General features: G+C 48.9%; 59 protein-coding genes (1 of these 59 only partly in view). 14 read left to right on the forward strand and 45 right to left on the reverse strand.

Going from position 1 to position 56,595, the window contains the following annotated elements; genetic code table 11:
• Positions 1-120: 120 nt before the first annotated feature.
• The 9 genes from BR62_RS0110570 to BR62_RS0110610 all read right to left on the reverse strand — a co-directional run bounded on the left by BR62_RS0110570 (position 121) and on the right by BR62_RS0110610 (position 11,242).
• Positions 121-930 (reverse strand): lipid II flippase Amj family protein, encoded by an 810-nt coding sequence (locus tag BR62_RS0110570; RefSeq protein WP_014304362.1) that lies wholly within the window; start codon positions 928-930, stop codon positions 121-123.
• A gap of 497 nt (positions 931-1,427) precedes the next feature.
• Positions 1,428-1,850, reverse strand: a complete 423-nt coding sequence (locus BR62_RS0110575) for a pyridoxamine 5'-phosphate oxidase family protein (protein ID WP_003156270.1) — start codon at positions 1,848-1,850, stop codon at positions 1,428-1,430.
• Positions 1,851-1,856: 6 nt separating this feature from the next.
• Positions 1,857-2,480 (reverse strand): GNAT family N-acetyltransferase, encoded by a 624-nt coding sequence (locus BR62_RS0110580; protein WP_015239168.1) that lies wholly within the window; start codon positions 2,478-2,480, stop codon positions 1,857-1,859.
• 86 nt (positions 2,481-2,566) lie between these two features.
• Complete coding sequence (locus tag BR62_RS0110585) at positions 2,567-3,070, reverse strand: D-lyxose/D-mannose family sugar isomerase (protein ID WP_025284250.1); 504 nt, start codon at positions 3,068-3,070, stop codon at positions 2,567-2,569.
• A gap of 12 nt (positions 3,071-3,082) precedes the next feature.
• On the reverse strand, positions 3,083-3,943 hold the full coding sequence (locus tag BR62_RS0110590) for an SDR family oxidoreductase (RefSeq protein WP_007410307.1): 861 nt from the start codon (positions 3,941-3,943) through the stop codon (positions 3,083-3,085).
• Positions 3,944-4,101: 158 nt separating this feature from the next.
• On the reverse strand, positions 4,102-5,616 hold the full coding sequence (locus tag BR62_RS0110595) for a class I adenylate-forming enzyme family protein (protein ID WP_032870788.1): 1,515 nt from the start codon (positions 5,614-5,616) through the stop codon (positions 4,102-4,104).
• A gap of 222 nt (positions 5,617-5,838) precedes the next feature.
• On the reverse strand, positions 5,839-7,923 hold the full coding sequence (locus tag BR62_RS0110600) for a BglG family transcription antiterminator (protein WP_032870791.1): 2,085 nt from the start codon (positions 7,921-7,923) through the stop codon (positions 5,839-5,841).
• Positions 7,924-8,222: 299 nt separating this feature from the next.
• A complete protein-coding gene (locus BR62_RS0110605) occupies positions 8,223-9,125 on the reverse strand; it encodes an aldo/keto reductase (protein WP_032870794.1) in 903 nt (300 codons plus the stop codon).
• Positions 9,126-9,238: 113 nt separating this feature from the next.
• Positions 9,239-11,242, reverse strand: coding sequence for a penicillin-binding transpeptidase domain-containing protein (locus BR62_RS0110610; RefSeq protein WP_032866917.1), 2,004 nt, complete (start codon positions 11,240-11,242; stop codon positions 9,239-9,241).
• Positions 11,243-11,398: 156 nt separating this feature from the next.
• Between BR62_RS0110610 and BR62_RS0110615 the strand changes: the two genes are divergently transcribed.
• Entirely contained in the window at positions 11,399-11,719 is a 321-nt protein-coding gene (locus BR62_RS0110615) for an antibiotic biosynthesis monooxygenase family protein (RefSeq protein ID WP_032870796.1), read from the forward strand.
• Here the strand turns inward: BR62_RS0110615 and BR62_RS0110620 are convergent.
• From BR62_RS0110620 to BR62_RS0110660, 9 genes are all read right to left on the reverse strand, one after another.
• On the reverse strand, positions 11,690-11,905 hold the full coding sequence (locus BR62_RS0110620) for a YczI family protein (RefSeq protein ID WP_369719110.1): 216 nt from the start codon (positions 11,903-11,905) through the stop codon (positions 11,690-11,692). The two genes, BR62_RS0110615 and BR62_RS0110620, sit on opposite strands and share 30 nt — an antisense overlap.
• Before the next feature lie 195 nt (positions 11,906-12,100).
• Positions 12,101-12,742, reverse strand: coding sequence for a spore germination lipase LipC (locus BR62_RS0110625; protein ID WP_032870797.1), 642 nt, complete (start codon positions 12,740-12,742; stop codon positions 12,101-12,103).
• 64 nt (positions 12,743-12,806) lie between these two features.
• On the reverse strand, positions 12,807-13,556 hold the full coding sequence (locus BR62_RS0110630; RefSeq protein WP_007410299.1) for an IclR family transcriptional regulator: 750 nt from the start codon (positions 13,554-13,556) through the stop codon (positions 12,807-12,809).
• A 17-nt stretch (positions 13,557-13,573) separates the two neighbouring features.
• Positions 13,574-14,581, reverse strand: a complete 1,008-nt coding sequence (locus tag BR62_RS0110635; protein ID WP_095532175.1) for a 5-oxoprolinase subunit C family protein — start codon at positions 14,579-14,581, stop codon at positions 13,574-13,576.
• 2 nt (positions 14,582-14,583) lie between these two features.
• Positions 14,584-15,315, reverse strand: a complete 732-nt coding sequence (gene pxpB, locus BR62_RS0110640; RefSeq protein WP_012116821.1) for a 5-oxoprolinase subunit PxpB — start codon at positions 15,313-15,315, stop codon at positions 14,584-14,586.
• A gap of 29 nt (positions 15,316-15,344) precedes the next feature.
• On the reverse strand, positions 15,345-16,139 hold the full coding sequence (locus tag BR62_RS0110645) for a putative hydro-lyase (protein WP_032870798.1): 795 nt from the start codon (positions 16,137-16,139) through the stop codon (positions 15,345-15,347).
• Between the two features lie 4 nt (positions 16,140-16,143).
• Complete coding sequence (locus BR62_RS0110650; protein WP_032866924.1) at positions 16,144-17,358, reverse strand: NRAMP family divalent metal transporter; 1,215 nt, start codon at positions 17,356-17,358, stop codon at positions 16,144-16,146.
• Positions 17,359-17,380: 22 nt separating this feature from the next.
• Positions 17,381-18,145: a 5-oxoprolinase subunit PxpA gene (locus BR62_RS0110655; protein ID WP_007410294.1), complete on the reverse strand. Its 765-nt coding sequence runs from the start codon at positions 18,143-18,145 to the stop codon at positions 17,381-17,383.
• 205 nt (positions 18,146-18,350) lie between these two features.
• Entirely contained in the window at positions 18,351-19,100 is a 750-nt protein-coding gene (locus BR62_RS0110660; RefSeq protein ID WP_007410293.1) for a Cof-type HAD-IIB family hydrolase, read from the reverse strand.
• Between the two features lie 127 nt (positions 19,101-19,227).
• On the opposite strand from BR62_RS0110660, the gene BR62_RS19575 reads away from it, so the two are divergent.
• A complete protein-coding gene (locus BR62_RS19575) occupies positions 19,228-19,392 on the forward strand; it encodes a hypothetical protein (protein WP_003156294.1) in 165 nt (54 codons plus the stop codon).
• Positions 19,393-19,430: 38 nt separating this feature from the next.
• Here BR62_RS19575 and BR62_RS0110665 read toward each other — a convergent pair whose 3' ends face one another.
• From BR62_RS0110665 to BR62_RS0110685, 5 genes are all read right to left on the reverse strand, one after another.
• The gene (locus tag BR62_RS0110665) at positions 19,431-19,826 is read right to left on the reverse strand and encodes a 3-hydroxyacyl-ACP dehydratase FabZ family protein (RefSeq protein WP_032866926.1); all 396 of its coding nucleotides are present in this window, start codon (positions 19,824-19,826) and stop codon (positions 19,431-19,433) included.
• Positions 19,827-19,894: 68 nt separating this feature from the next.
• Complete coding sequence (locus tag BR62_RS0110670) at positions 19,895-21,016, reverse strand: mannitol-1-phosphate 5-dehydrogenase (protein ID WP_032866929.1); 1,122 nt, start codon at positions 21,014-21,016, stop codon at positions 19,895-19,897.
• Between the two features lies 1 nt (position 21,017).
• Positions 21,018-21,449: a PTS mannitol transporter subunit IIA gene (locus BR62_RS0110675; RefSeq protein ID WP_012116817.1), complete on the reverse strand. Its 432-nt coding sequence runs from the start codon at positions 21,447-21,449 to the stop codon at positions 21,018-21,020.
• Positions 21,450-21,473: 24 nt separating this feature from the next.
• Positions 21,474-22,913 carry a PTS mannitol transporter subunit IIBC gene (locus tag BR62_RS0110680; RefSeq protein ID WP_156097780.1) on the reverse strand — a complete coding sequence of 480 codons (1,440 nt, stop codon included), beginning with the start codon at positions 22,911-22,913 and terminating at the stop codon, positions 21,474-21,476.
• 175 nt (positions 22,914-23,088) lie between these two features.
• Positions 23,089-23,430, reverse strand: coding sequence for a hypothetical protein (locus BR62_RS0110685; RefSeq protein ID WP_003156306.1), 342 nt, complete (start codon positions 23,428-23,430; stop codon positions 23,089-23,091).
• Positions 23,431-23,606: 176 nt separating this feature from the next.
• Here BR62_RS0110685 and BR62_RS0110690 point away from each other — a divergent pair, with 176 nt between their 5' ends.
• The 3 genes from BR62_RS0110690 to BR62_RS0110700 are packed head-to-tail and all read left to right on the forward strand — an operon-like array spanning position 23,607 to position 26,464.
• Positions 23,607-24,179 (forward strand): DeoR family transcriptional regulator, encoded by a 573-nt coding sequence (locus tag BR62_RS0110690; RefSeq protein WP_032870800.1) that lies wholly within the window; start codon positions 23,607-23,609, stop codon positions 24,177-24,179.
• Between the two features lie 32 nt (positions 24,180-24,211).
• A complete protein-coding gene (locus BR62_RS0110695; RefSeq protein ID WP_032870801.1) occupies positions 24,212-25,840 on the forward strand; it encodes a copper resistance CopC/CopD family protein in 1,629 nt (542 codons plus the stop codon).
• 12 nt (positions 25,841-25,852) lie between these two features.
• Positions 25,853-26,464, forward strand: coding sequence for a YcnI family copper-binding membrane protein (locus tag BR62_RS0110700; RefSeq protein WP_032870802.1), 612 nt, complete (start codon positions 25,853-25,855; stop codon positions 26,462-26,464).
• A 45-nt stretch (positions 26,465-26,509) separates the two neighbouring features.
• Here the strand turns inward: BR62_RS0110700 and gdh are convergent, their stop codons facing one another.
• The 4 genes from gdh to gabT form a co-directional block, all read right to left on the reverse strand.
• Positions 26,510-27,295, reverse strand: coding sequence for a glucose 1-dehydrogenase (gdh, locus tag BR62_RS0110705; RefSeq protein ID WP_003156315.1), 786 nt, complete (start codon positions 27,293-27,295; stop codon positions 26,510-26,512).
• Between the two features lie 20 nt (positions 27,296-27,315).
• Positions 27,316-28,179, reverse strand: coding sequence for a RhaT/GlcU family sugar-proton symporter (locus BR62_RS0110710; protein ID WP_003156317.1), 864 nt, complete (start codon positions 28,177-28,179; stop codon positions 27,316-27,318).
• 154 nt (positions 28,180-28,333) lie between these two features.
• Positions 28,334-29,722, reverse strand: a complete 1,389-nt coding sequence (gene gabD, locus BR62_RS0110715) for a succinate-semialdehyde dehydrogenase (RefSeq protein ID WP_007410282.1) — start codon at positions 29,720-29,722, stop codon at positions 28,334-28,336.
• 105 nt (positions 29,723-29,827) lie between these two features.
• A complete protein-coding gene (gene gabT, locus BR62_RS0110720) occupies positions 29,828-31,135 on the reverse strand; it encodes a 4-aminobutyrate--2-oxoglutarate transaminase (protein ID WP_032870803.1) in 1,308 nt (435 codons plus the stop codon).
• Positions 31,136-31,242: 107 nt separating this feature from the next.
• On the opposite strand from gabT, the gene gabR reads away from it, so the two are divergent.
• On the forward strand, positions 31,243-32,652 hold the full coding sequence (gabR, locus tag BR62_RS0110725; protein ID WP_032870804.1) for a MocR-like transcriptional regulator GabR: 1,410 nt from the start codon (positions 31,243-31,245) through the stop codon (positions 32,650-32,652).
• Between the two features lie 26 nt (positions 32,653-32,678).
• Here gabR and BR62_RS0110730 read toward each other — a convergent pair whose 3' ends face one another.
• Positions 32,679-32,993: an ArsR/SmtB family transcription factor gene (locus BR62_RS0110730; protein WP_032866940.1), complete on the reverse strand. Its 315-nt coding sequence runs from the start codon at positions 32,991-32,993 to the stop codon at positions 32,679-32,681.
• 141 nt (positions 32,994-33,134) lie between these two features.
• On the opposite strand from BR62_RS0110730, the gene BR62_RS0110735 reads away from it, so the two are divergent.
• The 4 genes from BR62_RS0110735 to BR62_RS0110750 all read left to right on the forward strand — a co-directional run bounded on the left by BR62_RS0110735 (position 33,135) and on the right by BR62_RS0110750 (position 36,663).
• Positions 33,135-33,422: a putative quinol monooxygenase gene (locus tag BR62_RS0110735; protein WP_032870805.1), complete on the forward strand. Its 288-nt coding sequence runs from the start codon at positions 33,135-33,137 to the stop codon at positions 33,420-33,422.
• A 16-nt stretch (positions 33,423-33,438) separates the two neighbouring features.
• Complete coding sequence (gene nfsA, locus BR62_RS0110740; protein ID WP_016937252.1) at positions 33,439-34,185, forward strand: oxygen-insensitive NADPH nitroreductase; 747 nt, start codon at positions 33,439-33,441, stop codon at positions 34,183-34,185.
• A gap of 160 nt (positions 34,186-34,345) precedes the next feature.
• A complete protein-coding gene (locus BR62_RS0110745) occupies positions 34,346-35,221 on the forward strand; it encodes a TetR/AcrR family transcriptional regulator (protein WP_032870807.1) in 876 nt (291 codons plus the stop codon).
• 17 nt (positions 35,222-35,238) lie between these two features.
• A complete protein-coding gene (locus BR62_RS0110750) occupies positions 35,239-36,663 on the forward strand; it encodes an MDR family MFS transporter (RefSeq protein WP_032866944.1) in 1,425 nt (474 codons plus the stop codon).
• A gap of 41 nt (positions 36,664-36,704) precedes the next feature.
• Here the strand turns inward: BR62_RS0110750 and BR62_RS0110755 are convergent, their stop codons facing one another.
• Genes BR62_RS0110755 through BR62_RS0110770 form a run of 4 tightly spaced genes read right to left on the reverse strand, consistent with a single transcriptional unit; the run spans position 36,705 to position 40,313 of the window.
• Positions 36,705-37,649: a siderophore ABC transporter substrate-binding protein gene (locus BR62_RS0110755; protein WP_007410275.1), complete on the reverse strand. Its 945-nt coding sequence runs from the start codon at positions 37,647-37,649 to the stop codon at positions 36,705-36,707.
• Positions 37,650-37,670: 21 nt separating this feature from the next.
• Positions 37,671-38,429, reverse strand: a complete 759-nt coding sequence (locus BR62_RS0110760; RefSeq protein WP_032870810.1) for an iron ABC transporter ATP-binding protein — start codon at positions 38,427-38,429, stop codon at positions 37,671-37,673.
• Positions 38,423-39,370, reverse strand: coding sequence for an iron chelate uptake ABC transporter family permease subunit (locus BR62_RS0110765; RefSeq protein WP_014416905.1), 948 nt, complete (start codon positions 39,368-39,370; stop codon positions 38,423-38,425). The genes BR62_RS0110760 and BR62_RS0110765 overlap by 7 nt, the downstream gene beginning before the upstream one ends.
• On the reverse strand, positions 39,360-40,313 hold the full coding sequence (locus tag BR62_RS0110770; protein ID WP_015239156.1) for an ABC transporter permease: 954 nt from the start codon (positions 40,311-40,313) through the stop codon (positions 39,360-39,362). The genes BR62_RS0110765 and BR62_RS0110770 overlap by 11 nt, the downstream gene beginning before the upstream one ends.
• Before the next feature lie 413 nt (positions 40,314-40,726).
• Between BR62_RS0110770 and BR62_RS0110775 the strand changes: the two genes are divergently transcribed.
• Together BR62_RS0110775 and BR62_RS19210 are read left to right on the forward strand one after the other, a co-directional pair.
• Complete coding sequence (locus BR62_RS0110775) at positions 40,727-42,091, forward strand: aspartate kinase (protein ID WP_020955323.1); 1,365 nt, start codon at positions 40,727-40,729, stop codon at positions 42,089-42,091.
• Positions 42,092-42,170: 79 nt separating this feature from the next.
• Positions 42,171-42,281 carry a YjcZ family sporulation protein gene (locus tag BR62_RS19210; protein WP_369878517.1) on the forward strand — a complete coding sequence of 37 codons (111 nt, stop codon included), beginning with the start codon at positions 42,171-42,173 and terminating at the stop codon, positions 42,279-42,281.
• A 147-nt stretch (positions 42,282-42,428) separates the two neighbouring features.
• Here BR62_RS19210 and BR62_RS0110780 read toward each other — a convergent pair whose 3' ends face one another.
• From BR62_RS0110780 to BR62_RS0110795, 4 genes are all read right to left on the reverse strand, one after another.
• Positions 42,429-42,548 (reverse strand): phosphatase RapC inhibitor PhrC, encoded by a 120-nt coding sequence (locus BR62_RS0110780; RefSeq protein WP_003156334.1) that lies wholly within the window; start codon positions 42,546-42,548, stop codon positions 42,429-42,431.
• On the reverse strand, positions 42,532-43,680 hold the full coding sequence (locus BR62_RS0110785) for a Rap family tetratricopeptide repeat protein (protein ID WP_007410270.1): 1,149 nt from the start codon (positions 43,678-43,680) through the stop codon (positions 42,532-42,534). Before BR62_RS0110785 ends, BR62_RS0110780 begins: the two co-directional genes overlap by 17 nt.
• A 152-nt stretch (positions 43,681-43,832) precedes the next feature.
• On the reverse strand, positions 43,833-45,266 hold the full coding sequence (locus tag BR62_RS0110790; protein ID WP_197055953.1) for a two-component system sensor histidine kinase YclK: 1,434 nt from the start codon (positions 45,264-45,266) through the stop codon (positions 43,833-43,835).
• Complete coding sequence (locus BR62_RS0110795; protein ID WP_007410267.1) at positions 45,253-45,936, reverse strand: two-component system response regulator YclJ; 684 nt, start codon at positions 45,934-45,936, stop codon at positions 45,253-45,255. Before BR62_RS0110795 ends, BR62_RS0110790 begins: the two co-directional genes overlap by 14 nt.
• 212 nt (positions 45,937-46,148) lie before the next feature.
• Here BR62_RS0110795 and BR62_RS0110800 point away from each other — a divergent pair, with 212 nt between their 5' ends.
• Both BR62_RS0110800 and BR62_RS0110805 read left to right on the forward strand, forming a co-directional pair.
• Positions 46,149-47,585 (forward strand): ABC transporter permease, encoded by a 1,437-nt coding sequence (locus tag BR62_RS0110800; RefSeq protein WP_032870816.1) that lies wholly within the window; start codon positions 46,149-46,151, stop codon positions 47,583-47,585.
• 14 nt (positions 47,586-47,599) lie between these two features.
• The gene (locus BR62_RS0110805) at positions 47,600-48,283 is read left to right on the forward strand and encodes an ABC transporter ATP-binding protein (protein WP_032870818.1); all 684 of its coding nucleotides are present in this window, start codon (positions 47,600-47,602) and stop codon (positions 48,281-48,283) included.
• 103 nt (positions 48,284-48,386) lie between these two features.
• Here the strand turns inward: BR62_RS0110805 and BR62_RS0110810 are convergent, their stop codons facing one another.
• From BR62_RS0110810 to BR62_RS0110850, 9 genes are all read right to left on the reverse strand, one after another.
• The gene (locus tag BR62_RS0110810) at positions 48,387-49,733 is read right to left on the reverse strand and encodes an MmgE/PrpD family protein (protein WP_032870820.1); all 1,347 of its coding nucleotides are present in this window, start codon (positions 49,731-49,733) and stop codon (positions 48,387-48,389) included.
• Positions 49,730-50,881: a M20 peptidase aminoacylase family protein gene (locus BR62_RS0110815; protein ID WP_032870822.1), complete on the reverse strand. Its 1,152-nt coding sequence runs from the start codon at positions 50,879-50,881 to the stop codon at positions 49,730-49,732. The genes BR62_RS0110810 and BR62_RS0110815 overlap by 4 nt, the downstream gene beginning before the upstream one ends.
• Before the next feature lie 17 nt (positions 50,882-50,898).
• Positions 50,899-51,648, reverse strand: a complete 750-nt coding sequence (locus tag BR62_RS0110820) for an amino acid ABC transporter ATP-binding protein (RefSeq protein ID WP_012116792.1) — start codon at positions 51,646-51,648, stop codon at positions 50,899-50,901.
• Between the two features lie 13 nt (positions 51,649-51,661).
• Positions 51,662-52,336 (reverse strand): amino acid ABC transporter permease, encoded by a 675-nt coding sequence (locus BR62_RS0110825; RefSeq protein ID WP_007410261.1) that lies wholly within the window; start codon positions 52,334-52,336, stop codon positions 51,662-51,664.
• A gap of 22 nt (positions 52,337-52,358) precedes the next feature.
• Positions 52,359-53,150 (reverse strand): amino acid ABC transporter substrate-binding protein, encoded by a 792-nt coding sequence (locus BR62_RS0110830; RefSeq protein WP_012116791.1) that lies wholly within the window; start codon positions 53,148-53,150, stop codon positions 52,359-52,361.
• Between the two features lie 28 nt (positions 53,151-53,178).
• Entirely contained in the window at positions 53,179-53,670 is a 492-nt protein-coding gene (locus tag BR62_RS0110835) for a GNAT family N-acetyltransferase (protein WP_003156352.1), read from the reverse strand.
• Positions 53,671-53,683: 13 nt separating this feature from the next.
• A complete protein-coding gene (locus BR62_RS0110840; protein WP_029326230.1) occupies positions 53,684-55,009 on the reverse strand; it encodes an LLM class flavin-dependent oxidoreductase in 1,326 nt (441 codons plus the stop codon).
• Positions 55,010-55,177: 168 nt separating this feature from the next.
• Positions 55,178-56,296, reverse strand: a complete 1,119-nt coding sequence (locus tag BR62_RS0110845; RefSeq protein ID WP_032870824.1) for a GerAB/ArcD/ProY family transporter — start codon at positions 56,294-56,296, stop codon at positions 55,178-55,180.
• A 24-nt stretch (positions 56,297-56,320) separates the two neighbouring features.
• Positions 56,321-56,595 carry the 3' end of a Ger(x)C family spore germination protein gene (locus tag BR62_RS0110850; RefSeq protein WP_020955315.1) on the reverse strand. Its footprint extends 952 nt past the window's final position, so 275 of the gene's 1,227 nt are visible here — the last part of the coding sequence; its start codon lies off the right edge, out of view; the stop codon is at positions 56,321-56,323.

Genomic DNA, 56,595 nt, shown 5'->3' on the forward strand with positions numbered 1-56,595 from the left:
TAGAAAAAACACCTCCAAGTCTAATTTCGGATAACAATCATCCGTATTCAAACTTGAAGGTGTTTTTATTTGTCTCATCTTATGGGGTCAGTCCCTCTGCAGAGGAGCTTTTTTCATGCGTTACATCCATTTCGTCACCCAGGCGATATAATAAGCGCCGGGGATGAATACGAGCTGGGCGAGAAGTGTGCCAGCGACCCTTGATGTGACCATCGTCAATGATGTCCATTTTAAGGAGACGTAGCTGCGCTTGCCCTTCGCCACATCGTCTGCCAGTACGGATACTTTCGGGTCAACAAACACAGCCAGCAGCATAGTCGCAACTCCGTTGATTAAGCCTGATGCCATCACGGCGGTCGTGCTGTGCTCAGGCGCCAGAAGGCCGGCGTACAGAGCGGACAGAACACCGATCGTGTAAATAGACGTAATGACCATATTAATGACAAACAAGCGTTTCGGAATCATTCGGAATTGAAGCCCTTTTAAATAGGAGACTGACGGCAGTCTGATATAAGAACGCGCATGCTTCAGCCCATTCAGTGAAAATCCTTTTTTAAATACCTGCATGACGGAGCCTCCTCCGTCCGCCAAGTGTATAATCGCCCTGGAGAATAACGCGACGAATGTCGGCAAAAGACAGATGCCGAGCATCGTTCCGACCGTGGAGCCGAATATTAAGAATCGAAACTGAGCACCCACAACAGACAGGGCGTTTGATCCGGCGGCATCAATCAGATGTCCGGTAAACGGCTGCTGAACCATGTTTGACATGCGCGACACGATGACCATGACATTAAATAATGACAGCGCGGACGCGATAAAACCGACTCTCGCGCCGGAAAGCCGTGTTGCATAGGCAAGCGTTTCAATCGAATGTATCAGCAGCAGAAAACAGAAGATAAACAGTACTTGTGAAGTAATAACGTGCAATGTATGATTCCTCCAAATCTTTTCTACTGATTAGACTCTGCAGACTGCGGCGAGGTTTCGGCCGTTTACATAAAAAAACCGCCCGGATGTCCGGCGCGGTTTTGTCTTATTCTTTTCTTACGCAAATAAATAATATATGGTTGCCCGCCTTAGCCCGCGGGTGATTCGTATTAACAGTTCCGACAGAATCATTCTTCGAAAGTAAACACCATGGAAGTTCTTGAACACAAGACAACGAAAGCCCTACCTCTCAATCGTCACTGCGGCTCCGAAGCCGCGCCGGTGTGAATTGTAAAACAAAAAGTCTTTTTTCCATCTCTTCGTTAGGGGCGAATGTCAGAAGGAAAAGAATAAGCTCAGCTTTTTTTCAAGCTGTCCGTTGAAGCCTGAAGCTTCTATATCAAAACAGAAAAAAGAAGTTTACTTTCTTTTTTATTTGCATGTTGTCACTTAGCAGTTAAGTATACCAGATTGCCCCTGAATAATCAAATGATTTATTAAAGTTCCAGCTCGGCCGGCGTTTTTTCACCCGCGTTCATGAGCTTGATCTGCTTCGGTTCAATTTCCAGAATCACCAGGTTCGGATCGTCTTTTCCGTCAAACCAGCGTTCCAGTTTCGGATCCCACAGCTTTTCTTTTAAATCGGCTGAGTTGTTCAGCTTGGCGGTTCCTGCCACTTCCACATAAGCGTCTCCGAATCCTTCACAGTCATACCCTAACAGAATATGAACATTCGGATTGTTTTCAATTTCTTCCGCTTTATGAGTGTCTTTGCTCGTCGGCGTGTAAATCGTTAAGCCGTCATGGAAAAATGTCATGTAGCGTGAATGCGGTTTGCCTTGCTCTACCGTCGCAAGCGAACCGACTTTATGATGATCCAGTACTTCAAGCACTTTTTCTTTGATTTCATTTTGATTCATGAAGAATCACTCCTTTTTAACGTCTCCGCTTTTACTTTTCCACATTGGGGAGACATTTAAACCAAGAAATGTGCTCTTCTGCCGATCTTCGCTCCATTCCCGCTTCAGCATGCTGTAGTTCACCGTGTCATGATAGGCGCCCTGTACGAAAATGCCTTCTCTCGTCAGTCCTTCTTTCTGAAATCCGAGCCGCTCCGCCACCGCCCTGCTTTTCATGTTTTTTTCAGCCGCGCTGATCATAATGCGGTTCAGGCCGAGATCCTGAAATGCATGGGTGATGACCGCCCGGCAGCTTGCGGTGATAATGCCGAATCCTTCATGCTCTCGATCCAGCCAGTAGCCGATCTCTGCTTTTTGATTGGCTGTATCGACATTATGGATGCTGATCATGCCGCAAAACCGGCCCTTCACAAAAATTCCGGCGTCAAACCCATTTTCTTCCGCGTATTTATAGCGCCATTCGGGGATGATCACATCGCGGTACGTATCGATATCAGCCAGGTCTTCCGCCCAGCTGAGCCATTCGCTGAGATGGTTTTGATTTCGCTTCATAACAGAATACAATTCGTCCGTATCTTCTTTGGCAAGCAATCTGATCGTCAGATGTTCCCGGATTTGACAGGAAAACACGATCACACCTTCTTTCCTTTATTAGCCATTATACAGGTAAATTCATTTTTTTCCATACAAAAAAGATGAGGCGTGCAGCCTCATCCTTAAATGCGCGGGTCGGTGAAAATGTCGTGATCATCCGTGCTTGTCGATGACATTTCCGTGACGACCGCCCCTTCTTCTCCCGCTTGAAACCAATGCTTCGTATCCGGCGGAATGGTGTATTGTCCGCCCGGCTCAAGCACAATCTCATGCCAGACGGTGTAGTATTCCTTGTCATCTTCCGGCGGGAGGACGCTTGGGTTCTCTGTCTTTTCGCCTTCCACATAGAGATACACCTTCCCCCAGCGGCAGCGGAATGTCTCTTGTTTTCCCTTCTCGCCGCCGACCGGCGGATGGCGGTGTTCCGGACACGTCTGGCGCGGGAAGAGCACCAATTCTTTCGAACAGTAGCGGTCGGTATTCACGTAAATAAACAGCTGAAGCCCGGTTTCCTCAAGCTTGCCTAAGCCGTAATCCATGATTTGAATGTCTTCGACTTCATTATCAGTCAGAACGATTCCCGCTTTTTGATAGTATGCATTCACATCATGTTTCGATATCGTCATGCTTCAGCCCCCTTATGTGGTTACAAATTTGCCGCCGTTGACATGCAGCGTCTGCCCGGTCATATAAGATGATTCATCTGAGGCCAAGAGCACATAGCAGCCGACATGTTCAACAGGCTGGCCTGCCCGGCCCATCGGCGTAGTCTGACCGAAGGAAGCGACTGTTTCTTCTGAGAATGTCGCCGGAATGAGCGGTGTCCAGATCGGCCCCGGTGCCACGGCGTTGACACGGATACCGTCGTTGACGAGCGCTTGCGCCATGGATCTCGTAAAACCGTTAATCGCGCCTTTTGTAGCCGTGTAGTCAATCAGCTGCGGATTGCCTGTGTAAGGATTAATGGATGTCGTATTGATGATCGCGCTGCCCGGCTTCATGTAATCAATCGCTTTTTTAGTCAAATAAAATTGTGAGTAAAAGTTTGTTTTAAAGGTTCTGTGAAGCTGCTCGCTTGTGATGTCTTTAATGCTTTCTTTCGGATGCTGTTCCGCGGCGTTATTCACGAGAATATCAAGACGCCCGAATTCTTCAACCGTTTTTTCAACCGCTTCATTGCAAAAGTCTTCCTCACCGACATCGCCGGGGATTAACAGACATTTTACGCCTTCTTCTTCCACTCGTTTTTTTGTATCTTCCGCATCACCGTGTTCATCAAAATAGACGATCGCGACATTTGCGCCTTCCTTCGCGTAAGCAACCGCTACGGCGCGTCCGATACCGCTGTCGCCCCCTGTGATAAGTGCGGTTTTCCCTTTTAATTTATCAGCGCCTTTATATTCTTTGTATTCATAAACAGGCGCCGGATTCATTTCGCTTTCAATGCCCGGCTGGCGGTTTTGTGATTCCGCCGGGAATTCCTTCGGATAGTTTTCCATGTCAAGTTCCTCCTTCTTGTTCGATCTCATATTTCCTGTCTACCTCGGCAGTCCTCCGGATAAACATGATTGAGACAGTTCAAAACGTTTTCGGAGAAAAATGTTTCACATGGAACGCAAGAAAAAAACCCGGCTGGCAGCCGGGTTTTTGTTTTCAATTATGAACGGACCGCTTGTTTGCGGAGCACGTCTTTTCTCACTTTTCCAAGGTTGTTTTTCGGAAGTTCGCTGACGAACTCAATTTCCGGAATTTTAAAGGCGGCAAGACGTTCTTGAAGGAATCGGGTCACTTCTTCTTCTGTCAGGTCTTCTCTGCCGTTTGTCACGATGAACGCTTTCGGCTTTTCACCGTAAAGCGGATCAGGGATACCGACAACCGCCGTTTCGAGAATGCCCGGCACTTGCTGAATGACCTCTTCAATCTGGTCGGGATAAATATTGTCGCCGCCGTAGATGATGACATCTTTATAACGTCCGGTGATAAAGATAAATCCGTCTTCATCCACATATCCGGAATCGCCGGTATGGAACCAGCCGTCTTTCAGCACTTTTCGTGTCGCTTCTTCGTTACCTTCGTAGCCTTTGAATAAAAACGGACTTGTCACAACGACTTCTCCGATTGAGCCTTGCGGAAGGACTTCACCTGTTTCCGGATCTACAACGCGGACATCCACTTCTTCCATCGGTTTACCCGCGGAAGCGGCTTTATCCATTCCCATTTGCGGATTCCAAGAGCTGATGCCCCACGCTTCCGTGCTTCCGTATCCGTGCATGAGCGGAATGCCGATGTCGAGATACTGCTGGATCAGGCTGCTTGGCACCTTTGTGCCTCCCGTCATCATATAAACGATAGAAGACATGTCAGTCTGGTGCGTTTCCCATGCTTTCAGCAGGTATGTGAAATAGACTGGCAGCGCCATGATGGTTTGAATTTTTTCTTTTTCGATGAGCTTCAGGTTTTCCACAGGGTCCTGATTGTCTGTCATAATGAATGTCGTTCCGCTCATCGTGCCGACCATCTGGCAGATAATCGCGCTCGTATGGTAATTCGGATGGCATGCTAAGAAGCGGACATGCTGCATTCTCCCCGTGTATGCCAATGTCGCGTTTACGTAGTTGTATATGCCGCCGTGAGTGATCATGCAGCGTTTCGGATTGCCGGTTGTACCTGAGGTAAACATCAGCAATGCCGTATCGTTTTCAGACACCGTTTCGACATCCGGTGTCTCACCGGAGCCTGTCAATAAAGCGTCAAACTGAGGCGTTGTCTCCGCAGCTGTTCCGGTCTCGACCTTCAGTTTAAGAGAAGATACCAGCGCAGGAAGCACTTCTTCCATAATCTCTTTAAATTCAGTGCTGTAAAAAACAGCTTTCGGTTCACAGGCTGCTAAAATGCCTTTCATTTCGTAAGGTGTTAATTGCCAGCTGACCGGCACAACTACCGCGCCGATTTCGAGTGCCGCAAACATGACAATGGATGCCGCGTGGCCGTTTTTGCAAAGCATCGCCACTCTGTCGCCTTTTTTTATTCCTTTATCAAGAAGCGCTTGTGCAAGCTGGTTGATTCGTTTTCGATATTCAGCGTAGGTCAGGGTATGCGCACCGCTTTTTACAGCTTCAATCTCTTCGCTATTTGAAATGTCATGCAGAATCAGATGCTGTAATGTCTCCATATTTTCATCTCCCATAATGATAAATCACAAAAAAACTCTGTCAGATTTTCTTTCTCACGCAACCCATTTTAAACCAAAAAATATAACTTGTAAAACTATTTTGTTTTAGAACTATTCCATCAGTGAATGATACAATAGTCCCGTGTTTTTAGTTTCTTCCCTTCCCCTTACCCTCATACATGCACAAAAAAACACACCCCACATGAGGTGTGCGCTTCCTGTTTACCGCTGTCCTTTCTCCTGAATGAAATGATAAAACAGCTTGTTTAAACGTTTGTATAAATCGGCCTCATCCTCAGTCTGGAAGGCTTTTATACTGTCTTCGGACTCGATGATGGCCGAGCTGACCGCACTTAGTATTTCCGACCCTTCAGCGGGCATATCAGCCGGCGCCATCATCACCAAAGCGCGGTCGACGGTCAGGGAATTTCCGTCCATGCCTTTGACACTGCATGGAGCTGTCAAATCATAAATTTTGAAAAAAGGCGTGACAATTTCTTCATTTTTGAGATGGTATAGGGCCATCGCCGTTCCCGGAATGCCGAGTCCGCCCTGTCGTTCACGCTCAGCAAGGCGCTGTGCGGTTTTTTGGGCATTATGAACCAATCCTTCTTGCTCCAGCATGTCAAACATACGGTTCAAAAACAGCTCATACGCCGTGTTTGAATCAATGGATTTGACCGAAAAGTTCCGCAGCACGCTTTGGATAACCGCCGCGTAATGCGCCATACGGCCGGCCGCTTCCAGCATATCAGGCGTCTCCGGCTGCTTCTCTTCTCTTTTACCGTTTCTTTTTTTGTCAAGAATCAGCGGAATTTTTCTTTTGATGTACTGCTTGACCTGATCAGCGTCTTCTTCGTTTAAAAGCGGACTGACCATGACGTAATCAATGTTTTCATACGGGATCGGAACGGTGGATACGATCATGTCATACGCGGTGATGTCTCGATCCTTCAGTTCGATGAGGGAAGACATATCAAAGGAACGGATTTCCGAAAGCTCTTTTTTCAGCCTGGATGCGAGCATTTTGGACGACCCGATGCCGCTTGAACAGACGATCAGCGCTTTGATCTTCGCCTCTTCCCGTTTGATTTCCAAAGCGGAGCCGAAGTGAAGAACGATGAAAGCGATCTCATTATCAGAGAAAAGAAGCCCCGGAAAGAATTTTTCCATTCCTTCTTCTACGGCCATGTACAGCAGAAAGTAGTCGCGTTTAATTTGCTCGGTCATCGGGTTGTACATGTCGATATTTTCTTTTACCCGGTTGATCGCAGGCTCCAGATGGGCGATTAAACCGTCGTATAAAGAGCCATTTTCCGTCAGATCAATTTTAATTTTTTCAGAAATGAAGCCGATCAGCTGCTTCGTTTGCAAGGCCGTTTCAACCTCTATGTCTTCCGGTTTGAATTCCGTTTTGTATTTGCGGTTGGCGCTCCGCAAATGAATGGTGATATATCCGATCTCAGCTTCCGGAATTGAAACGCCGAACGCTTTTTCAAGCTCTTTTGCCATTTCCAGCGCAGAGCCGTACTCCTTCGTCTGCTGCAGCGCTTTTAGTTCCGAAGCCTCCATCGTGATGGTTTCTCCGAGCCTGATCCGGTCCATCGCAAAGGTTAAATGAACCGCAAGCGCCATGTATGAGCTGTCAGATAAGGCGATCGCGATTTTTTCCTTGAGCTGAATTAAGAGCCGGTCCATTTTCAAAAGTTCCGCTTTATTTACGACGCCGAACATTTTTTCAGCATCGTCCGGTTTTCCTTTAATATTCAATTCAACCGCTTCCAAAAAGCTTTGAATATCAAGGCGGTTGACGATGAGATTGCCGACGATTTTCCGTTTCGCATTTTCCGGCCCCGTCAGCTGAATGCCGAAGCCCCTTTTTCGGATCAGCGTCAAGCCGAAGGGCGCAATCCAAGTCTCCAGCTCATCCAGGTCATAGCTGATCGTCGCGTTTGTCACTTGCAGTTCGTTCGCCAGACTGTAGAGCTTGATCGGCTCTTGAGACTCTAATAGTGAACATAGAATTAAAAGTTTCCGCTCCTCAGCGCTGTATTCATGCTGTTCATAGGACAGGTCTGACAGGAGTTTTTGTTTGTCCTCCGGGTTTCCTACCGCTTTCAGTCCTTTGCCGGGCTGTTTATCAAGTGCCAGACCGAATGATTCCATCATCGGTTTGATTGTTTTCAACTCGCGGTGAACGGTTCTTGTGCTGACTTGTAAAGCTTCCGCCAGTTCATGCACTGTCTCGTACCGGTTCTGCAGTAATAGATGTTTCATTAATTTTTGTTCTCTCGCTGTCATATACATGAAACGCGCCTCCAGATTTTCTAGTTGTGAGAAGTATGGCATATGGGGAGTGCTGCCGGGGAAAGTGGTGTAAGTTATAATATAAAACGCTTTCAATGATTATTCAACCATTTTCAAATGGCAATTTGGCACTGGGCCGTGTGACAGTATTGAAAAAGAAAAATGTGTCAGATAATATGCCATGACGCTTGTTACTCTTGATCCGCACGGCTATACTTCAAAGTGACCTTACTTGTTTTTAGACATTGCACACCACATAAACAAACGCCCGGAAGATAGCTTCCGGGCGTTTGTTCTGTTTATGGAATATCGCAGCCTTGGACACTGGTATAAATCCGGAACCACTGATCATGGCTGAGTTTGTACGCGGATGCACGCACCGCGGCGGAAATGCGGTTCTCTTTTCCGCTGCCGACAATCGGCATGATGTCTGCCGGGTGGGTGAACAGCCACGCGTACATGACTTCGTCAATGGAAGCGGCGCCGATTTCTTCCTGTACGGAACGAAGCGCGGCACGGATACGGACGTCCTTATCTGATTGTCCGGTAAAGACGCTCCCGCCCGCAAGCGGTGACCACGCCATCGGCGGAATGCGTTTTTCCTGACAGAAATCCAGCGTGCCGTCATGAATATTTTCCAGCTCGTACGCCGAGATTTCAATTTGGTTTGTGATGAGCGGATCATCCAAATAGGATTCGAGCATTCTGTACTGGTGCGCTTTAAAGTTCGACACCCCGAAATATCTGACCTTTCCCGAGCTTTTCAGCGCATGAAACGCTTCAGCCACCGCCTCCGGGTCCATAAGCGGGTCCGGTCTGTGAATGAGCAGCACATCCAGATAATCCGTATTCAGATTCAAGAGCGACTCCTCCGCCGACGCTAAAATGTGAGACTTCGACGTATTATAATGATGCGACTTGTTTCCGGGCCGTTCCGGTGATTCAATGACAATCCCGCATTTTGTGACGATTTCGATTCGCTCCCTTATTGAAGGCGAAAGGGACAAAGCGCCGCCGAAGAGCTTTTCACACGTATAACCGCCGTATATATCGGCATGGTCGAAGGTGGTGATGCCTTGGCTGATACACCATTCAATCAAATTCAGCAGCTCTCCGTCTGAAACATTCCATTCGTTCAGACGCCAAAGCCCGTGTATCACTCTTGAAAATTCCAGGTCTTCAGCCAATTGAATGCGCTGCATGTGAAATCCCCCTTTTTCTTAGAGCCTCTTGTATCTCTGTTTTCAGGAATTGCCCATGCTGTTTCATTCTGCTTAGGCGGCTGATTTTCCTTTCAGCCCGCAAAAATCGTCATTTAGTGATTCTGAAACTGCTTTTTCGCTTTTTCAACGACGTAATGGCTTCCGCCGCGTTTTTTGACGTCTTGAATCATCATCGCGATCAAGAGGTCTTTCTTTTTATAATCGTAACCGACAAACCAGCCGTTTTCTTTGCCGTCTTTATCTTCTTTAGACGTTTTCAGCTCGGCTGTACCGGTTTTTCCGGCTACGGTAATGCCGCTTACGGCCGGCTGATATGCAGAGCCGCGCGGATCTTCAACGACGCCTCTCAGCCCTTTTGTGATTTCTTCGGCATTGGCTTTCGACACCACTTGCTTATGCCAGATTTGCGGTGTTTTTTCTCCGTCTTTGATCAATGTCGGTTTGACGAGATTTCCGTCTGTGACAAATGCGGTATAGTCAGCCGCTAAGTGCAGCGGAGACATCAGCATCTGCCCCTGGCCGTAGCCCGTATCTCCGAGAAGGATCTCGGAATCAAGCTTGCCGTTAGCGATTGAAGACTTTTCAATCGGAAATTGGTACGGAATCTCTTCATCAAAGCCAAATGTTTTTAATCCTTTTGTAAACGCGTCCGCTCCGGCATCTATGGCATTTTGCGCAAAGTAGATGTTGTCCGATGTGATCAGCGCGTTTTCGAGATCCACTTCATTCAGGCGCTCTGATACGCGTGTGACATGGTAACCGCCCCAGCTTGAATCTTTCTGCCACTCTTTTCCGGTGATTTTTTTCTTTTCTGACGCTTTCAATGTGCCGTTTGTCAGGCCGACTGCCGCGGCAATCGGTTTAATCGTTGATCCCGGCGCATAAAGTTTGTTGAATTTCGCTGAAAACGGATTGTTTTTATCTTCATTCAGCTTTTTCCACTCTTTTCCGCTCCAGCCGAAAATAAAGCCGTTCGGGTCATAAGACGGTGCGCTGACGAGCGCGAGGGTCTCTCCCGTTTGCGGTTCGAGGGCGACTGCCGCTCCGCTGTCATCTTTCATAGAATCATACAGCTTCGTCTGCGTTTTCATATCAATCGTTACATGAATATCCTGCCCGCTTTCGGCTTTCTTTTCTGCAATGACCTCACCTGTTTGAGGGACGTAAATTTTCCAGCCGGTCGTGCCGCGCAGCTTGTCTTCATATACATTCTCAAGGCCGGCGATGCCGATTTTGGAAGTATCGCTGTATTGGCCGTCTTTCGCTTTTTTCAGCTGCTCCGCTGTGATGGTTTTAATATAACCGGTCAGATGGGCCGCTTTTTCGCCGTACGGATAGTAGCGGGAGCTGACTTTCGTTTTCGTCACGCCGTCTAATGCGAGCAGGCTTTTGACCTTGCTTTCATCATCCGGTCTGATTTTTTGAAGCGGGACATAGGAGTCGTCTTTTACCCAGCCCTGGTTCAGTTTGCTTTTGATATCGTCTTCAGAAAGGTCCAGTTTTTCAGACAGTTTTTTGATCACGCTGTCTTTATCCTTGCCGAGTTTTCCAGGGATAATGCCGATTTCCGGCACCTCGGTATTCACGGCGAGACCTTTTCCGTCTTTGTCGTAAATTTGTCCGCGCTTCGGTTCTTCATTTGCGATCTGCACGGTTTTGTCATCGGAAAGCTGTTTGAAAATAAAAGAAGGATTCCAGTCGATGTTCCATGATTCTCCATCGTCTGTTTTTTCTTTTTTCAGGACGGCCGTGTTTTCAAAAGCGACCTTCCCTGCTTTTGTATCCATGCTGACTTTATAATCGATGTGCTGGAGGTCATCTTTTTTCTTGTCGTCTTCGTCCTGTTTTTCGGCAGTGACTTTCAGATTTTTGACCCCTGCTTGTTCATAAACGGTTTCATATCGCTTTACAAAATCCTTTTTGGATCGTTTTTTCTTTTCATCCTGGGTGAGGCTTTGGTACATCTTATCGTAGTGACCGCCGTTCCAGTCTTTTACGAAATCTTTCATTCTGTCTTCGGCCGATTCCGTTTTCGAGCAGCCGATCAAACCTATGATTCCTGCGAGTAAAAGTAATAGGTATAACCCTTTTTTCACTGTCTATTCCCCTGCCTTCCAACTGTTATTTTCTCCTAAACCAAATCAGGCTGGCAAGGATTTTTTTCTCATATTGTTTAAAATTTTTTTGTTTTTCCTGCCGTCACGGGCCATATTCTTATACAATGTATCTATTAAAAAAAGGGGGAATTTCAGATGATCAGAGAAGCAGCCATGCTGTATGTAAAAGAAGGTCTTGAGGGGGAATTCGAAGAGGCATTCCGCCGGGCGGAGCCGATTATCGAGGGCATGAAAGGTTATCTGTCCCATTCCTTGTCCAAATGTATGGAAAAGACGCATAAATATTTGCTGCTTGTGGAATGGGAGACATTAGAAGATCATACAAAAGGCTTTCGCGGATCGCCGGAATATCAGGAATGGAAAGCCTTACTGCACCGTTTTTATTCACCATTTCCCGTTGTGGAGCATTTTCAGGATCTATCAGACTCAGATCGCGTGAAGCGTAAAACCGATTAAGGAGATCGACCATACAAAAACGGCGGTATAGATATTGAATTTCCCGGAGCCGTCGTTTTCTTTCCGTTTTTCCTCCAGCCCCTGAATGAACATGACCGCACCGAGAAACACGAGCATAACCGGCTGTATGACAGAGGTATGTTCCGCATACGTAAATGCGGCGGCCGCAAGTATAATAATCAGCATCGCGAGTGACAGTTTTAAGGCGCGCAGCAAAGCAATCCATCCTTTCTGTTATCATTTTTTGAACACAATTCTATTTCTGTCTTTATCCCCCATTATTCTAGCGTATTTTTTGCGCGGATAGAACGAAAGTCGGACAATTTTAAGTTTGTTTTAAGGAGCACGAAAAGCGCGCTCCCGATGAAAAGGAGCGCGCGGTTATGAGCGGGCGAGGCTTCCGTATCCGAGCCCCCGCAGGACGCATGCCATGACTTCATATCCCTTGCTGTTGGGGTGTACGCGGTCATGAGAGAGATATTCATTCATTTTTCCTTTGAAAGCGCTGTGGACGTCGGCGATTTTGACGTACGGCGCCGATGCGAGTGTGCTGAGGTGCGCATTATAAGAGGATATCCATTTTTCTGCAATGGAGATTCCCGGGAAAGGATTGTATAAATTGAAGACGCGGATCTCATAAGGAGACGGGTGCGGCCCTTTTAAGGCAGCGATCTTGGCAATCATCTTTTCAAAGTTCTCATGGCAGTGACTGGACACGCTGGTGAACACCGAAGCGTCCGATGTTTGCTGATATGCCTGAACCGAATCGATCAAATCGTTGCCGCAGCCTGTAATCGTAATCATATCAGCAGCCTGAATCCGCCTCTGAATGTACGGCAAGGACATAAGCCCGAGAATTTCTCCCGTCTCAAGGCCTGATTTGGCAAAGATGGATACGTCGGTTCTTGTCTGTAAATCTTCTGCCATCATACGCCCGAACCGCTGGACAAAACCGGCGGAAAACGGCCCGGATCCCCTCCCCGTCGTCAAAGAATCCCCCAGCGCCGTATAAACAAGTCCCATTTACTTTCCTCCACTCGTTACTATCGATATTGTAATGTACGCGAGTGAAGAAAAATTGGCTCGGTCAATAACCCAATTTCTCAGAAATATGCTGTGCGGCGGTTTTGACCTTTTCGGTTAAATACGGCAGCCTGTCCTCTGAAAACCGGGCTTCGAAGCCGGCGATGCTGATTCCGGCAGCCACCTTACCTTCGTGATTGAAAATCGGCGCCCCGATCGCCGCCGTGTAATCTTCTAATTCCGAATAGCTGATCGTATAACCTGATTGTAAGGACCTTTCAATGGATTGAAGCAGTTCAGCCCGATCCGTCATCGTGCCTGAGGCGATTGCGGCAAGCTTTGTCTTCTGAATGTATGTGTCAATCTCCTCTTTTGGCAGAAACGATAGAATGCTTCTGGCGCACGCTCCCGCGTACAGCGGCGACCGGCGGCCGATTGCCGTATACAGGCGGACGGTTTGAGTGCCTTCAATTTTTTCGACGTAAATGGCTTCATCTCCGTCCCTCATGATCAGCTGAACGGCCTCATCCACTTCGCCGCACAGCTCTTCCATAATCGGTTTAGCTATTTTCCTGATGTCCAGACGTTCAGAGACGAGCTGGCCGAATTGTAAAAAGATCAGACCAAGCTGATAACGGCCGTCCGCTGCCCGGGTGAGAAATCCCGTTTCCTCCAGCGAGCTTGCCATCCGGTGAACCGAGGTCTTCGGCATTTCCGATAGAGAAACCAGCTCATTTAAGCTCAGGCTCGGTTCAGTCAGAAACAAATGAAGCAGTTCCATTGATTTGATGACGGTTTTGTTTTTGTTTTCCATGGTCTTTAGCCCCTTTGTCAGATCAGCCATTCCATTTTGAGCCTTGCTTTCAGCTCCTTCAGCTGCTGTTCCTTCTCTAAAAGCAGCATTTCCGCTTCCTCCAGCGAAACGGCCCGGAACGTGATATGTTCCCCCGGCATCGTTTGGGCGACGAGAGGAAGATCAGCGGATATGATATGCGCCATCCGCGGATAGCCCCCCGTCGTCTGTCTGTCAGCCAGCAGAATAATCGGATTGCCGTCCGGCGGCACCTGCACCGTTCCGAACGTCACGGCCTCAGATACCATCTCCAGCGGCTCCCGCAATTCAAGCGGAGCGCCCTTCAGCCGGTAGCCCATTCGGTCGGATTGAGGCGTGACCGTATATGACTCTTGGTAAAAACGCAATTTTGCTTCTTCTGTAAAAGCGTGAAATTGAGCGCCTTCAAGCACTCGTATGACCGGATTTTTTTTCAGCGGCAGAAATCCTCTGCTGCTGACAGACCAATCAGGCGCTGAGAAACCATGCTGTCCGAAAGAATCGCTCAGACGGTACGCGATTGATTCCGAACATGGCGTCATACGGCCGAGCGGCAGCTCATCATCTTTTTGCAGCGCTCTTCCGCAAAAACCGCCGATCCCCGCTCTGACATACGTGCTTTTGCTTTCCATGACGGCGGGCACGTCAAATCCCCCCGCGACGGCGAGATAAGCGCGGCTCCCCATCTTGCACGGCCCGAATGAGACGACGCTGTTTTCCTTTATCAAAACCGGTTTCCACAGAGGGGCGGGCTCCCCATTAATATGAAGGGCGAAATCAGCTCCCGTGACAGCAATAACCGCAGGTTCTGAAAATTCAAAGGAAGGCCCGGGCCCCATGAGCGTAATTTCCAGTCCCGCCTCTTTTTCTTGATTTCCGGCAAGAAGATTGGCGATGCGCAGTGAGATCGTATCCATTGCGCCGCTTCCCAGCACACCGTATTTCTGATATCCCGTCCGCCCCTTGTCCTGAACCGTCGTCAAGAGACCGGGCTTTACCACTTTCATACTCATTCGGCTCCCTCCTTGATGCGGCTGTACTCCTCTGCCGTGATCCGGACGAATTTCACCGTATCGCCCGCTCTCAAAAGACTCGGCGGATGTTCTTCCGGCCTGAAAAGACGGAGCGGGGTGCTGCCGATCAGCTGCCAGCCGCCGGGAGTGGATATCGGATACACACCGGTCTGCATTCCCGCGATTCCTACTGAACCGGCCGGGATGGACGGCCTTGGCGACGCCTTTCTCGGCGCTCTGATCCGCTCAGACATTCCTCCTAAAAACGGAAATCCCGGCGCAAATCCGAGCATATAAACGAGATATTCGCCTTCAGTATGAATGCGGATGACGTCTTCCGGGGTCAGATCGTTCATCTCAGCGACCTCTTCTAAATCGGGACCGAAATCACCGCCGTAGCAAACGGGGATTTCCATCACCCGGCGCTCTTCTTTGCGGCCGGTCATTATATGGCTGAGACGTTCTGTCACTTCTTTCTTGACCAGGGCAAAAGGAGAGACGCCTTTTTTTATGTTTGAGACGGCATACACATCATAAAAGATCGTTAAGCTTGTGAATGCCGGAATACATTCAACGAAGCCCGGAAACGGCCGTTCTTCCATACAGGCTGCCGCCGCATGCACCCGGCTGTTGACCTCTTCGCTGATGTGCCCGCCAAAGCGGATGATAACGGCGGAATCACCGTACGGCTGTATATCAAGCGCTGTATTTCCGCTATACTGCATCATTGTCATCACCTCGTTGTATTCTTTCTCACTTACAGGACAGCAAGCGATTCATTTCGTATATCGGTGATCAGCATGTGCCCCGGTGAATGTGTTATTACGATGTCAGGCTTTGCTTTCATGATCACCGCCTGGGGCGTAACGCCGCAAGCCCAGAATACGGGAACTTCGCCTTCCCGCACCGTTACGGCATCTCCGAAATCCGGCTGATGCAAATCGCTGATACCGATGCTTTGCGGATTTCCGATGCGGACGGGGGCGCCGTGCACGGCGGGAAAACGTGACGTGACCTGCGCCGCGCGGACTGCAAGCCTTTCCGGAATCGGTCTCATGCTGACGACCATCTTTCCAGAAAACGGGCCGGCGGGAACACAGTCAATGTCTGTTTTATACATGGGGACATTCACACCCTCATCGATGTGCCTGATTGGAATGTGCTGATTAATAAGGGCCTGCTCGAATGAAAAACTGCAGCCGATTAAAAACCCGACATAATCATCCTTCCAATACGGCGTAATATCCGTTACCTCTTCAGTAAGCACGCCATGCCGATAAATCCTGTATTTCGGAAAGTCCGTCCGGATATCAGCTCCCGGCGCAGCTATTGCCGGAACGGGTGAACCCGCATCCGTCACATCAAGCACCGGACAAGGCTTTTGATTGCGCTGGCAGAATAAGAGAAAATCAAAGGCAAGATCCTTTTGCAAAACGACGAGATTGGCTTGTGCGTAAGAAGCGGCCATCCCCGCCGTCGGCCCGGTCATCTGCCCCTTCCTGATCAGCTGTCTGACTTCTTCGGGGCTCATGTCACTCATATGGTTTTTCATATCATCAGCTCCATAGCTGCGGCATCTGCGTGAATAATGTATAGATGCCCATAACCGCCATGACAACCACTACGATCGCCCCTGCAATCGTGAGCCAGACCGGATGCTTGTAATCGCCGACGATTTTTTTCTTATAAGCGCCCAACAGTATCATTGCTAATGCAAGCGGCAGAATTAAGCCGTTAAGCGAACCGACCGCGACCAGAATTTTGGCAGGCTGGCCGATCGTAACAAAAATAAGAGTGGATACGATGATAAAACCGATAATGACGCCATGTGAGTGCTTTTCGATTTTTGTTGAAAATGATTTGAAAAATGATACCGATGTATAGGCGGCGCCGATGACAGACGTGATAGCGGCAGACCACATGATGACGCCGAAAATTTTATAGCCTACATTTCCCGCCGCAAGCCGGAATACAGAAGCCGCCGGATTATCAGGATCAATGCTCAGGCCCTTTGAGACGACGCCGAGCACGGCGAGAAACAGGGCAATCCGCATAATCGATGTAATCAGAACGCCTGTGATGGAGCTTTTCGTAACCTGAGGGAGGACTTCCTTCCCTTGGATGCCTGAATCAAGCAAACGGTGGCCGCCGGCAAATGTAATGTATCCGCCGACCGTGCCGCCGACAAGCGTCACGATCGCCAGCACACTGATATGATCAGGCATAAAAGTTTTCACAACGGCGTGTCCGACCGGCGGAGCCGTCGTTACGGCAACATACACAGTCAATACGATCATGACGATTCCGGCGATCTGCATAAAACGGTCCATGACTTTTCCGGCTTCCTTTATGACAAAAATCAGCACCGCGACCGCTGCGCTGATTAAAGCGCCGATCTCCGGTTTGATCCCGAATAATACTTGAAGACCGAGACCCGCGCCGCCGATGTTTCCGATATTAAACGCAAGTCCGCCGAGCACGACCAGAAAAGCAATGGCATAACCGGCGCCCGGAAGCACCATATTGGCAATCTCTTGGCCGCGCTTTCCGGAAACCGCGATAATCCGCCATACATTGGTTTGCGCGAAAATGTCCAAAATAATAGAAATTAAAATGATAAAGCCGAAGCTTGCCGCCAATGTATTGGTAAACGTGGCCGTTTGCGTCAGAAAGCCGGGCCCGATTGATGATGTCGCCATCAAAAATGTCGCGCCTAAAAGAAGCGACCATTTGCCGGAAGCCTTTCCGGCTGTTTTTTTCTTTTGCTCCATGCTGTCTTCCTCCCTCTGCTGCTCAGTCTTTTGAAAGTGCGCTGATTTGAATGTCTGCCGCTTTTAATTCTTTTTTGATTGTTTTTGCGAATGTGAGGGCGTGGGCTCCGTCTCCGTGAATGCAGACCGTGTCCGCTTTCAGGCTTACAGCTTGTCCCTTACGTGATGTCACCGTGCTGTCTTTCACCATTTGAATCACTTGACCGACCGCTTTTTTGTCATCCTGAATCAGCGCATCCGGCTCTGAACGCGGCGTCAGCGTGCCGTCTTCCTGATAGGTGCGGTCCGCAAACACTTCGCTTGCCGTCCTCAGTCCGATTCGATCTCCCGCTTTAATCAGCTCGCTTCCGGAAAGCCCGAAAAGAATAAGCCCGGGATCAAAATGACAGACCGCCTGAGCGATGGCTTCTGACAGGCCGGGATTGACGGCGGCCATATTATATAAAGCGCCGTGCGGCTTCACATGCTGCATCTCGACACCTTCTGCTTTTAAAAACCCTGACAGCGCGCCGATTTGGTACAGCGTCAGATCATACGCTTCCTCGGGTGTAATCGCGATCTGCCGCCGCCCGAATCCCTGCAGATCGAACAGCCCGGGATGAGCGCCGATTTTCACGCCTTTTTCCGCCGCAAGCGCAACCGTTTTGCGCATCACGCTGGGATCACCCGCATGAAAGCCGCAGGCGATGTTTGCAGATGTCACATAATCCAAAATCTCTTCATCCAGCCCGATTTTATAAGCACCGAAACTCTCTCCTAAATCACAATTGATGTCAATCTGAAACATAAGATCCCTCCTGTATTGTAAACGTTTTATATGATTATCATTCCGCTATTCGGAATGACTATTCCGAATTGTTGGATTTCTCTTCATTATATTTATTTCTGACAGGTTTGAACATCCTTTTGTCAGAAAACCTACCATGGACCTAGTCACAAATCTGACAAAACAAAAAAAGAGAGCCTCATACTGAGACTCTCTCTTTTTTCTATTATAACACCCAGTGGCGGATCGCTTTGGCGACCCCGTTTTCCGTGTTGACATCAGTCACCCAGTCAGCTGTTTCTTTCACAATGTCCTGCGCATTCCCCATGGCGACGCCGACACCCGCTTTTTCAATCATGGCAATGTCATTCAGACTGTCACCCATGGCCATCACATTTTCCATCGTGAAGCCGAGTTTTTCCGATACCTTCGCCAGCGCAGCCGCTTTGTTGATACCGAGGGCATTGACTTCGATGTTGATCGGACTGGAGTTTGTGATCTCGAGCTCCTTGTATTCCTTGAGCTCTTTCAGCACCTCATTCCGCACTTCGTCATCCTCGATTTCGAATCCGAACTTGAGCCACTGATGATCCGTAATCGTTTCCGGGAATTCCCCTCTCCACACTCTATCGACGGTAGAGGCCCAGAAATTCGTGTTGTGCTTATTCCTCAGATCCCATAATTTTTGAATATGATCGGTATGAAGAAGCTTGCGCTCAACCAGCTCAAAGTCGGAATCCCAGATTTCGCTGCCGTTTGCCGTGATTAAAAAGGATGACAGCTCGAGAGACTCAGCCAGTTCGCGGCAGGTCATCAGCGTGCGTCCTGTGCTGATGACGACGTGAATTCCTTTCGCCTCCGCCTCCTTGATCGCCCGCCGGTTTTCCTCCGGGATGAGCTGCTCGTCATTGAGCAGGGTTCCGTCCATATCAATCGCGATCAGTTTAATATCTGCGTCTTCTCTTTGTATCGGCATATATGTACCTCACTTTTTATAATGTAGTCGTCTCTATTTTAATACATATGACCCACAGGAACAAAAAACCGCTTCCTGCGTTTGGCGGGGAGAACGTTGAGGAAAAGAAATATTGAGGTGATGGAGGATGAAAGAAAGAAAACAAAAGAACAAACCGAATGAAAATCCTGAACATCATGATTTAACCGATCCGATTCCGCTGGAAGAGCTGAAGGAAAACGCCAATGACGAAAAACACAAACATGACCAAAGGGACAATTCACAAAGTGAAAGAGATTATGATACAAAATAACAGGCTTGTCCGAAAGCCGCCGCTGGAGGCGGCTTTTTTTACGATGGCTGGATAAATATGCTGAGCTCAGCTTCCGCCACAGGCTTCCCGGCAACGGACGCTTTCGCCCGGCCGAACACAAAACCGCGTCTGATTCGCGTGACCTCAAAAAAAAGATCCAGACGGTCTCCCGGCAAAGCGGCACCTAACCTTTCCGCTTTCTTCACCGCGGATAAGAGACCGAGGCCGTCACCGCCGGTAATTCCCGCGCAAGCCGCCGTTTGGGCCATTGCTTCAACGACGAGCGAAAATGGCATCTCTCTTTGGGATTCAGTTATAAACCAGTCATTTTCACTGATGTTTTTGTAAGCAGCCGCCCATTTTCCGGCTTCACTGTTCGTCGTGCCGTCCATCAAAAGAAACGGAAAACGATGGGGCAATAGCTTCTGATTCATCACGCAGCCTCCCTTCTCTCTCATTATAACGCAAGAAAAAACCCGCGTCCCCCGACGCGGGTTCATTTTTATTGATTGAGCTTTTTGAGCACGATGCCGTGCAGCGGTTCATGCGGCTGAATACCGCAAATGTCTTGAAGAACGCCGCTCGTGCCTTTTTCCGCGATAAGCTTTTGCAGCTCAACCGCTTCCGGATCATCCTGATAGTCAAAACGCAAGGCGGCGGCGATGCCTTCTGCCAGCGCGTTCGGTTCTTTTATTTTTTTGGCCGGCCCTACTAATCTGTCATTCGCTCCGAGTTTTCTGAGCGGTGATCTGGCGACTCTTGTCACATCATCCGTGATGTATTCATTTTCAAAGCGGCCGATGATTTTTTTCATGTACTGCTCGTGTTCGGCTTGCTTAAAGCCGTACGCTTTCACTAAGTACTCGCCCGTTTCTGAAAGTGCATCGTACACGACACGCCGGATTTCCGGATGGCCGATGGCCTCTTTGACAGTTTTTAATCCGCGCTGATAGCCAACGTACGCCGTAACGGCATGACCGGTATTGACGGTAAACAGCTTTCTCTCGATGAAAGGCGTAAGATCATCCGTAAACAACGCACCTTCCAGTACCGGCTGGCCGCCGGCAAAGCCGGTTCTGTCTATGACCCATTCAAAAAACGGTTCTACGGATACTTTCAGCGGATCTTCATGGTGCTGAATCGGCACGATCCGATCCACCGCAGAATCCGGGAAGCCGACCGTCCGGTTCACGAATTCCCGCTCCGCTTCCGTCAAATGTCCGAAAACTTCTTTTTTCAGAAAACTGCTGCCGCCGATCATATTTTCACAGGCAATGATATTGAGAGGCTCAGAGGACGTTCTGCGCTTCAGCCCTTCCGCGATGGACGGGGCGATGAGTCTGAGAACGTTCGGGCCCACCGCCGTCGTAATGATCGCCGCTTCATTGATCAGCCTGTACAGCTCTTGTTCTTGCACCGCGCTGTTGATGGCTGAAACGGGGCCGATGATTTCTGTCTGCCGGCCGCCGTCGGCAAGCTCCACGGTATATTCCTTCTTTTCATTGAGAAGGCTGACCATCGTTTCATTCACATCAGCGAAAACTACCTCATAGCCGGAATGATGGAGCAGGGCGCCGATAAAGCCCCGCCCGATGTTTCCCGCTCCGAAATGAAGGGCAATCATGTCAGTTCACCTCGCTGAAAATAGCGGCCAGTTCTTCTTCCGTCTTTGCACTGATCAGCCGTTCGATGTTTTCTTCCTCTGAGCAGATGATGGCGATGTTTGACAGGATGTCTAAGTGTTCATTGTTTTTTCCGGCGATACCGAAAACGACCTTTGCCGTATTGCCTTCACCGTATTCCACACCGTCCGGAATCTGGATGACGGAAATGCCTGAATGAAGCACCTCATCCTTCGCATCTTCCGTGCCGTGCGGGATCGCGATGAAATTCCCCATAAACGTGGATGATGTTTCTTCACGTTCGAACATTTTTTCCACATAGCCGTTCTTCACGTAGCCGTTATCAATCAATGTCTGTCCCGCGAGGCGGATGGCATCCTCTTTTGAGTTCACCGTCTGGTTCAGTTTGATGTTCGCTTTAGCCAATACTTCCATGATGAAGATCCCTCTTTCTGTTGATTAGTTTTTAAGCTTTTCAATCAGTTCATCGTATTTCGGGCTGTTCAAGAAATTATCAACCGAAATGTGCACCGCCTGCGGCAGCTTCGCTTTCGCGCGGTCAGTCAGGTCCTTATGCGTAATGACGATATCCGCGTCATTCGGAAGATTATTGATCGACGTATTTGTCACATCAATATCCAGGTCTGCTTTTTTCACTTTGTTTCTTAAAATGGAGGCGCCCATTGCGCTCGATCCCATACCCGCGTCACACGCGAAGATAATGCGGCTGACTTGGTCGGCGGAAATATCAGCGGCGCTGTTTTCCGGCTCTTCCTCTTTGTCTGCCAACGCGGCCGCCGCTTCACTTTTCCTGCCTTTCATTTCCTGCATTTTTTCCGCCGCGGCTGTCAAATCTTCTTCGCTCGCTTTAGACGATTTCAGAATAAACGCCGAGACGATAAACGATACGGCCGCGGCAACGATGACGCCCGCCAGCACGCCGAGGTAGCTTCCTTTCGGCGTCAGCGCTAAAATGGCGATGATGCTTCCCGGAGATGATGCGGCGACAAGACCCGCGTTAAAGATCGAGAATGTAAGCAGTCCGCTCGCTCCCCCGGCGATCGCCGCGAGGATCAGCATCGGTTTCATTAAAATGTAAGGGAAATAGATTTCATGAATCCCCCCGAAGAAATGAATGATCGCCGCTCCCGGAGCCGTCGATCTTGAAGAGCCTTTCCCAAAGAACATATATGCCAGTAAAATACCGAGTCCCGGCCCGGGGTTCGCTTCCACTAAGAACAGAATGGATTTACCCGCTTTGGCGGCCTGCTCGATTCCGATCGGACTTAAAATGCCGTGGTTGATCGCGTTATTCAGGAACAGGACTTTCGCCGGTTCTACGAAAACGCTTGCAATCGGCAGCAAATTCGCGTGGACAATGACTTCCACACCCGCCGCCAGCAATTTGTTAAGAGACAGGACGACCGGGCCGATCGCATAAAACGCGATAATCGTCAGCACAGCTCCGATAATTCCCGCCGTGAAGTTGTTGATCAGCATTTCAAAACCCTGTCTGACTTTATCTTTAAACACACGGTCTAATTGTTTAATGAGATAACCGCCCAAAGGCCCCATAATCATTGCCCCTAAGAACATCGGAATGTCCGCTCCGACAATGACTCCGATGGCCGCCGTCGCTCCGACGACTCCCCCGCGGTGATCGTAAATCATTTTTCCGCCCGTATATGCGATTAAAAGCGGCAGTAGATACGTAATCATCGGGGTTACCAATGTATTCAGCTGCGGATTCGGAAACCATCCCGCTGGAATAAACAGCGCGGTGATAATTCCCCATGCGATAAATGCGCCGATATTCGGCATGATCATACCGCTTAAATAACTGCCGAACCGCTGTATCTTCACTTTCATGCCAGCTTGCTGTTCTTGCTGCATGTTCATTCCCTCCCTGTTTGCTTGCCTTCAGATGAAAATAAATAAGACACGGGGTTTCTCTCTCCCCTGTGTCTTCATCATAAAACGCTTACAATCCCCATTCAATGAAAAGTAAAGAGGAGTTTGGCACAGAGACTGTGACAACTCCTTAACAAAAAAAAGACACCTCATCAAAGGTGTCTTACCGCTTTCTGTATATAATGTGTCCTTTTGTGACGACGAGTTTGGCAATGAGCCGCTCACTGACAATAAACACCGGATACGCACATACGAGCGCGAAAATGGCGGCCGGCACATACCGCGCTGCCGGAAACATCGGCATGACGGCGGTTCTGGCCATCTGCACAAGATAAATCAAAAGCACCGTGATCGCAATGGCCGCAGCCATAATCGGAGCTGATACTTTATATTCACGCAATTTCACATGGCAATGCCCGCACTGAAACTGGCACGGGATCATGGATGATCTGACCATGTCGCCTGTAATCGGCTTGCCGCAGTTCGGGCAGGTCGTTTCTTTCATGTTTATTCCTCCATTCAACTCTTCTATTATAACAGAGTCTGACTACGTCTTTTACATTTGTGATTGTTCAACATTTTTTCACATATTTTATCATCAGGCTCTTGTGTGCATCTGTGAAAACATCTACTCTTAGAGGGAGGTTCATCACTCATTCGCATAAAAAGGAGGATGCAGAATTGCTTCCGATTCACAGACAGCAAACCTTGCTTGAATGGCTGAAAGAAGAGGGCGCGCTGAAAATCTCTGACATAAGCGAGAGATTCGGCGTCTCCGAGATGACCGTGTACAGAGATGTCAATCAGCTGGCGGATGCAAACCGGATTATCCGGACACCCGGCGGCATTACGCTCCCTCCCGCTTCAGAACGAAGCGCCAATCAATGCGGCTATTGCCTGCGGCCGATTCAGCATTCGTATTCTGTTCAGCTTATTACCGTTTCACAAGCCGTTGAGCAGATGTGCTGCATTCATTGCGCGATTTTGCGGTATGAGGATAAAAAGGAAGAAGTGTCCCACGTCATTTGTAAAGATTTTCTTCTCCAGACGACGCTGACGGCCGCTTCCGCATACTTTTTAGTCCATGCCGATATTGACCTTCACTGCTGCCGGCCTCAGGCGATTCCCTTCTCAACGCTTGATTACGCAGAACGGTTTCAAAAAGGATTCGGCGGGATCATTTGCACCTTTGACGAGGCGGCGGACATCATCTTACACGACAGGCAGAAGGGATGCACCTGCAGCAAGACATAACAACAACCAACCGGAAGGCGGTGTCATCATCCATGAGACAGAACAAACGCTGGCTCATCTTTTTGCTGTTCCTTGTTTTGATTCCGAAAACAAGCTTCGCCCACGCCTACATCACAAACTCAAATCCGGGTGAGAACAGCGAATTAAAACAAGCGCCGAAGCAGATTGAAATTGAGTTTAATGAACAGATTGAAGAAGGCTTCCACTCCATTAAGGTCTATAATTCATCCGGCGAACGGGTCGATGCGGGCAAAACGGTGATTCAAAAAAATGATGCCCGCATCATGACCGCGGCATTGAAAAAAAATCTGCCGCATGATATTTACAGAGCGGAATGGAACGCGGTATCGGCCGACGGACATCCGGTATCAGGCGTCATCCCTTTCAGTGTCGGAAAAGCCGGCGGAGAACTTCAGGAGCAGACATCATCGCAAGCGGCGCTTCATCCCGAAGCGGCCATCGACCGCGGTATTTTGTACACCGCTCTCTCCCTGTTTATCGGCACGGCTTTTTTCCATCTGTTTTGGTACAGAAATAATAAAGATTCATCAAAAGCAAAACGAACTGTAAAGCTGCTCGTGATTTCTTTATGTGTAACGGGGCTCGCGCTTATCTGCCAGCTCCCGATCCAGACGAAAGAAAACGCGGGCGGCGCTTGGAGCGCCGCGTTCCAGCCGGACTATGTAAAAGAAACGCTTCTGAAAACGGCAGGCGGGTACGTCTGGATGATCCAGATCAGCTTATTTATCCTGCTCGCCCTGTCCATGATCCCGCTGTTGAAGAAGAAAGCATTCCGGTCATTTGCGTACTGGACGGCGCCGCTGTTGTTCTTCTTCGCTTCGCTTTTGGCAAAAGCATTCGCCGGGCATGCGGCGGTTATCGACGAAAAAGCGGTCGGCATCGCGATGGACTTTCTCCATTTATCGGCCGCGTCTGTATGGATGGGCGGTATCGCCGCGCTTGTGCTGCTTCTTTCATCAGAGTGGAGAAAACCCGATAAAACCATCGCTTGGGAAACGGTCAGACGGTTTTCTCCTTGGGCGTTCGCCTCTGTCGGTGTGCTGTTATTTTCAGGTGTGCTGAACGGATTTTTCATTATCCGCACGTTTGATTCACTCTTTCACACCGCTTACGGTAAGACGCTCCTTTTGAAAATCGGACTGTTTGTCAGCATGCTTGTGCTCGGCGCCGTTCACGTATGGATGACGAAGTTCAGCAGAAAAAGGAGCATCAGCGCAACGATAAAGGCCGAATGGGCACTAGGCATCGCGGTGTTATTTACAACCGCCGTCTTCACAAGCCTGCCCAGTCCGCCGCCGCCTGCGCCATTGCCTTTTAACGGCTCAGAAACGATCGGAAACGGGGAAACCCTGTCCTTGCACATTACGCCGAACCAGCCGGGTAAAAATGAATTTCAAGTCATTGTCACCGATCACAACGGCAGCTTGGTAAAAGACATTCAGCAATTTACGGTCACTGTTTACCAGACGGGCTTCAGCGGCAAACAGCATGAAAGCACCTTTGATTTGAAGAAGACGAAGGAAGGCACATTTGAAGCCGCCAACCTGTCCATCACCGAAAAGGGAAACTGGAAGATCAAAGTCCACGGGCTGACAAACGATTTTAATGAAATCAACCAAATATTCTCAACGACAAACTAAGGAGTGTATCTCATGTTGAAAAAAAAGGCTTTATTATTCATATCCGCCGTGACCCTGTCACTCGTCGGTTTTACGGCGACAGCAAGCGCCCACGTCTCAGTCAAACCCGCGGAATCCGCGGCCGGTTCTTGGGAAACGTACACGATGAAAGTGCCTGTGGAAAAGAATCAGCCGACAACGAAAGTCGTGCTGAAAATGCCCGCCGGCGTTGAATTTCAGCAATATCAGCCGATTCCGGGCTGGAAAACATCCGTATCCAAACATGATGACAAAGCGGTCTCCGTCACTTGGGAAGCAAAGGACGGCGGCATCCAGCCCGGCCAATTCCAGCAGTTCACGTTCGTTGCGAAAAATCCTGAAAAGAGCGGAGATGCCGCTTGGGACGCTTACCAATATTACAAAGACGGCAGCATTGTAGAATGGACGGGTGATGAGAAAGCCGACACGCCTCACTCGATTACGAAAATCACGAAATCGGCCAGCGTGACGGATGCGCACGGAGCTGAACAGTCAAACGAAGAAAGCAAATCCGGCGTATCAGCGCTTGATATTGCAGCCATCGTTCTGTCAGCTGCGGCGATTATCCTTTCCATCACGGCGCTTGTAAAGAAAAAACGCGCGTAAGCAAAAAGCGATCCGGCTCTAAAGAGCCTGCGATCGCTTTTTTTCTTATCCGCGGCCTGCCTGGAATGACGGATATTTGGTCATTCCCCCGTCAGCAAACAGCGTAATGCCGGTTACGTAGCTTGATTCCTTTGAAGCAAGCCAGACGGCGACAGCCGCGATTTCTTCCGGCTCACCGATATATCCCATCGGAATCATGCTTTCCACATCTTTTTTCTGAACGGGATCCGCAAATTTTTCCGCGTTGATCGGCGTATTGATGGCTCCCGGCCCGATGTTGTTGACACGGATGCGCTTCGGCGCGTACTCAAGCGCCAGCGTTTCCGTCATCAATTTGATGCCGCCTTTACTCGCCGCGTAGTGAACAAACAGAGGCCATGGAATCATTTCATGTACGCTCGACATGTTAATGACGTTTCCTTGAATATCATTCTCTACGTAATATTTAATGGCTTCGCGGCTTCCTAAGAAAGCGCCGGTCAGATTGGTATTGATGACTTTGTTCCAGTCTTTAAGCGGCATTTCATGTGACTGAACCGGATTTTCCATGCCGGCGTTATTGATCATGACATCCAATGTCCCGAATTCCTTCACCGCGGTCTGCACGATGTTTTTGACATCTTCTTCTTTTGTGACGTCTCCTTGAACGATGACCGCTTCGCCTCCCGCTTTTTGAATCTCTTCTTTAACGGTTTGGGCGTCTTTTTCATTACTATAGTAGTTAACCACGACTTTCGCCTGCTCCTGTCCGAAGCGGATCGCCATCGCTTTTCCTAATCCTGATGAAGCTCCCGTAATGGCAACGACTTTTCCTTTTAAATCCGTGTACATGTTCAAACCTCCTGCATTTGTTATGAATTTGATTTCGCAACGCCTAAGAATACCGCGGCCACAATGATCAGGATAATCCCGATGGCAATGGCGACCAGCTGACGCTTCGTTTTGCTCTCACGGAGAATGAAGATTCCGCCGAGCGTGCTGATGACGATCCCCATTTGAGAGAGGGAAAAACTTGTCGCAACTCCGACGCGCGGCTGTGAGATGAACAGAAACATATTCCCGAGCGCCCAGATGATTCCCGGCAGAATGTTCTTGAGGGCGTACTTATTAAACGGTTTATGCTTGTACGTCAGGAGCAGTCCGCCGATGACCATCCCGATCGCCTGCGGCAGGAGCGCTGACCATCCGGATACGCCGAACAGCCGGGCCACAACGACATAGACCAAATAACCGAGCGTGGAGATCAGCAGGATGACAATGCCTTTTTTTAAGTTTCCCGGTTCTCCGTCCGCCCGCCCCTTTTTATCTTCTAAAGATGTGAGCACAATCCCGATGATGATAAAAATAAGGGCGAGAATACCCAGCGTAATCGCGATCGGGGTTGACCATTCTTTGAATACGATAACACCGAACAAAGAAGTCGAGACGAGCTGCATTCCCGTTGATATCGGCATCGTTTTTGAAACGCCCATCAGCTGTATGCTTTTAAGCTGATTGCTTTGGCCGAGCGACCAAAACAGCCCCGAGATGATGCCGACAATAAAAATGCGCCCGGACAGCACCGGGTGGACAAACAGATACAGCACAAACGAAACGATGAGCGCCCCGATTGTCGTTCCCAGCGTCTGGCTGTAAGGCCCGCCGCCTAATTTGACGTTAAATAACACGATGCTCCCCCAAAATAAAGCCGGGAGAAGAGCCAATAATATATCCATGATGGCGACCTTCTTTCAATCGTATTTGCTGTTATTTTGTCTGGAATCGAACCGATTATTCCCGCAAGATCAAAAAAGCCTGCCGGCGATATTCACCGGCAGACTGCTCAATAAAAACAGCCCCGCTTAGAAGCGGGGCTTTCTTTTCGGATCATTAAAGTCCGATAGACATGTATTTGGTTTCCAGGTACGGCTCAATGCCTTCCGTACCGCCTTCACGGCCGATGCCGCTTTCTTTCATTCCTCCGAACGGCGCTTGAACCGCGGACGGACCGCCGTCATTCCAGCCGATGATGCCGTATTCAAGCTGTTCAGAAATATAGATGCCGCGGCGGTAGTTTTCTGTGAAGAAATAAGCCGCAAGCCCGAACGGCGTATCGTTCGCAAGCTTGATCGCTTCATCAATATCTGAGAACGTAACGATCGGCGCAACCGGGCCGAATGTTTCTTCATGCATGATGTTCATGGATGTATCTACATTTGACAGCACGGTCGGTGTCACGAAATAGCAGCCTTTTTCATCGTTTTGGTCATACGTTCCGCCCGTCAGCACTTTTGCGCCTTTTTCCACGGCGTCATTAATTTGGCCGACGATTTTATCGAAGCCTTTTTTGTTGATGACAGGGCCGACGTTTACGCCTTTTTCAAGACCGTTTCCGACTTTGAGTTTCGCAGCTTCTTCACTCAGTTTTTTCGCAAACTCGTCTTTTACGGATTCGTGTACGATCAGCCGGTTCGCACAGACGCAGGTTTGGCCGGCATTTCTGAATTTAGAGGCCATTGTTTGGGCTACCGCCAGATCAAGATCAGCGTCTTCATCCACGATCAGCGGCGCATGTCCGCCAAGCTCCATTGACATATGTTTTACGGTGTCGGCGCTGTTTTTCATCAGGATTTTGCCGACAGGCGTTGAGCCGGTAAAGGTAATTTTGCGGATTTTCGGGCTGCTGGTGAAGACGTTTCCGATTTCCGCTCCGTCACCGATTACCACTTGCAGCACGTCCTTCGGAATTCCCGCTTCATATGCGAGACGCGCAAGGGCGTAAGCGGAAAGCGGCGTATCCTCCGCCGGTTTGATGATGAATGTACAGCCTGCCGCCAAAGCGGGCGCGGCTTTTCTTGTAATCATCGCATTCGGGAAATTCCACGGCGTGATCGCGGCTACCGGGCCGACCGCCTGACGGGTGACGACAATCCGTTTGCCCGTTGTCGGCGCAGGTACTGTTCTGCCGTAAATCCGTTTTGCTTCTTCGGCGAACCATTCAATATAGCCGGCGCCGTATAAAACTTCTCCGACCGCTTCTTCGTACGGTTTGCCGTTTTCTTTCGTAATTAATTCCGCAAGTTCTTCTTTATTTTCAACAATCAGCTCATACCATTTTCTCAAAAGTGAGGCACGTTCTCCCGCTGATGTTTTGGACCATGATTGAAACGCTTGATGTGAACGTTCAATCGCTTTTTCAACATCTTCGGCCGTCTGCTGGGGGATGCTTTCGATCGCCTCTCCCGTTGCCGGGTTGTACACTGTTAATTGTTCTGGCATATTGAACATTCCTTTCTCTGCTATAGTAAAGCCATTGAATGCTAGTTGATGTATCTCACACTTTCATGATAGCAGACACATCCGCCGGCATTCCAATAATTGAACTCACAGAGCTGCTTCGATAATGGAAAGGCCTTCTTTGAGCTGCTCATCCGTCACCACAAGCGGCGTCAGGAATCTGATAATGTTGCCGTTAATGCCGGCCGTCAGCAGCAGCAGTCCGTTCTCGTTCGCCGTTTTGGCGATCGCCGCGGCTTTTGCTTTGTCCGGTTCCCGCGTGTCCGGATCTTTGACAATTTCGATGGCCGCCATCGCGCCGAGTCTGCGCACTTCTCCGATGCAGGCATGCTCTTTTTTCCACTCGAGCGCTTGATGCTCGATGATCCGGCCGATCTCCTCGGAACGCTGATTCAGCCCTTCTTCTTCAATAATATCCAAGACCGCAAGCGCAGCCGCACAGCCGAGCGGGCTTCCCGCATATGTGCCCCCGAGTTCCCCCGGCGCGGCGGCATCAAGCATTTCCGCCCGGCCGATGACGCCGCTGAGCGGCAATCCGGCCGCAAGTGATTTGGAAACGGTGATCAAATCAGGAACGGCCCCGAAATGTTCAATCGCAAAATACGTTCCCGTTCTGGCAAAACCGGTCTGAATCTCATCCGCCACAAAAACGATGCCGTGTTTTTGACAAAAAGCGGCGACGTGCTGGACGAAACGTTTTGACGGAATGATGAAGCCTCCTTCTCCCTGAACCGGCTCCATGACGACACAGGCGACGGTTTCCGGTGCAACTGCGGCGATAAAGAAATCCTCAAAAGCGCTGATGATAAAGTCGTCATACTGCTCGTCGCTCATGCCGGACGGCTTTTGATAATAGTAAGGAAACGGCGCCTGATACACCTCTGAGGCAAACGGGCCGAAACCGAATTTATAAGGCTTCACCTTGCTCGTCATGCTCATCGTCATGTTCGTGCGGCCGTGGAACCCTCTTGTAAATGACACGACAGCCTGGCGCTTCGTATATTTTCTGGCGATTTTCACGGCGTTTTCCACCGCTTCCGCCCCCGAATTGAGAAAAATCGCTTTTTTCGCATGATCTCCCGGCGCAAGGGCGCAAAGTTTTTCGGCCAGCTCAATATAAGACGGATACATCATGACGTTAAATCCCGGGTGAATCAGATCCTCCGCCTGTTTCTTCACGGCCTCCACCACTTTCGGATGGGAATGGCCGACATTCAGCGTTCCGATCGCTCCGGCAAAATCAATGAATCGTCTGCCGTCCAAATCGTACAAAAGCGCCCCTTCCCCTTTTACCGCCATGCTGCGGTTTCCGTTGCCGACCCCCTTGGAAACGAATTGATCCCGTTTTTGCTGCCACTGGGCAGTTGTCACTTCCGATGATGCTGTTCGACTCATAGATTCCATCCCCCTGCATTGTTTTCTTATCATTCTGACTTCTTTTTGGTATGATGAAAAGTACCAAAATCAATTTATCCATGGTATCAGAAAGGGGCAGGGTCTGGATGCTGACGATTTCCATTGACCATTCGGAAACGGCGGATTATATCTATCAGCAGATCTATCAGCACATAAAAGCGGCCGTTTTAAAGCGCAGCCTGATGCCTCATACAAAGGTGCCGTCTAAACGGGAGCTTGCCGAGACGCTGAAGGTCAGCGTAAATTCAGTGAATTCAGCTTATCAGCAGCTGCTTTCGGAAGGTTATTTATATGCGGTTGAAAGAAAAGGCTTTTTCGTGGAGGAAATTGAAACGTTTGATCATGAAGAAACGCCTTCGCTCTCATTGCCTGAAGATTTAAAAGAGCGGGAGACGGATAAAAGCGGCTGGATTTCGTTTTCTCATATGAGCGTGGATACGGCGCATTTCCCCCTGAAAAGCTGGTTCCGCTGTGAGCATAAAGCAGCCGCCCGTTCATTTCATACACTCGGAGAACTCGTCCACCCGCAAGGTTTATATGAAGTCCGTGAAACAATTTCGCGGCTTATTTCCCTGACAAGGGGCGTTACATGCCGCCCGGAACAAATCGTGCTCGGAGCGGGCACGCAAATGCTGATGCAGCTGCTGACGGAACTGCTGCCAAAAGACGCGCTCTATGCCATGGAGAACCCGGGATATATGAGGATGTACCGGCTGCTGCAAAACCTCGGGAAAAAGGTTGCGACGATCAGCCTTGATGAAAAAGGCATGTCCATGAACGAAATCGAAAAACGCCGGCCCTCTGTATTGATCACCACGCCTTCCCATCAATTCCCCTCAGGCGTGATCATGCCGGCTTCCCGGCGGATTCAGCTTTTAAACTGGGCCGCCGAACAGAACGGCCGCTTCATCATTGAAGATGATTATGACAGTGAATTTAAATATGACGCCGATACGATACCGGCGCTTCAAAGCCTTGACCGGTTTCAAAATGTCATCTACATGGGGACCTTTTCAAAATCCCTTTTCCCAGGTCTGCGCATCAGCTATATGGTTCTGCCGCCCGGGCTTTTGCGGACGTTCAAAGAGAGAGCGTATGACCTGCATACGTGCAGCACGCTTGCCCAGCTCGCGCTGAAAGAATTTATCGAATCAGGTGAATATCAGAAACATATTAAAAAGATGAAGCAGCATTATAAGAACATGCGGGAACGCCTCATTTCGGCTTTGGAAGAAACATTCGGTGAAAGAATCAGTGTAAAGGGCGCCAATGCGGGGCTTCATTTTGTCACTGAGTTTGACTGCGCCCGTTCAGAAAAAGAGATATTGGCACGGGCGGATGCAGAACAGCTCGACCTGTTTGCGATGAGCCGGTTCCGTCTGAAAGCAGGAGGCGATTCAAACAAACCGCAGCTTATCCTGGGGTTCGCCCGCCTGAAGGAGAGCGATATTCAAGAAGGCGTCCACAGGCTTTACCGGGCAGTTTTCGGTGCATAAAAAACCCTCGGAATTCGGGGACTTATTTACCAGCGGTCCGGCTCTGTCTGCAAAATCGCCTCCAGCAGGCCGGGAAACGCCGCTTGTAAATCATCTTTGCGCAGGGAATAATAACGGTGCTTCCCGTCTATACGTACTTGGGCGACCCCCGCTTCCCGCAGCACTTTGAAGTGATGGGACAGCGTTGATTTAGCGACCCGGACATCAGCGCAGGTTCCGCACGTTTTTTCTGTTGTTTCCGCCAATTGTTTGACCAGCTCTAAGCGGAGCGGATCACTCAGAGCATGAAGAACCTTTGTCAGCTGTAAGCGTTCGGTTTCAGGATGGTTTGGAATGTTCATGAGTCAAATGTAACACAGATCATCGGCGGGTGACAATTTAGGCGGTGAGGGTTTTTCCTTTACCATTCGCAGCGAAACATGTTACAGTTAGTTCGATAATATTCGAACTATAACAAATTAACCCAATCAGGAGGAATAACCATGATCGTCTTACAGGCTTACATGAAAGTAAAAGCGGATAAACGCGAGGAATTTTTAGGAGAAGCACAATCACTTATTCAGCATTCACGCGCGGAAGAAGGAAATGTGCAATACGATCTTTTCGAAAAAGTCGGTGAGGAAAATACATTCGTTATGCTTGAGCAATGGAAAGATGAAGAAGCGATGAAATTCCACAACGCAACTGACCATTTCCAAGGATTCGTGGCAAAAGCAAAAGAAGTGCTGAGTGCGCCGCTTGACGTCGTCCGCACAGAACTGTCAGAGTAACGAAAGGATGAATGACATGAACGAAGTCCTTCAAATATTAACAGACCACCGTTCCATCCGCAGCTACACAGATGAACCCGTATCGGATGAGCAGCTGGACCTTATCATCCAAGCAACTCAGGCAGCGCCGACTTCCATTAACGGCCAGCAATTTACCGTTATTGCGGTGAAAGATAAGGAGCGGAAGAAAAAAATATCCGAATTGGCCGGCGGCCAGCCGTGGATTGACCAAGCGCCGGTTTTCCTTTTATTCTGCGCTGATTTTAACCGCGCCAAAATTGCGCTTGAAGAATATAATGATACACCGCTTGAGATCACGAACGGTTTAGAGTCCGTTCTAGTCGGAGCCGTAGATGTCGGGATTGCGCTGGGTACGGCAACGGCTGCGGCTGAATCAATGGGACTCGGCACTGTGCCGATCGGCGCCGTGCGCGGCAAACCTGACGAACTCATTGAATTGCTGAAACTTCCGAAATACGTTTTCCCGGTTTCCGGTCTCGTCATCGGCCATCCGGCAGACCGCTCCGCGAAAAAACCGCGTCTGCCGCAAGCAGCCGTTCTGCATCATGAAACGTATCAAGAAGAAGATTTAAGAACCCATATCGAGGCCTATGACAAGCAGATGTCCGAATACATGAAAAAACGCACCGACGGACAGGAAACAAGAAACTGGTCACAAGGCATCACTTCCTACTATAAGCAGGTTTATTATCCTCACATTCGTGAAATGCTTGAAAAACAAGGATTTAAGACGGATAAATAAACGTATCAGCCTGCCGGAACACTCCGGCAGGTTTTTTCTATTTCTCAAACAAAAACGTTGACACTATGTAAAAATTTTTGTTAATATTTTCATCATATACTCATTGGTTTTCTGTGAACCGATGGGTTTTCTATTGTGACGAAAGAAGGAATCTGGGCTTATGAATGATAAGAAAACGGATATTCTGCTGGCGGCAAGGAAGCTTTTTTCCGGGAAAAGCTTTTCGTCGGTTTCGATGCAGGCGATCGCAGAGGAGTGCAAAGTCTCCAAAGCATCTTTGTATAAGCTGTTTGAATCAAAGGAAGACCTGCTCCTGGAGCTGCTCGATTTTAACCAGAAACAGATGGTAGCGGCCGCTTCATTATTAAATGAAGAAACGAGCCTCTCCCCTGAGGAACGGTTTGCCAAAAAACTGATGGCTGAGCTTGAAGGCTTCAGGCGCAACCAGCAGTTTTTTAATATGCTGATGTACGGAAGCCCCTCTTCCATTAATGAGCGGGTAAAACGGCATATTCACAGGGCCCGCTCCACCTTTATCTGCTGGCATCGCGATTCACTGATTCAGACGTACGGCGAAGACATTATTCCTTATGTATGGGAGCTGGTGATCGTCCTGCAGGGGCTCCTGAGAGAATGCATCACGCTGATTAAGCTGGAAAAAGAACCGCTCGCCCTGGAGCCGCTCACGGAGTTTATCATCCGCCATCTCAATCTCATCGTCGAAAACAGGACAACCGAAACCGCTTTGCCTCAGGAGATGATTGACCTTTATACCGCCTCCGCTTCCTCATTTGAGCCGAAAGACAAAACCGTATTGCTGGCTGAAAGCCTGAAGGAACTGAAAGAAGCCGTCTCAGCCCTTCCGGAGGAAAAATATGACGCCGCAGGACTCGCTTCCGCGGCGGTTATGCTGGAGAAAGAATCAGCGGACAAACAGCCGCGAGATTTTCTTATAAAAGCGCTCATCGGTTATTTGGAGCAGGCCGGACCGCTGCACCAGCCGCTTGCAGCCGTTAAAACATTGCTCAAACTATAAAGAAAGAAGGAATCAGCTTGAATAAGAGTATTAAAACTGCACCATACAACCGCTCTGTCATTGTCGGGATTCTTTTGGCGGGTGCGTTCGTCGCCATTTTGAACCAGACACTGCTTATTACGGCGCTGCCGCACATTATGAATGACTTCAATATAGACGCCAACAAAGCGCAATGGCTGACAACGTCGTTTATGCTGACGAACGGGATTTTGATTCCGATTACCGCGTTTTTAATAGAGAAATTCACAAGCCGCACCCTCTTGATTTCCGCCATGAGTATTTTCACGGCGGGCACCATTGTCGGCGCATTCGCCCCGAACTTTCCGGTGCTCTTAACGGCCCGGATTATTCAGGCGGCCGGCGCCGGAATTATGCTGCCGCTCATGCAGACGGTATTTCTCACGATTTTCCCGATGGAAAAGCGCGGCCGCGCCATGGGTATGGTCGGCTTGGTTATTTCGTTCGCGCCGGCGATCGGCCCGACGCTTTCCGGATGGGCGGTCGAAGCATTCTCTTGGCGGTCTTTGTTTTATATTATCTTCCCGATCGCAGTCATCGATTTGCTTTTAGCGATTATTCTGATGAAAAACGTCACGACATTACGAGAAACACAGATTGATATTTTATCTGTGATCTTATCGACCCTCGGATTCGGCGGTCTGCTTTACGGCTTCTCAAGCGCCGGTTCATCAGGGTGGACCAGTGCTGAAGTGCTGACTTCGCTGCTTGTCGGAGCGGTCGCGCTGATTTTCTTTATCGCAAGACAGATGAAGCTCAAAAAACCGATGCTGGAATTCCGTGTGTTTTCTTTCGGGATTTTCAGCCTGACCACCCTGCTCGGAACGCTTGTTTTCGCGCTGCTGATCGGAACGGAAACCATTCTCCCGCTTTACACGCAAAAAGTCCGGGGCGTATCCGCGTTTGATACCGGATTAATGCTTTTGCCGGGCGCGATTGTGATGGGGATGATGTCTCCGTTTATCGGCCGGGTGTTTGACAAAATCGGCGGAAAGGGCCTTGCGATGACCGGATTCTTCATCATCCTGCTCACGTCCCTGCCGTTTATGAATCTGACGGACTCGACGTCTCTCATTTGGATTGTCGTCGTTTATACCGCGCGGCTTTTGGGAACAGCCATGATTATGATGCCGGTGACGACAGCGGGTATCAACGCCCTGCCGCGCCACTTAATTCCGCACGGCACAGCCATGAACAATACCGTCCGACAAGTCGGCGGTTCTATCGGTACGGCGCTGCTAGTTTCCGTGATGAGCAGCCAGGCCGCGCACGCAAATGCGACAACTCCGGCAAACGCCGCCCTGCACGGCATGAATGCGGCATTTGTCGTAGCCGCCTGCATCGCGCTGGCCGGCTTCCTCCTATCTTTTATATTGAAGAAAAAACCGCGTCAGCCCGAGCAGCAGCAGGCCGTTACGCGGTAAACCAAAAAGAACCCGATCACGTATGTGACCGGGTTCTTTTTTTACTTCTCGATTCCGTCTTTAACTTCTTTCACCATTTGCGCCATGGATTCCAGGCCGCCTCCTGATAAATACCATGTAGCTGAATCAAGGTAGACAACATGGTTGTTTTTCACCGCTTTCACCGATTTTACATAATCATTTTCAACCACTTGTTTTGTTGAAGATTTTGTGCCGATCGCTGTTCCGCGGTCAACGACAAACATATAATCAGGGTTTGTTTTGGCGATATATTCATAAGAAATGCTTTGTCCGTGCAATGAGGCTTCGATGTTTTTGTCAGCCGGTTTGACGCCGAACACATCATGAATGAAGCCGTATCTTGATTTAGATCCGAACGCGCTGATTTTGCCGTCGTTCGCCATCACCACTAACCCGTTTTTATCCGTGCTGCTTGTCTTTTTCTTCAGATCCGCAATGGATTTGTCAATTTTCGCAAGCTTATCTTTCACTTCATTTTCTTTGTTAAAGATTTTGCCGATCACTTCGGTGTTGTGCTTGAATCTGTCAACGTAGTTTGTATAGTCATCATCAAGGTAAATCGTCGGCGCGATTTTTGAGAACTCTTTATAAGAATCAGATTGTCTGTGAGCGATAATGATTAAATCCGGGTCAATATCCGCGACTTTTTCAAAATCCGGTTCTTTTAAACCGCCTGTATTGGTGTATTTATCACTTTTATATGAAGATAAGTATTTTGGAATGTTTTGTTTCGGAAGCCCCGCCACATGATCCTGTAAACCCAGTTCATCCATCGTGTCCAGCATTCCGAAGTTGAATACGACGACTTTTTTCGGATTCTTCGGCACTTTGACGCCTTCTTTGTTCAGGTCATCTTTGATTGTGATTGTTTCTTTTGATTTGCCTGATGTTTTGTCCCCGTTTCCGCATGCAGAAACAACAAAAATCGTAACGAGCGCAATGAATAGCAATGCGAATTTTTTCATGATTTTCACCTCATCTGGTTTTTAAGAAAAGTACACACCGATCCGCTGACTGTCAATCTCTTGAATCGGGATGGTCATATCATAAATATCTTCAAGCACGGAGGTTTCAATGATCTCCTCCGCCGGCCCTTCTTTGACGATCCGGCCGTTTTTCAGTGCAACGATATGGTCTGAATATACGGATGCGAAGTTGATATCGTGAATCACTACGACGACCGTTTTTCCGAAGTCTTCCACAAGCCGCTTCAACAGCTTCATCATTTCAACGGAATGCTTCATATCTAAATTGTTCAGCGGCTCATCGAGAAAAATATAGTCCGTATCCTGAGCGATGATCATCGCGATAAACGCCCTCTGACACTGGCCCCCGCTGAGCTGATCGAGATATTTATCCTTTAAGTCATCCAGCTTCATATAACTGAGTGCCTGGTTGATATGCACCCAATCTTCATCCATCAGTTTCCCCTGGGAATACGGAAATCTGCCGAAGCTGACCAGGTCTTTAATCGTCAGCCTGATATTGATTTGGTTCGTCTGCTTCAGGATGCTGATTTTTTTTGCCAGATCGTTGCTTTTACAGGCCCCGATCTCTTGCCCGTCGACCGTGATTTCCCCGGAATCCGTCTTAATCAGCCGGCTCATGATAGACAGCAGCGTGCTTTTTCCCGCGCCGTTCGGACCGATAAATGAGGTGAGCCTGCCCTTTTGAATGGATAGAGACGTTTTCTCAAGGACGGTTTTCCCTCCGTATTGTTTGCTTACATTTTTGACCTCTACCATGATTTATTCTCCTTTAACAGCAGATAGATAAAATAAATCCCGCCGGCAAAATTAATGATGACGCTCAGCGTCGTGGAAAACGTGAACACTTTCTCCACGACGAACTGGCCCCCGACGAGCGCGACGATGCTGATCAGGACAGAACCCGCGATTAAATACGTGTGCCTGTAGGTTTTTAAAAACTCTCTCGCCAGATTGACGACAAGCAGTCCTAAAAACATAATCGGCCCGACAAGAGCCGTAGAGACAGACACAAGAATGGCGACGACAATGAGCATCTGTTTCACAAGCTTATCGTAATCAATCCCCAGGTTGACGGCGTGCTCCCTGCCGAGCGACAGCACGTCAAAAAACCGCGTGAACCGCCAGACATAAATGCCCGTCAGAAGAAAGACAGCACCGGCAAACCATAAAAGATCGGTGTTGATATTGTTAAAGCTGGCAAACATTTTGTCCTGAACAACCTGGAACTCATTCGGATCAATCAGCATCTGCATAAAGGATGACAGACTGTTGAACAGCGTGCCGAACACGACGCCGACAAGCAGAAGGAAAAACACGTTCCGCCCCTCGCCTTTAAACATGAGCTGATACAAAACGAGGGACAAGAGCACCATCAGCCCGACGGAGATGACGAAATTAAGATTTTTGTTCATCATGACGATATTCATTGAACCGAACAGGAACACGATGACGGTCTGAATGAGCATATACAGGGAATCGAGGCCTAAAATGCCCGGTGTCAGTATGCGGTTATTTGTAATCGTCTGGAAGATGACCGTTGAAAACGCGATCGCTCCTCCGGTGAGCATCATGGCAAGCACTTTGAAGCATCGTCTCGGCAGGGAGTATTCCCAATTGCCCAGTCCGTAGAACAGGAAGAATCCGATACATATCATGGCGAGCGCCGCCAGCAGCGTAATTTTTTTATTATGACTCATATGCTTTTCTCCTTAACAGCATATACAGGAAGATGCCGCTGCCGATAACACCGACCATCAGGCCGATGGAAATTTCGTACGGGAAGATGATCACCCTTCCCAAAATGTCGCAAAACAGCACAAAAACAGCGCCCAGCAGAGCGGTGTGAGGCAGGCTGCTCCTCAGGTTGTCCCCTTTGTAAATCGACACCATATTGGGAATGATCAAACCGAGAAACGGCAGCATCCCGACGGTCAGGATCACCAGTGAAGCGATGAGCGACACGATAATCAGACCGATATTAACGACGCGTTTGTATTTCAGGCCGAGATTGACGGAAAAGCTCTCTCCCATTCCCGCCACCGTAAATTTATCTGCATACACATAAGCGATGATCACCAGCGGGATACTCAGATATAAAAGCTCATACCGGCCTTTGACGACCAGTGAGAAATCTCCCTGCAGCCATGATGACAGGTTTTGGATCAGATCGTATTTATATGCGATAAACGTGGCGATTGAGCTGACAATATTCCCAAGCATTAAACCGACGAGAGGAATAAAAATCGCATCATTGAACTTGATTCTCTCGAGGATTTTCATGAAAAGGAAATTCCCCGCCAACGCGAAAACGAAAGCGATAGACATTTTCACAAGCGGACTCGCTGACGTAAAAAGCATTAATGAAATCAAGATTCCGAGCCTTGCCCAGTCCATCGTCCCCGCAGTCGTCGGCGATACAAATTTATTCCGGCTGATCTGCTGCATGATTAATCCGCAGATGCTCAGGCTCATGCCGGCGATGATAATGCTCACCAAACGCGGCAGCCGGCTGTCAAACAATGTACCTGCCTGTTCTTTATTTAAATGAAAAATATCCAGCGGCGACAAATCTTCTACACCGATAAATATAGAAGTACACGCCAAAACCGCCAGTAGCAAAAGTAAGTAACGTAGCTTCATGCTGCCTCCCTGCACCCATCACAAACGGTATGACTGATTGCCAAACAACTCCCATATATCCCACTCGTAATGATTATCATTATCAACGACAATTATAATCTTATCATCTTTCCAAGCGCAGTCAATACAGTTTTGCTTTCAAAAGCGGTCATCCGCGGGCCGTACACTAAATTATCTTACAATCAGTCTATCAAGAATTTGCAGGATTTTCTATAACCTTCATTTGGCTGCTTATCATTTTTTGCACATGATGACACGCTTGAGGGAAACAAATCTGACAAACAGCGGCAAAATTCCTCCATGAAAATACAAATGTTCTCCCCACGTAGAAAAAATCCTTGATTTACATGTTTGAAAGAGAGATAATAAAAATTAAATTTGTGAGAAAATTTAAATATTAGGGGATGTAAATCATGAAAGTTGTAAAATTCGGAGGCAGCTCTCTTGCGTCAGGAGCCCAGCTTGAGAAAGTGTTTCAAATCGTGACGGCTGATCCCGCGCGGAAAGCCGTCGTCGTATCGGCACCGGGAAAACGCTTCTCGGACGATACAAAGGTGACGGATCTGTTAATCCGCTGTGCGGAGCATTATTTGCAAAAAGGTGCAGCGCCCGAGCTTGCCGAAACGGTCATTGAACGGTACGCCGCCATCGCGCGTGAGCTGAACCTGGATTTCTCTATTATAGAAAGAATCCGCAGTGACCTATTCGCTCTTTTAAACAGCTGTAAAACCAATCCCGAACAATATATGGATGCGGTGAAGGCGAGCGGCGAGGACAACAACGCGAAGCTGATCGCAGCCTACTTCCGACGGCAGGGCGTGAAAGCGGAATACGTAAGTCCGAAAGAAGCGGGGCTGTTTGTGACGAATGAACCCGGAAGCGCGCAGGTGCTCCCCGAGTCTTATGGTCATTTGTACCGTCTGAGAAACCGTGAAGGCTTGATCATTTTTCCGGGATTTTTCGGTTACACGAAGGAGCATGAGATTGTGACGTTTTCCCGGAGCGGTTCTGATATTACCGGCTCCATTCTCGCCAGCGGCTTAAAAGCCGACCTGTACGAAAACTTTACTGATGTGGACGCCGTCTATTCCGTCAACCCGTCAATCGTGCGGCATCCGAAAGAAATTAACGAACTGACGTATCGGGAAATGCGTGAGCTCTCCTATGCCGGATTTTCCGTTTTTCATGATGAAGCGCTGATTCCCGCATTTCGGGCCGGCATCCCCGTTCAGATTAAGAATACGAATAATCCGGATGCGAAAGGAACACGCGTCGTCAGCAGCCGTGACAATACGAACGGGCCAGTCATCGGCATCGCAAGCGACACGGGCTTTTGCAGCATTTACATAAGCAAATATTTAATGAACCGGGAAATCGGTTTCGGCCGCAAAGCCCTTCACATTTTGGAGGAAGAAGGATTGACGTATGAACACGTTCCATCCGGCATTGACGACATCACGATCATCCTTCGGCACAATCAGATGGACTCAGAACTGGAACACAGGCTCGTCACCCGTCTGAAGCAGGAACTTCAAGCAGATGAAGTCACAGTCAGGCACAATCTGGCGCTGATTATGGTCGTCGGGGAAGCGATGCGCCATAATGTCGGCACAACCGCCAGGGCATCCAAAGCACTGTCGGAAGCCGGCGTCAACATCGAGATGATTAATCAAGGGTCATCGGAAGTCAGCATGATGTTCGGAGTGAAAGAAGAACAGGAAAAACACGCGGTGCGGGCACTGTATGATGAATTTTTCGCCGGAGTCTTACTCTCATAGGACACCGCCTCTTTTTTCTCTTGTCCACTAATATCCCTTACAAAGCAGCTTCTTTTACATATTGTATGGTATAGACAATATGGAGGTGAAGCTCATGTCAGGATATTCTGGAGTCAGCTCTTTCGCTTTGATCGTTGTTTTATTTATCCTGTTGATTATTGTAGGTACTGCCTTCGTTGGCGGTTTCTAAACATCACTCCGTCTATATGAGGACGCTGCGGGTTTTGACCTGCGGCGTTTTCTTTTGTTTTCCGCCGCTGTCCAAGTCCGGCCGCGCAAAAAAGACTGCCGAGAACATTCTCGGGCAGTCTTTTCCTTTGTTCTGGTTATTTTCTCCTCACGTCATTCCTCTTTCAGCTACATGGAATTCAGCCTGATCTGTCTGGCCTGCACCTGTCACTGTAAAAATCGCGGCGGCTGCTAAACAAATAACAAACCATTTAGATTTCAATTTCATACAAACCCTCACTCCTTTGTATTTGTTTCCTTGCCTCTTCGACTTTCAGAAAATAGTCAGAAGAAATTTTAAAGCAATTTTGTTCATAGTAATATTTAGCTGCTTCTAGTGCTAAATCCTCTATATCGGCGTATAAATTTTTATCTTCCAGGTAACGGAAACACGCGCTGATTGTTTCCTCATCCGGTTTCGCCTGATACAGAGCCTGCAGCCATTCGAATTTTACCGTATAAACGGGATCGTCTGTTTCTTTAGCATATTCATATCCCCGCTTGTGATATTCCGACGCTTTTTCTTTTTTTCCGAGTTTAAAGTAAATGAGTGTGATTAGAAAATATGCTTGAGGAAGAGAATTGACGATTCTTTGTGATTCAAATGTATCGACCGCCCGTTCAAAGTACGGAATCGCTTCGCCGATGCGGTCCTGATTGTAGTAGCACAGTCCGAGGTTATACAGCGCCCTCCCGACAAGCTGCGCTTTTTGTTCTTTTTCGGCCATTTGCAGAGCGTGCTGAAAATGTTTGGCCGCCTGTTCAAAGCGCCTTTCATCCATTAAATTGACGCCGAATACAAAATGGCATTGAATGATCCGGACGTTATATGTGTCCTGCTCTACGTAAATTTCATAAGCGTTTTTTATATGTATCAAAGAAAAATACGTTTGTTTCATATGATAATAAGCTTCGGCCACTTTAAAATAAAACTCCGCCCGTTCCACGTGGTCCGATACGAAGGCCAGTTTTTTCTCAGCTTGTTTATAATATGTAATCGCTGAGATAAATTCTCTTTTATCAAATTCAAACATGCCTTTGAAAAAGTTGACGTAATAATCGAGAAGCCCTTTGAGGCCGGCCTGGCTGTTATCAATGTTATCAAGAATTTCCGACAGGGTCGGCTGGTCTTCTATCTTCAGTTTTTCCAGCGGCTCCAAGTAGTCCAGCATCAGCTGATGGCGAAATTCCATGAGGGAATAATAAAGCACTAAGTTCGAATCAGGCTCCATATGGTCAAGCTCTTGTTTGATCTCGGCCTTCAAGATCTCCGCATCCGGCACGCTGAATGTTCTGATGTATCGATACCACTCGTTAATTTTCTGCCCGACTGCTGAAGAAGGAATTAACCCGCTCTTCATTCCTTCACCCTCCCCATCCAAGACCTGTTTACCAGTTATTTTATCACGTTTCCGTCTCTTTCCATCCCGAAAAACACGCAAACTTTGTTTCGGCAGAGCGCAATTTTCCGAGTGGAGATAAAACAGACGGCGGCCAGACGGGACCGCCGGTTTCAAGATGATTCATTTTTCGTATTCAGCGGAAGGCGGATTGTAAAGGTCGTGCCTTTTCCTTTTTCGCTGTCAATATCTATCGTGCCCTTGTGCATTTCGACGAGCTGCCTGACGATGGAAAGGCCGAGTCCGTATTCGCCGTATGCCGTATTCGTCCGGGACACGTCCGCCTTATAAAACCGCTCCCATATATGCTCAATTTCCTCTTTGGAGATGCCGATCCCGGTGTCTTCGATTTCAATCACCGTTTCTTTATAGCCTTCATACCCGCGCAGCGTGATGTCTCCCTTTTGCGTAAATTGAATGCTGTTTTTCGTGATGTTGACGAGAATCTGGATCAGCCTGTCATAATCGGCGAACACTTTGACGCCATCCTCCACTTGAATCCGCAGCTGATTTTGCTTTTCCTCCGCCTGCTGATTGAGATGCTCTTTAATAATTTCAAACACCTCGATGAGCGGCAGACTGAGCTTGTCCAGTTTGATTTGCTGGGATCTGATTTTTTCATAATCCAGGTTTTCTTTCACGAGCCTGAGCATCCGCTTCGTTTCTTCGCTGATCAGCGAGAAGCATTTCTCTTTATCTTTTTCCGGGATGGTGTTGCTGTTAAGCCCCTCCACAAGTCCGTTAATGGTCGTCAAAGGCGTTCTCAGCTCATGGGAGACATCGGCGATAAATTGGCGCCTCCGTTTTTCGAGGCGGTCAATCTGCTCTCTCGATTGCTTCAGATTTTTGGCCATGGTGTTGAAATCAGACGCCAGCATGCCGATTTCATCGCCGCCGCTGTTCTTGAGCGAAATATCGTAATCACCGGATGCCACTTTTCCGGTCGCATCCCGCAATGTCTGAATCCGCTTGACGTGAAATTTAGATAAAAGCCAGCTCAGCAGAATCGTGATGATAAGGGTGCTGATGATCGCGTAAATCATATAGCGGTTGACCTGGCTGATCATCTGCTCGACCCCTCTGACGGGAGACACGAGCAGCACCGCGCCTTTAAATTGATCGTTGATAAAAAGCGGTTTTGCGACAAGCGATACTTCCAAGCCTTCCGTATTAAAACGGTTCATCTCCGCTCTGATCTGAACGGTTTTCCCTTGCTTCAGCATGTGCCACTCTTTACTTTTCAGCTTCTCGCGCGGCGGCATATCGTCAGGAAAAAAGTAAGGGCGCTGATGTTCATCAAAAATAATAAACCTGGTCTCGCGCGTTTTTAACATGTCCTGATACGGATACAGGCGGCGCAGATCAAGATCGCGGCCGTTCAGCTCACTAGTGATCTGCTGCGCGTAAGAAGACAGCTCATCCACTTTATTTTGATACGCAAAATCTTTCACAAAGTGCGAAAACAGGGAAATGATGATGAAAAAGGCCAAAATCAAAATGCTGACATGGCTGAACAGCAGCTGATATAAGTATTTAATCCTCATCAAATTTGTATCCTACCCCCCACACCGTGTATAAAAACGGTTTTTCCTCACTGGACAGTTTTTTGCGCAGCCGTTTAATATGAACATCAACCGTACGTTCATCGCCGTAAAATTGATAGCCCCACACCTGCTCAAGCAGCTGCTCTCTCGAAAAAACCTGGCGCGGGTTTTGTGCGAGATAAAAGAGCAGATCGAATTCCTTCGGCGTCAGATTCTCGACAGGTTTTCCGTGCAGAAACACTTCCCGCGTCTTCTTATTGATTGAAAAACACGCCGTTTCGATCAAGTCGTCGCTTTTTACGGCCTGCCCCGTCGCCCGGTATCTTCTGATCACCGCTTTAATCCGCGCTACTAGTGTCAGCGGACTGAACGGCTTGGTGACATAGTCGTCCGCCCCCATTTCAAACCCGATCACCTGATCAGACTCCGTGTCCTTTGCGGTCAGCATAATAATCGGCACACTGCTCGTCTCTCTTATTTTCCGGCAGATCGTCACTCCGTCCATTGATGGAAGCATAATGTCCAGAATGACCAAATCCCAGTCCTCTTCCGTGAAACGCTGATAGCCTTCCACTCCGTCATGGACAAATTCGGCTTCAAATCCTTCTTTAAAAAAGAACATTTCCGTCATGGTGCATACGCTTATATTGTCTTCTATCATTAATATCTTCATTGGTTCCTCCGCTTATCTTCACGCTTTTTCTTATAATAGCACCATTTTACCCGGGTGTTTTCGGGTTTCACAATTGTTAGTTTTTATTTCATCACCCGGAAATAGTTTGTTCATATTTTTTTCATACATTTCTCCTACTATATACATATCGGATGGCCGGTGCTAAAGAAGGCCGGTTTTACAAGATCTGACACCCACACGGAGGAACAGACATGAACTTTATAAAAAGAGCCTTTTGGAGCATGAAGGCAAAAAAGGGAAAAACATTTTTGCAGCTGGTTGTGTTTTCAGTGATTTGCATTTTTGTCCTGTCCGGTCTTACGATCCAGTCAGCGGCAAAGAAATCAAGCGAACTGGCAAGGCAGCAGCTCGGCGGGAGCGTCACACTCCAGGCTGACCGCCAAAAGCAAATGGCGCAGCAGCAAAAAGACGGTGAAAAGAGGACGTTTGAATCAACGCCGATTTCCGTCTCAGATGCCAAGAAGCTTACATCTTTACAGCATGTTAAAAATTACAACTTCCTCACGACAGCGTCAGCAAATGCAGAAAGCTTTGATGCGATAAAAAGCTCAGGCGAATCAGCCGATAACAGTTCCGGCGCCGGCCGTTTTCAAGGCGGCGGAAGACAGATGATTTCAGCGGATATCTCGATCGAAGGCGTGCTCTCTACGGCATTGCTTGATGATTTCACAGGCGGGAGCTCAAAAATCACTGACGGCCGCGCCATCACAAAAACAGATGCGGACGCAAAAGTCGCCGTGATTAATGAAACGCTGGCAGATCAAAACAAGCTGAAGGTCGGCGGCTCCATTACCGTTTCCTCAGCAGCGGATGATTCTAAGAAAACGAAGCTTAAAATTGTGGGAATCTATAAAACAACATCATCAGGAGACGATCAGGCACAGCATTTTTTATTCTTAAATCCTGACAATAAAATCTATACGCCTTACACCGCCGCGGCGGCGTTAAAAGGGTCTGATAACAAAAACAAAATCAGCTCAGCCGTTTATTATATGGATGATGCCAAATATATTGACTCATTCGTTGCGGCTGCGAAAAAAACATCTATAGATGATAAAACCTACGCGCTGACGACAAATGATCAGGTGTATCAGCAAATGGCCGGCCCGATTGAAAATGTCGCGTCATTTTCTAAAAACGTGGTATACCTTGTATCCATCGCGGGCGCGGTCATTCTCGGGTTGATCGTGATGATGTCGATCAGGGAACGCAAGTATGAAATGGGTGTCTTGATGGCGATCGGCGAAAAGCGCTGGAAGCTCATCGGACAATTCTTAACGGAAATTCTGGTTGTCGCCGTTATTGCCATCGGGATCGCATCCGTCACGGGCAGCCTTGTGGCGAATCAGCTCGGAAATCAGCTTCTTTCCCAGCAGGTCAGCTCAGCCAATGATTCACAGCAGCAAACAAGCGGCTGGGGCGGCGGAGAAATGCCGCGGGGAGGCGGCTTGTTCGGTCAGCATTCATCCGGCGCGGATGTCATCAGTACAATGCAGGTAAACGTCTCACTGAATGACCTTCTGATTCTTGGCGGGATCGGCGTCGCAATTGCCGTCATCGCCACATTACTGCCGTCTGTATCAGTCATGCGGCTTCACCCTAAAACGATCCTGACCAAGCAGGAGTAAGAGGAGGCAGCATAATGAGCCTATTAACCTTTCAACAGACCGGCTACTGGTACCAAGACAAATCACAGCCGCTGTTTCAGGATATAACAATCAGCTTTGAAAAAGGGAAGTTTTATACAATTGTCGGCGCCTCCGGAACGGGGAAAACAACGTTTCTGTCTCTGGCGGGCGGCCTTGACACACCTAAAGAGGGAAGCATCCTTTATAACGGAAAAGACATCTCCAAAATCGGATTAACCAAATTCAGAAATCAATATGTCTCTATCGTCTTTCAATCTTATCATCTGATCCCGTATATGACGGCGCTCCAGAATGTCACAACGGCGATGGAGATCACCGGCTCTAAGGAGAACAACAAAGATGCGTTCGCGCTCAGCATGCTGAAAAAAGTCGGCATCACCGAACAGCAGGCCCGTCAGCGGGTGCTGACATTAAGCGGCGGACAGCAGCAGCGCGTTTCAATTGCGCGGGCTTTCTGCTGTAACACGGATTTGATTTACGCGGACGAGCCGACGGGAAATCTCGACGAGGATACGTCAAAGGAAATCGTCCGGCTCTTTCAGGATCTGGCGCATAAAGACGGCAAATGCGTCATCATGGTTACGCACGACGAACAAATTGCCAAAGTTTCGGATATCAACATCCGCTTATCAAGAGGAAGTTTCACGGTTAAAGAAAACGGCACGGCCGTTTCCTGATACCGCGCCCCTGCCAGCGCAGACAGGGGCGCACCCTATATCCCCCTATTCAATAGAAGTGAACGTAAAAAGAGCGAGGGCTGCATCCCCCCGCTCTTTTTATTTATATCAGCTGTAAATAACGGTCCATATTTGATTGTCCGGCTGCTTTGATCAATTCTTCCGCCTTTTTCTCTTCTCCCGGCAAAGCGAGCCGGAGTTTGTCTTCAATGTCTTTTTCAGAAAGACCGTTTCCCGGCGCTCCCTTCGGACAGTCGATACGTGTTTCATAGACATGACCGCCGGAAGCCGTGACCCGTACAATTGTAAAACGGCCCTTCGGAACGGCGTTGTCAGCCGGCTGAATTTGATCATCGCAGCTGCGGTGAATCCGCTCAAATCCTTTTTGAAGGGATTCCGGAATCGGCTCGGATGTGAAATGTTCAACTGAAAAATCCTTACCGTGCAAAGCTAAGGTGATCACATATTCCACGCTGAATCTTCCCGCTTCGCCTGTTTTCGGACGCCGTTCTGTCAATGCAGCGTCACCGCCCGGCGGATAAATCACGTCGATCCGTTCCGTTTGGCCGAAAGTGAGACCATGTTCGGCCTTCAGCTTGAGAATGGCGTCCGCCGCATGATGAGCCGCCGAGCAAAACGGATAAACCTTAAACCAAAGTCCCGGGCTCACAATCCGCCAAGGTTTTCCCCACCCGTTTACAAGCAGGGTTTCTGCCCGTTCAAGATCGCCGTACAGTCCGAAAAAACCTTTCTCCCCGTCGAGCGCATGAACTGAGCCGCCGAAACCGGCCTTTGCAAGCTGCACGGCGAACAATCCGGCTTGAGCGGCCAGTCCGGCGTGGAGCGGCTTCATTTCTGTCCCGAATTGCACTCTCATGCCTCCGGAACGGGCAGCCGCAAACCCGATTGCTTTCTGCAATTGGGTTTGATTCAGATTCTCCGCGAATCCGACGGCGCATGCGGCCGCAATGGCACCTAACGTTCCTGTATTGTGCCAGCCTTTCTCGTAATGATGCCTTCCAGCTGACTCGCCGAGCCGCGCCATCACTTCAATTCCCGTCACATAAGCAACGAGAAAGCGGCTTTTGTCTATCCGGCCGGCTGATGCCGCTGCAATCAAAGCCGGGAGGATGACTGCGCTCGGATGTCCTCTTACATCAGAATGAACATCGTCAAAATCAAGCGCATGTGCGATGAATCCGTTAATGAGCGCGGATTGGGACGGCGTGGTTTTTTGATTTCTACCGATAAGCGGCGCTATCGGCACCCCGCCTTCTTCTTCGGCCAGTTTTACCAGCTTTTCAACTCCTTTATCCCGTCTCCCCGCAAAAGCTGCCGCTGTAAAATCAAGCAGTCCTTTGCGCGCTTCTTTCATCGCTTCAGCAGATGTTTCCGGCACAGACGACATGACGGCCTGAGCAAGTCCGGCCGTCAGATTTTCCGTATTCATTCCGTCTGCTCCAATACATTGACGGCAAGCCGGGCGAAAAACTCAGCCGCTGCCGGGAGCGCTTTTTCGTCGAGTGTGAAGGCGGGATGGTGCCATTCTTCTGTTCCGTTTGTTCCCATCCAGACGAAAAAGCCGGGGATTTTTTCTTGATATAACGCGAAGTCTTCCCCGCCGGGCGACTGTTCTGCCCGAACGGTCTGAAGCCCGAGGCTTTCAGCCGTTTGTTCCGCCGCCTGTATGAAACGGGCGTCGTTCATCACTGACGGAAGGTAAGGATACCAGCGGAATTCGGCTTCTGCCCCGAACCCGGCCGCGATTCCTTCGGCAACCCGCTTCATATGTTTCGGAACAGCGTCACGCGCTTCCTTTTGAAACGTCCGGACGGTGCCTTCCATTTCAACATGGTCCGGGATGACATTCCAAGAGCTGCCGCCTTGAACTCTTGTGATGCTGACGACAGCATTATAAAGCGAGCTGATATTTCTGCTGACAACTGATTGCAGGCCGCCGATGATCTGTCCTGCCGCCTGAATCGGATCAATGCTGTTATCAGGGATTCCGGCGTGGCCGCCTTTTCCTTTAACAGTGATTTCAAAGCGGTCGACACTCGCCATCAGCGGGCCTTCTTTCAGACCGACCGTGCCGACGGGGAGGTCAGGTTTGTTATGCATGCCGAATATCGCCGATACACCGTCAAGCGCGCCGGCTTCAATGACCTGTCTTGCTCCGGCGGCGATTTCTTCCGCGGGCTGAAAAATAAACCGCACCGTTCCTTTCAGCTCATGCTTTCTCTCATTTAATAAAAAAGCCGTGCCGAGGATAGATGCCGTATGGAAATCATGGCCGCAGGCGTGCATCACGCCGCTGTTGCGCGAAGCAAACGGAAGGTTTGTTTTCTCTTCGATCGGCAATGCGTCGATGTCCGCTCTGACGGCGATGACGGGGCCGCTTTTGTCTCCTTTGATTTCAGCGATCACTCCGGTTTGAAGTTTCGGCATATCAAGAACCGTAATTCCTTCTTCCTCCAGCCAGCGGCGGATTTTATTCGTCGTTTCGTATTCCTCGCCTGACAGCTCAGGGTGTTCATGAAGGTCGCGGCGGATATTGATTAAACGTTTGTTTAATGATTCATACGTTTCATTTGCCATTTCTTCTTCTTCCCTTCTTAGACAAGTTCGGCGGGCTCTCCCACTTGCTTAATGAATTTTTTCGTCCGTTCGTTCTGCGGATTGTCAAACAGCTCTTCCGGCGTTCCCTGTTCGATGATGCGTCCGTCCGCCATAAATATGACCTTGTCGGCCACTTCACGCGCAAAAGCCATCTCATGCGTGACGATGATCATGGTTGTCTGTTTTTCGGCAATTGATTTGATGACTTGGAGCACCCCGGCTACAAGCTCAGGGTCAAGGGCCGAAGTCGGTTCATCCAGTAAAATCGCGTGAGGATCAACGGCCAAGGCACGCGCAATCCCGATCCGCTGCTGCTGTCCGCCTGACATCGTAATCGGGTAGCTGTCAGCTTTGTGTTCTAAACCGACTTGCCGCAGCAGATCCATACCGATCTGTTCCGCTTCTTTTCTCGGTTTCTTTTGCGCGGTGATCAGCGCCTCTGTCACATTTTGCAGGGCGGTTTTGTTTTTGAACAGGTTGTAATTCTGAAACACCATCGCCGTCTGCTGGCGAAGCTTATGAACGTCTTTGCGCGAATAGGACGCTGCATTCAGCTTTGCATCACCGATTTCAATGATGCCGTCATCCGGGCGCTCCAGCAGATTCAAACAACGGAGGAGCGTTGATTTTCCCGAGCCTGACGGGCCGATGATGGCCGTGACTTCGCCGCTTTTGATCTCAAGATCGATCCCGTCAAGTACGGTAAGGTCTTTAAATGCTTTTCGAATATGTCTGACTTGTATCATCCTGAGCCTCCTCCTATGTGCGATAAGGCTTGCTGATCGCCCGTTCGAGCAGATCCTGCAGCACACTGTAAATAATCGTAAGAATCCAGTACATGACCGCGACGGCTAAATACGTCTCAAAATATTTGAGGTTGCCTGATGCATACATTTTTCCTTGGGCGAACATTTCCATCACTCCTAATGTAAAGGCGAGCGATGTTTCTTTTAACAGGCCGATAAACGTATTTCCCGTCGCGGGAAGCGCGTTTCTGACGGCTTGCGGGAAAATGATCCGCCTGTACGCCTGGGATTTTGTCATTCCGACAGACAGACAGGCTTCAAGCTGCCCCTCATCGACTGAGTTGAGCGCCGCGCGGAAGATTTCAGCCAAGTAGGCGGCATTCTTCAGGCTTAACCCGATAATCGCCGCAGTTAACGCCGTCATCTTGCTCATTCCGGGAAACAGCTGAGGCAGGCCGTAATAAATTAAGAAAAGCTGGACGAGCGTCGGCACGCCCCGGAAAAATGAAATATACACCTTTGACAGCTGGTGAAGCACAGGAACACGATTTTTTGTGATAAGCGCTAATATAAGGCCGCCGATCACGGCAAATACCATGGCCGCGACGGCCATTAGTAATGTGATCGGCAAGGCTTCGATTAACGCGGGAAAAGCTGAAAACATAAATCCCCAATCAATGCTGTTCATTCTCGATTTTCACCGCCGTTTCTTAATGCTTTGCTTCTGTTGTGATATCTTCTTTAAAGTACTTTTCAGACAGCTTTTTCAGCGTGCCGTCTTTTCGCAGGTCTTCAATGGCTTTGTTTACTTTTTTGCGGATTTTATCGTGAGCCGCATCTTTCGCAAACGGGAAAGCGACTTTTTCATAGACAATCGGGTCTCCTGCTAATTTCAGAGGCAGACCGGTCTTTTTGATCTGGGCGATCAGGACGCTGCGGCTGTTTACATAAGCGTCAACCCGTCCGTAAGCCACGTCTTTCAGCGTGCCTTCTTGTGTTTCATACGTTTTCATGTTGATTTTTTTATCCGGGTCCTTGCTCTCAAGGTTTTTCGCGTGGTTTGAGCCCAGAACGGCCGCCACTGTTTTTCCTTTTAGATCGTTGACTGATTTGATGTCTTTGTTATCGTTTTTGACGACGATTTGAGTGCCCGCATACGAATACGGTTCTGTGAAGTTATACGTTTTCTTGCGTTCGTCCGTGACAGCGACCTGGTTAGAGATGGTGTCGAGTTTGCCGGTCTGGAGCTCTCCCATCAGACCGCTGAATTCAAGCAGCTTCCAGTCCAGTTTCATGTTGATTTTTTTCGCAACGGCTTCCATGACATCCACGTCAAAGCCGGTCAGCTTGCCGTTTTCTTTATATGCGAACGGATAGCTTTGTCCCGTGGCGCCGACATGCAGTACGTTATCGCCGCCTTCGCTTTCTTTTCCGTTTCCGCATGCTGATAAGACCGCCAAAAGCGCGGCAGACAGCAGCAAAGCCCATGTTTTCTTCTTCATTAAAATCCCGCCTTTTCCTATTAATATGTTAATCCTGCAATTGTTTTTTTAAATAGATGGTGATGTGCCCTTTTCCTAGATCCTTTTCGCCTGCACGGACGTAGCCTTTTCGCTCGTACATGCCGATCAGCCACGGATGCTTGTCCGCTGTGCCCAGTGACACGAAAGGCGCTTTTAATGTGTCGCGGAGCACTGTATTCTCCAGCCACTCCAGCATGTCTGAGCCCGTCCCTTTTTTTCCGGTTTCAGGATCGACGGCAAACCACCAAATATGTGGAACACCGTACGGCCCGGGATTCGGCCCCCACGGCATCCGCAGAGAAATCGTCGCCAGAATCCGGCCGTCTTCCTCCAAAACGTAACAGGCGTTTTTTTGTATGTTATTCAAAACGAGTTCTTTATCCGCCGTGGCAGCGGCAAAGTTGATGCCGAGCTTGCGGATCGGTTCATACGCCCGCAGTGTCAGTGAAAGCAGCTCATCAGCGTCTGCCTCCGTTGCGAGCCGGTATTGTCTTGACATGATGAGCCCTCCTTTAGTCGGCATATCGGTTTGCCGGTTTTTCCAGTCCGAAATGTTCTCTGAGCGTCGTTCCTTCATACTCTTTTCTGAACACGCCCCGTTCTTGTAAAATCGGAATCACTTTGTCTACAAAAAGAGTGAGACCTTCAGGCAAAAGCGGCGGCATGATGTTGAAACCGTCACAAGCTTGTTTTCCGACCCATTCTTCCATCTTATCGGCAAGCTGTTCTGGCGTTCCGACAAAGATATGATGGCCTCTTGAACCCGCCACATATTTGTACAGCTCGCGGATGGTCATGTTATCGCGTTTGGCCATCTCCTGAACGAGCTTGAAGCGGCTTTTAACGGCATTCGACGCATCCGCATCCAATTCAGGCAGCGGGCCGTCAAGCGGGCAGGCGGAAAGATCGACGCCGCCCAGATAGTTTTGCAGAATGTTCAGGCCGACAGACGGAATGATGAGGTCTTGGAGCTCTTCATATTTTGCCTGCGCTTCTTCTTCGGTATCGGCGATAACGGGAAAAATTCCCGGCATGATCGCGATTTTTTCAGGATCACGGCCGAAAGAAGCCGCTTGTTCTTTAATAGATTGATAGAATTCCTGCGCGGACTCCAAATGATTTTGCGCGGTGAAAATGACCTCCGCCGTTTTGGCGGCCAGCGCTTTTCCGTCTCCTGATGATCCGGCCTGAATAATGACCGGGCGCCCTTGAGGTGTGCGGGCGACATTTAACGGCCCTCTCACGGAGAAATATGTTCCTTTATGGTTCAATTCATGCATTTTGTCTTTATCGAAAAATGCTCCTGATTCTTTGTCACGGATAAAGGCGTCTTCCTCCCACGAATCCCATAATCCTTTGACGACTTCAACGAATTCTTCCGCGCGCTGATATCTGAGATGGTGCTCAAGATGCTTTTCGCCGCTGAAATTAAGCGCGGTCGATTCAATCGAAGATGTGACGACATTCCAGCCCGCGCGGCCGTTGGAAAGATGGTCAAGCGATGCAAATTGTCTCGCGATATGGAACGGTTCGCTGTATGTGGTAGACGCGGTCGCCGTCAGACCGATGCGGGATGTGACCTGAGCGAGCGCCGACAGCAGCGTAAACGGCTCAAAGCGCGTCAGCACATTCGGGTGTGATTTGCCGTCTATTGATAAACTGTCCGCCAAAAACAGCATGTCCAATTTCCCCCGCTCAGCCGTTTTCGCCAGTTCTTTGAAATAATCCAAATTCATGCTCGCGTCCGCCGGTGCCTGAGGATGTCTCCAAGAAGCGACATGATGGCCGGTACCCGCGAGAAACACACCGAGTTTGATTTCTTTTTTCTTTGTCATGATGGATCTCCTTCTATTCTGAAATACGGTTCGGAACATATTAACATGATTAAACCTATATTTCCTAGTAATTTTATAAGAATAAATCAAAATGTACAATTGTCACGCAAGTTTGTCAATGCATTAAGACAAAAATCATGATTTTTAAAATAACCCGGCGCACCGGCCGGGTTATTTCTTCGAAACTGTATAGACGGTCCCTTTGATCTTTTTCTTAATAACGGCAATGATAAGCAGCAAAACGGGGAACAGCACTTGAAACGGAAGATGAATATAGGTCGGCACAACTTTTAAGCCTTCATTCATGTGTTCCGAAAAATTGCTTGCGATGCTGATGGAGAGAATCAGCACCCCCAATCCGACCGGGAAGGCCAGCTGGGACGGATTTTTTTCTTTAAAAAGCGTGGACACGCCCACGACAACCGCATATGTAAAAAGGCTGACTTTGAAAAAACCGCCGATGACGAGCACGAGCATGAAAAAGACATCCAGCCGGTCTAAAAACTCTTCCACTTTAATTGTCTGTATGGTGCTCAGCAGCGGAAATTGAGAGCGGAGCATTAAGTTGACGTCCAGCACACAAATATTAATCGCCACTGACATCGCCAAAAACAGGCCGCTGATGATAATCGCCAGAAATCCGGTTTTCCGCACCTTTTTCCGATCCTTTAAGTAAGGAAAAATCATGACAAACACGATTAATTCACCGAACGGGATGAACATCGTCTGTTTAAACACGGAATAAATGACCGTTCCTGCACCCTCCGCTAAAACGGGCTGGAGAAATCTGAGGTTTATCGTGCCTGAGCTGATAATGAGGATCAGCCCGACGGCTGTCAGGAAATACATAATGCCAAACAGCAGCTCGCCGGCTCTCGCTATCACTTCAATTCCCTTTCTGACCGCAAATATCGCGGCGATCATCAGCATGGCATTCACAATTAAAAGCGGCGTATCTTGGTAGGCGAAGGTGACAAGCATTTCGCCAAAATCCCGCAATACGCGGGCGGCGATATAAGCAAAATAGAGAATATAAAGAAGGGAGGCCGCCCAGCTCAGATGTCTGCCGATCAGTTCGTTCATGTAATCTCTCGGAGAAGACTCAGGAAAAAATTGATACAGCGCCTGATAAACGTAGAAAAGTCCGAGACCGGTAACGCACCCGAGAAGCACGGACAGCCACGCATCCCGCCCGGCCATCGTGCCCGGCGGGATCAATAACGAACTGCCCAATTCAAACAAAATGATCATAATAAACAGCTGACGCGTGCCGATTTTCGCATTTTCCATACGCTTCGCTCCTTTCTCCTCAAATCAATCATGCTCAAGCTTGTCTGAGAGAGGATTATTCCGCAAGCCCGTTCTTCTGATAATGACTTCCGTTTTGACATCTACGGGGAGATTGGGGAAATATTCTTCATCCCACTTCCCTTTGAACTTTTTCCATTTGTCCGGATGCTTCCGATAGATCAGGTCTCCGAAGCCGACGAAGTCATTCTTATGGGCTTTTATATCTTCAATCGATTTGGTGATATCTTTCTCAAGCTGCACACTGAGCGCCTTTTGCATCGTCATCAGCACTTGCGGAT

This window comes from Bacillus sp. UNC69MF (assembly GCF_000746035.1).
In the GTDB taxonomy this organism is placed as follows: domain Bacteria; phylum Bacillota; class Bacilli; order Bacillales; family Bacillaceae; genus Bacillus; species Bacillus velezensis.

Bases quoted from the DNA above. Each gene is read 5' to 3' on its own strand.
- BR62_RS0110605 (WP_032870794.1), bottom strand. From the start codon at position 9,125: ATGCAGCGCATTCAATTGGCTGAAGACCTGGAATTTTCAAGAGTGATA.
- BR62_RS0110765 (WP_014416905.1), bottom strand. From the start codon at position 39,370: ATGAGTCATAATAAAAAAATTACGCTGCTGGCGGCGCTCGCCATGATA.
- BR62_RS0110660 (WP_007410293.1), bottom strand. From the start codon at position 19,100: ATGCCGATACAAAGAGAAGACGCAGATATTAAACTGATCGCGATTGAT.
- BR62_RS0110830 (WP_012116791.1), bottom strand. From the start codon at position 53,150: ATGAAGAAGAAAACATGGGCTTTGCTGCTGTCTGCCGCGCTTTTGGCG.
- BR62_RS0110575 (WP_003156270.1), bottom strand. From the start codon at position 1,850: ATGAATCAAAATGAAATCAAAGAAAAAGTGCTTGAAGTACTGGATCAT.
- BR62_RS0110775 (WP_020955323.1), top strand. From the start codon at position 40,727: ATGAAAGTTGTAAAATTCGGAGGCAGCTCTCTTGCGTCAGGAGCCCAG.
- BR62_RS0110805 (WP_032870818.1), top strand. From the start codon at position 47,600: ATGAGCCTATTAACCTTTCAACAGACCGGCTACTGGTACCAAGACAAA.
- gabD (WP_007410282.1), bottom strand. From the start codon at position 29,722: ATGCCAGAACAATTAACAGTGTACAACCCGGCAACGGGAGAGGCGATC.
- BR62_RS0110625 (WP_032870797.1), bottom strand. From the start codon at position 12,742: ATGGGACTTGTTTATACGGCGCTGGGGGATTCTTTGACGACGGGGAGG.
- BR62_RS0110695 (WP_032870801.1), top strand. From the start codon at position 24,212: ATGAGACAGAACAAACGCTGGCTCATCTTTTTGCTGTTCCTTGTTTTG.
- nfsA (WP_016937252.1), top strand. From the start codon at position 33,439: ATGAACGAAGTCCTTCAAATATTAACAGACCACCGTTCCATCCGCAGC.
- BR62_RS0110835 (WP_003156352.1), bottom strand. From the start codon at position 53,670: ATGTCAAGACAATACCGGCTCGCAACGGAGGCAGACGCTGATGAGCTG.
- gabT (WP_032870803.1), bottom strand. From the start codon at position 31,135: ATGAGTCGAACAGCATCATCGGAAGTGACAACTGCCCAGTGGCAGCAA.
- BR62_RS0110675 (WP_012116817.1), bottom strand. From the start codon at position 21,449: ATGGAAGTATTGGCTAAAGCGAACATCAAACTGAACCAGACGGTGAAC.
- BR62_RS0110635 (WP_095532175.1), bottom strand. From the start codon at position 14,581: ATGAAAGTGGTAAAGCCCGGTCTCTTGACGACGGTTCAGGACAAGGGG.
- BR62_RS0110685 (WP_003156306.1), bottom strand. From the start codon at position 23,430: ATGAAAGAAACGACCTGCCCGAACTGCGGCAAGCCGATTACAGGCGAC.
- BR62_RS0110745 (WP_032870807.1), top strand. From the start codon at position 34,346: ATGAATGATAAGAAAACGGATATTCTGCTGGCGGCAAGGAAGCTTTTT.
- gabR (WP_032870804.1), top strand. From the start codon at position 31,243: ATGCTGACGATTTCCATTGACCATTCGGAAACGGCGGATTATATCTAT.
- BR62_RS0110795 (WP_007410267.1), bottom strand. From the start codon at position 45,936: ATGAAGATATTAATGATAGAAGACAATATAAGCGTATGCACCATGACG.
- BR62_RS0110760 (WP_032870810.1), bottom strand. From the start codon at position 38,429: ATGGTAGAGGTCAAAAATGTAAGCAAACAATACGGAGGGAAAACCGTC.
- BR62_RS0110590 (WP_007410307.1), bottom strand. From the start codon at position 3,943: ATGGAAAACTATCCGAAGGAATTCCCGGCGGAATCACAAAACCGCCAG.
- BR62_RS0110780 (WP_003156334.1), bottom strand. From the start codon at position 42,548: ATGAAATTGAAATCTAAATGGTTTGTTATTTGTTTAGCAGCCGCCGCG.
- BR62_RS0110680 (WP_156097780.1), bottom strand. From the start codon at position 22,913: ATGAACATGCAGCAAGAACAGCAAGCTGGCATGAAAGTGAAGATACAG.
- BR62_RS0110650 (WP_032866924.1), bottom strand. From the start codon at position 17,358: ATGGAGCAAAAGAAAAAAACAGCCGGAAAGGCTTCCGGCAAATGGTCG.
- BR62_RS0110800 (WP_032870816.1), top strand. From the start codon at position 46,149: ATGAACTTTATAAAAAGAGCCTTTTGGAGCATGAAGGCAAAAAAGGGA.
- BR62_RS0110785 (WP_007410270.1), bottom strand. From the start codon at position 43,680: ATGAAGAGCGGGTTAATTCCTTCTTCAGCAGTCGGGCAGAAAATTAAC.
- BR62_RS0110630 (WP_007410299.1), bottom strand. From the start codon at position 13,556: ATGGAAAACAAAAACAAAACCGTCATCAAATCAATGGAACTGCTTCAT.
- BR62_RS0110825 (WP_007410261.1), bottom strand. From the start codon at position 52,336: ATGAACAGCATTGATTGGGGATTTATGTTTTCAGCTTTTCCCGCGTTA.
- BR62_RS0110670 (WP_032866929.1), bottom strand. From the start codon at position 21,016: ATGATTGCCCTTCATTTCGGAGCGGGAAACATCGGGCGGGGCTTTATC.
- BR62_RS0110615 (WP_032870796.1), top strand. From the start codon at position 11,399: ATGATCAGAGAAGCAGCCATGCTGTATGTAAAAGAAGGTCTTGAGGGG.
- pxpB (WP_012116821.1), bottom strand. From the start codon at position 15,315: ATGATGCAGTATAGCGGAAATACAGCGCTTGATATACAGCCGTACGGT.
- BR62_RS0110585 (WP_025284250.1), bottom strand. From the start codon at position 3,070: ATGACGATATCGAAACATGATGTGAATGCATACTATCAAAAAGCGGGA.
- BR62_RS0110710 (WP_003156317.1), bottom strand. From the start codon at position 28,179: ATGGATATATTATTGGCTCTTCTCCCGGCTTTATTTTGGGGGAGCATC.
- gdh (WP_003156315.1), bottom strand. From the start codon at position 27,295: ATGTACACGGATTTAAAAGGAAAAGTCGTTGCCATTACGGGAGCTTCA.
- BR62_RS0110655 (WP_007410294.1), bottom strand. From the start codon at position 18,145: ATGTTTCAGATTGACATCAATTGTGATTTAGGAGAGAGTTTCGGTGCT.
- BR62_RS0110770 (WP_015239156.1), bottom strand. From the start codon at position 40,313: ATGAAGCTACGTTACTTACTTTTGCTACTGGCGGTTTTGGCGTGTACT.
- BR62_RS0110665 (WP_032866926.1), bottom strand. From the start codon at position 19,826: ATGAATCAGAAGCTATTGCCCCATCGTTTTCCGTTTCTTTTGATGGAC.
- BR62_RS0110810 (WP_032870820.1), bottom strand. From the start codon at position 49,733: ATGAATACGGAAAATCTGACGGCCGGACTTGCTCAGGCCGTCATGTCG.
- BR62_RS0110620 (WP_369719110.1), bottom strand. From the start codon at position 11,905: ATGCTGATTATTATACTTGCGGCCGCCGCATTTACGTATGCGGAACAT.
- BR62_RS0110815 (WP_032870822.1), bottom strand. From the start codon at position 50,881: ATGGCAAATGAAACGTATGAATCATTAAACAAACGTTTAATCAATATC.
- BR62_RS0110600 (WP_032870791.1), bottom strand. From the start codon at position 7,923: ATGTATATGACAGCGAGAGAACAAAAATTAATGAAACATCTATTACTG.
- BR62_RS0110845 (WP_032870824.1), bottom strand. From the start codon at position 56,296: ATGGAAAATGCGAAAATCGGCACGCGTCAGCTGTTTATTATGATCATT.
- BR62_RS19210 (WP_369878517.1), top strand. From the start codon at position 42,171: ATGGAGGTGAAGCTCATGTCAGGATATTCTGGAGTCAGCTCTTTCGCT.
- BR62_RS0110730 (WP_032866940.1), bottom strand. From the start codon at position 32,993: ATGAACATTCCAAACCATCCTGAAACCGAACGCTTACAGCTGACAAAG.
- BR62_RS0110595 (WP_032870788.1), bottom strand. From the start codon at position 5,616: ATGGAGACATTACAGCATCTGATTCTGCATGACATTTCAAATAGCGAA.
- BR62_RS0110735 (WP_032870805.1), top strand. From the start codon at position 33,135: ATGATCGTCTTACAGGCTTACATGAAAGTAAAAGCGGATAAACGCGAG.
- BR62_RS0110820 (WP_012116792.1), bottom strand. From the start codon at position 51,648: ATGATACAAGTCAGACATATTCGAAAAGCATTTAAAGACCTTACCGTA.
- BR62_RS0110700 (WP_032870802.1), top strand. From the start codon at position 25,853: ATGTTGAAAAAAAAGGCTTTATTATTCATATCCGCCGTGACCCTGTCA.
- BR62_RS0110645 (WP_032870798.1), bottom strand. From the start codon at position 16,139: ATGAAAAACCATATGAGTGACATGAGCCCCGAAGAAGTCAGACAGCTG.
- BR62_RS0110755 (WP_007410275.1), bottom strand. From the start codon at position 37,649: ATGAAAAAATTCGCATTGCTATTCATTGCGCTCGTTACGATTTTTGTT.
- BR62_RS19575 (WP_003156294.1), top strand. From the start codon at position 19,228: ATGAAAGAAAGAAAACAAAAGAACAAACCGAATGAAAATCCTGAACAT.